Genomic DNA, 53381 nt, shown 5'->3' with positions numbered 1-53381 from the left:
GCCGGGCCAGCATCTCCTCCAGGCCGCGCCGTATGCGCAGCAACTCCTCCGCCTGGATGGCGAGATCACTGGCCTGTCCCTCCACCGGCTCGGCGAGCGCGGGCTGGTGGAGCACGATCCGGGCGCCCGGCAGCGCGAACCGCTTGCCCGGTGTCCCCGCCGCGAGCAGCACCGCCGCCGTCGCACCGGCCTGCCCCAGGCAGATCGTCTCCACGTCACAGCTGACGTAGCGCATCGTGTCGTAGACCGCCGTCATGGCGCTGTACGAGCCGCCGGGCGAGTTGACGTACAGCGAGATGTCCCGGTCCGGGTCCTTGTGCTCCAGGTACATGAACTGCGCCATCACGTCGTTCGCCGATGTGTCGTCGACCTGTGTGCCCAGCAGGACGATCCGTTCCTCCAGCAGCTTCGAGTAGGGGTCCTGGGTCCTCAGTCCGGAGCTGGTGCGTTCGGTCATCTCGGGCAGGACATGGCGGGCTGACGGTCGGGTCATGGCTCACGCGCCTCCCTTCGGAGCCCTCGGCGGAGGGCGTTCCGTAGAAAATGTACAGGACGTACATGACGTAATGTGGTGAGCATGGCCTACGAGATTCCGGTGACGCAAGCCCGCGCTGAGCTCGCCGACCTCATCAACCGCGTGGTGTACGGCGGCGAGCGCGTCGTCGTCACCCGTCACGGCAAGCCCCTGGTCGCCCTGGTCTCCGCCGCTGACCTGGAACGACTCGACGCGCTGGACGCCCCGGCCGAGGAGCAGGTGGCCAGCGCCGTCTCCGCGGTCCGCGAGGTCGCGTCCGCTCCCCGCGAACGGCAGCGCTTCGGTATCGCGGCGGAGCACCGGGGCCCGTAACCGCTGGGGGTGTGTGCACGACTTGTTGCACCCTCCGGCCGCATTTCCGGCCGAGTGACCCGTCCCGGGTGCAACAAATCGTGCACACGCCGGCCTACGCCGTGAGGGCGGGCTCCCGATCCCGGCTCGGGGTGCTCTTGTGGGGCCTCAGGGTCGGGCCCAGGGCTACCGCGCCGAGACCGATGACTGCCCACCAGGTCAGGGTCAGGGCGGGGGTCGTGGCCGCGGCGCCGTCGAAGTACGACACCGAGCGGATCAGGGTCGTGCCCGCGCCCGGCGGCAGCCACTGACCGAGCGCCCCGGCCGGCTCCGGCAGCATTTCCGGGGCCGAGGCAGCCGCGGAGAAGGGGTTGCCGAGCAGCATCACCAGGCCGGCCATGACGCCGATCCCCGCCGGTCCGAGCAGCGCCGCGAGGCCCGCGACCGCGGCGCCGACCGCCAGCGCGGCCAGCCCCAGGGCGCCGGCCTCCGTCCACCAGTCGCCGGTGAGGACGCCCAGCCAGCTGTGCGCGAGGGCCGCCGCGACCACGCCGACCAGGGCAGCCGCGCCCACCAGCGCGGCCACCGCCCGCACACCCCGCAGTCCGCTCAGCGTGACCAGGGCACCCATCGCGATCCCGGCCAGCGCCAACGGCAGCACGCTCGCGGTCAGCGCGGCCCCGCGCGGGTCCCGCTCGGGCGCGGCGACCACGTCGACCGTGCGCGGCTCGGTGCCGGCCGGGGCCTGCTCGGCGACCGCCTGCCGGAGCAGCTGGGCGACCAGCGGGCTCGCGGCGGAGGCGGTGAGCAGCTCCGGGCCGCGGTCGGTCACGACGACCGCGCCGTAGACCGACCGGTCCTCGACGGCCCGGCGGGCCGCGTCCGCGTCGGCGTACCGGTGGACGTCGAACGCGCCCTCGTGCGCCTGAAGCTGCCGCTCCACCTGTGCGGTGGCGGCGGTGGGTCCGGCCACGCCGATCGGCAGGTCGCGCGGCGCGGTCCGGGCGGCCGGCCAGGCGAAGGCCCACAGGGCGAGCGCCGCGACGAGCGGGACGAGCACGACGACCGCGAGCAGGCGGCGCGTGTGCGGTGAGGGGGTGGCGGACATGGTCCCTCCGGCTCCTGAGATCAAAAAGAAGGATCGTTCGTTTTAGGCGTCTCCAAAGTGCTCCCCGTGTCGGCTCTTGTCAAGAAGGAACGTTCGTTTTAGGTTGCGGCCATGGCTCGCGTATCCCAGGAACACCTCGACGCCCGGCGCCGGCAGATCCTCGACGGCGCCGCGCTGTGCTTCGCCCGCAACGGCTTCCACGCCACGTCCATGCAGGACGTGCTGAAGGAGGTCGACCTGTCCGCCGGTGCCGTCTACCGCTACTTCAGCGGCAAGGAGGAGCTGATCGCCGCGATCGTCTCCGAGGTGCTGGGCGAGGTCCGCGCGGCCTTCGAGGCGGCGGCCGAGCAGACCCCGCCCTCGTCGCCCGACCGCCTCGTGGCCGACGTCCTCAGCAACACCCTCGCCCTGCGCGAGAACCTCACCGTCGACGGGCAGCCCGCCTTCCCGCGCCTGGTCGTCCAGGTCTGGTCGGAGATCCCGCGCAACGAGGCCCTCGCCGTGGTCATGCGCGAGGGCTACGGCTCGGTGCGCGAGGCCTGGGCGCGGATCGTGCGGCTCTACCAGGACAGCGGGCGGATGCGTGCGGACATCGAGCCCGACCACGTCGCCCGGACCATGATCGCCGCCGTGCTCGGATTCATCGCCCAGCAGGCGCTGTTCGGACCCGTCCCGGTGGAGGTCCTGCGGGACGGCCTGCGCGCGCTGATGAGCATGACGGACGCCTGAGGGTCACAGGTTGGTTAACGTGCCCGAAACGCGGCCCAACTAGCCTGCCCCACCACACGCCACCAGGGACTTTGCCGGGTGGCGGGACAGCGGACCCCGCACGGTCCGGAGCGAGGATGTGAGGTGGGACGTGCAACTGACCCCGCACGAGCAGGAGAGGCTGCTGATCCATGTGGCGGCCGACGTCGCCGAGAAGCGCCGGGCCCGCGGGCTGAGGCTGAACCACCCCGAGGCCGTCGCCCTCATCACCTCGCACATCCTCGAAGGCGCCCGGGACGGCCGGACCGTCGCCGAGCTGATGGCCTCCGGACGGAAGCTGCTCGCCCGTGACGACGTCATGGACGGCGTCCCGGAGATGATCCACGACGTGCAGGTGGAGGCCACCTTCCCGGACGGCACCAAGCTCGTCACCGTCCATGACCCGATCGTGTGAAGGGGGCGGCGATGATTCCCGGCGAGATCCTGTTCGCGGACGACCCGATCGTCTACAACGACGGCCGTGAGGTCACCCGGCTGACCGTCCTCAACGCCGCCGACCGGCCCGTCCAGGTCGGCTCCCACTACCACTTCGCCGAGGCCAACCCGGGCCTGGACTTCGACCGGGCCGCCGCCCGCGGCAAGCGGCTGAACGTCGCCGCGGGCACGGCCGTGCGCTTCGAGCCCGGCATCCCCGTCGAGGTCGAACTCGTCCCGCTGACCGGCGCCCGCGTGGTGCCGGGCCTGCGCGGGGAGACCGGAGGTGCCCTCGATGCCTGAGATCTCCCGCGCCGCGTACGCCGACCTGTTCGGGCCGACCACCGGCGACCGCATCCGGCTCGCGGACACCGATCTGCTGATCGAGATCGAGGAGGACCGCTCCGGCGGACCCGGACGCTCCGGCGACGAGGCCGTGTTCGGCGGCGGCAAGGTCATCCGCGAGTCCATGGGCCAGGCCCGCGCCACCCGCGCCGAGGGCACCCCGGACACGGTGATCACCGGCGCCGTCGTCGTCGACCACTGGGGTGTGATCAAGGCCGACGTCGGCATCCGCGACGGTCGCATCACCGGCATCGGCAAGGCCGGCAACCCCGACACCATGGACGGTGTGCACCCGGACCTGGTCATCGGCCCCGAGACCGAGGTCATCGCGGGCAACGGGCGCATCCTGACCGCCGGTGCCATCGACGCGCACGTCCACTTCATCTGCCCGCAGATCGCCGACGAGGCGCTCGCCTCCGGTATCACGACGCTTGTGGGCGGTGGTACGGGCCCGGCCGAAGGGTCGAAGGCGACCACGGTCACGCCCGGTCCCTGGCACCTCGCCCGCATGATGGAGGCGATGGAGGCCTACCCCCTCAACATCGGCTTCCTCGGCAAGGGCAACACCGTCTCCCACGAGGCGATGTTCTCCCAGATCCGCGGCGGCGCCCTCGGCCTGAAGCTGCACGAGGACTGGGGCTCCACCCCGGCCGTGATCGACGCCGCGCTGACCGTCGCCGACCGGACCGGCATCCAAGTCGCCATCCACACGGACACGTTGAACGAGGCGGGCTTCGTCGGCGACACCCTCGCGGCGATCGCCGGGCGCGGCATCCACGCCTACCACACCGAGGGCGCGGGCGGCGGACACGCGCCCGACATCATGACGGTCGTCTCCGAGCCGCATGTGCTGCCCAGCTCCACCAACCCGACCCGGCCGTTCACCGTCAACACCGCCGAGGAACACCTCGACATGCTGATGGTGTGCCACCACCTCAACCCTGCCGTCCCGGAGGACCTGGCCTTCGCCGAGTCCCGCATCCGGCCCTCGACCATCGGTGCCGAGGACATCCTGCACGACCTGGGCGCCATCTCGATCATCTCCTCCGACTCCCAGGCCATGGGCCGCGTCGGCGAGGTGATCCTGCGGACCTGGCAGACCGCGCACGTGATGAAGCGGCGACGCGGAGCACTGCCCGGGGACGGCCGCGCCGACAACCGTCGCGTACGTCGCTATGTCGCCAAGTACACGATCAACCCGGCCCTCGCCCAGGGCCTCTCCCACGAGATCGGCTCGGTGGAGAGCGGCAAGCTCGCCGACCTCGTGCTGTGGGAACCGGCGTTCTTCGGCGTCAAGCCGCAACTCGTCCTCAAGGGCGGCCAGATCGCGTACGCGCAGATGGGCGACGCCAACGCCTCCATCCCCACCCCGCAGCCGATCCTGCCCCGCCCGATGTACGGCGCCATCGGCCGCGCCCCGGCGTCCAACTCGGTCAACTTCGTCGCCCCGCTCGCCCTGGAGGACGGCCTGGCCGAACGGCTCGCCCTCGGCAAGCGGTTCGTCGCCATCGAGTCGACGCGCGCGGTCACCAAGGCGGACATGCGGGAGAACGACGCCCGCCCGCGGGTCGAGGTCGACCCCGACAGCTTCGCCGTGCACATCGACGGCGAGCTCGTCGAGGCCACGCCCGCGGCGGAACTGCCCATGGCCCAGCGTTACTTCCTCTTCTGATGTCCAGGGCTGCGCTACTGGTCCTGGCCGACGGCCGCTTCCCCGCCGGAGGGCACGCCCACTCCGGCGGGGCCGAGGCGGCCGTCAAGGCGGGGCGGATCACCGACGCCGCGAGCCTGGAGGACTTCTGCCGGGGGCGGTTGCACACGGCCGGGCTGGTGTCGGCCGCGCTCGCCGCGTCCGCCGCGGTCGGTCTGGACGTGGCGGAACTGGACGCCGCCGCCGATGCCCGTACGCCGTCGCCGGCGCTGCGGGCCGCTGCGCGGAAGCTGGGGCGGCAGTTGCTGCGGGCCGGTCGTGCGACGTGGCCGTCGGCCGAACTCGACGCTCTGGCACGGCGGTTCCCCAAGGGGGCGCATCAGCCCGTGGTGCTCGGGGCGGTCGCCCGGGTGGCGGGGCTCGGGGCGGTCGACGCGGCCTACTGTGCGGCGTACGAGGGAGTGAGCGGGTCCGCCACCGCGGTGGTGCGGTTGCTCGGCCTTGACCCCTTCGAGGCCACGGCTGTGCTGGCCCGGCTCGCCCCGGAGCTGGATCGCGTCGCGGACCGGGCGGTGGAGGTGGCTCGGCGTGCGGCCGACGAGGGGGTGGAGGTGCTGCCCGCGGGTTCTGCCCCCTTGCTGGAGATCTCGGCGGAGGTGCATGCGGGGTGGCCTGTGCGGCTGTTCGCGTCCTGATGTTCATCGCCCCCGCCGCCCCTACCCGTTCCCCTCCCCAGGGGATCCGCCCCTTCGACCCCGCCAGGGGGCTCTGCCCCCTGGACCCCCCATCGGCCTGAACGGCCTCGTCCTCGAACGCCGGACGGGCTGAGAATTGGAGCCCTCTTTCATGCACCTCGACCACTCCCCCCACGGTCCTTCCGCCCTCAGCGCCGACGCCCGGCGCCCCGACGGCACCCGTCGCGCCCTGCGCATCGGGCTGGGCGGACCCGTCGGGTCGGGTAAGACCGCGACCGTCGCCGCGCTGTGCAGGGCGCTGCGGGAGGAGTTGTCGCTCGCGGTCGTCACCAATGACATCTATACGCGGGAGGACGCCGAGTTCCTGCTGCGCGAGGCCGTGCTGCCGCCGGAGCGGATCGCCGCCGTGGAGACCGGGGCGTGTCCGCACACCGCGATCAGGGACGACATCTCCGCGAACCTGGAGGCGGTGGAGGACCTGGAGGACGAGGTCGGGCCGCTCGATCTGATCCTCGTCGAGTCCGGGGGCGACAACCTCACCGCCACCTTCTCCAGGGGCCTGGTGGACGCGCAGATCTTCGTGATCGACGTGGCCGGAGGGGACGACATCCCGCGCAAGGGCGGGCCCGGTGTGACCACGGCCGACCTGCTGGTCGTCAACAAGACCGACCTCGCGCCGTACGTCGGCTCGGACCTGGCCCGGATGGCCGCCGACGCCAAGGCCCAGCGCGCCGAACTGCCGGTCGTCCTGCAGTCGCTGCGCAGCGAGGCGGGCGTCGGCGAGGTCGCCGCGTGGGTGCGGGCGCAGCTCGCCGCGTGGCGGGCCCGCCCGTGAGCGGGGTCCGGGCCGCCGCGCGGATGGCCGCTCGGGCCGACGGGCGGGGCGGTACGGCCCTGCCCGTCCTGGAGAGCGAGGGCCCGCTGGCGCTGCGGCGGACCCGGGGGAGCGGCAGCGAGGCGAATGTCCTGCTCGTCGGCGCGATGAGCGGTCCCCTCGGCGGTGACCGTCTCGCGGTGCACGCGGACGTCGCCGAGGGCGCCCGGCTGCGTGTCGGCTCGGCCGCCGCCACCATCGCGCTGCCGGGCCAGGCCAAGGGCGAGGCCCGCTACGACGTACGGCTCGACGTCGCCGACGGCGGCGAACTGCGCTGGCTGCCCGAGCAGTTGATCTCCGCACGCGGCAGCGATCTGTACGTCACCACCCGCGCCGACCTCGCGGCCACGGCCCGGCTGGTGCTGCGCGAGGAGCAGGTGCTCGGGCGGGCGGGGGAGGAACCCGGGCGGCTCAGCAGCCGTCTCACCGTGCGGGTCGCCGGACGTGCGGTGCTCGACCAGGAGCTGGCCTGCGGACCCGGTGCGCCGGGCGGCTGGGACGGCCCCGCCGTGCTGGGCGGGCATCGCGCGGTCGGCCAACTGGTCGTCGTACGGCCGGAGTACGGTGAGCGACCGGTGGCGCCCCGGGTGCTGGAGGAGGGGGCGGTCCTCGTTCCGCTGGCCGGGCCCGCTGTTCTCGTCAGCGCCGTCGCGTCCGACGCGCTGCGGCTGCGGCGGGTGCTGGACCGGGCCTTGACGCTGCTCGAAGACGGTGACCGCTGATCGGAAACGCCGTTCCGGTTATCGGATTGGCAAAGAAGACACGCCGCCTCTGTTGTCAGGGACCTCTCAGACGACAGGATCGCCCGTACTTGTCTCGAAACGATGTACGGGGAGGCTTACTTGACCGGTACGAGAGCGAAGAAGCGGACGGCCGCCATAGGTTCGGCCGGAACGCTGATCGCCGCCGCGCTGATAGCCGGGGCTGTGACCGCGCCCACGGCCAGCGCCAGCACGAACTCCACCGACCGCCACCGCGGCTACAGCGAGGCGCAGGGCGCCGCGATCGCCGCGGCCCGCGCCGCGAAGGCGGGCATCGACTGGCAGGACTGCCCTGCCGACTGGGGCCTGGAGAAGCCCATCAAGTGCGGCTACGTCACCGTGCCGCTCGACTACGCGAAGCCGTACGGCAAGCAGATCAAGCTCGCTGTCGACCGCATCGGCAACACCGGCACCCCCGAGGAGCGCCAGGGCGCCCTCGTCTACAACCCGGGCGGCCCCGGCGGCTCGGGTCTGCGCTTCCCGCGCCGCGTCGTCACCAAGAACGCCGTGTGGGCGAAGGCCGCCAAGGCCTACGACTTCGTCGGCTTCGACCCGCGCGGTGTCGGCAAGTCCACGCCCATCTCCTGCGTCGACCCGCAGGAGTTCGTCAAGGCGCCCAAGATGGACCCGGTGCCCGACACCGAGGCCGACAAGCTCGCCCAGCGGGGGCTCGCCCGCGAGTACGCCGAGGGCTGCTACGAGCGCAGCGGCGAGATGCTGCCGCACATGACCACGCCCAACACCGCGCGCGACCTCGACGTCATCCGAGCCGCGCTCGGCGAGAAGAAGCTGAACTTCCTCGGCGTCTCCTACGGCACCTACCTCGGCGCCGTCTACGGCACCCTCTTCCCGACCCATGTGCGCCGTATGGTCGTCGACAGCGTGGTCAACCCCTCCCGGGAGAAGATCTGGTACCAGGCCAACCTGGACCAGGACGTCGCGTTCGAGGGCCGCTGGAAGGACTGGCAGGACTGGGTCGCCGCCAACGACGCCGCCTTCCACCTCGGCACCACCCGCGCGGACGTCCAGGCCAAGTGGCTGGAGCTGCGCGCCACCGCCAAGAAGAACCCCATCGGCGGGGTCGTCGGCCCGGCCGAGCTGATCTCCTTCTTCCAGAGCGCCCCGTACTACGACTCCTCGTGGGTCCCGGTCGCCACCGTCTTCAGCAAGTACGTCGCCGGTGACACCCAGGCCCTCGTCGACGCGGCCGCCCCCGACATGTCCGACACCGCAGGCAACGCCGCGTCGGAGAACGGCAACGCCGTCTACACGGCCGTCGAGTGCGCCGACGCCAAGTGGCCCACCAGCTGGAAGAGGTGGAACCGCGACAACACGCTGCTGCACCGCGACCACCCGTTCATGACCTGGGCCAACGCCTGGATGAACCTGCCGTGTGCCACCTGGCCGGTCAAGCAGCAGACTCCGCTGGAGGTGCGCTCGCACAACGGGCTGCCGCCGGTGCTGATCGTGCAGTCGGAGCGGGATGCGGCTACGCCTTACGAGGGGGCCGTGTCGTTGCACTCGCGGTTCAAGGGGTCGCGGCTGATCACCGAGAAGAACGCGGGGTCGCACGGTGTGACCGGGCTGGTCAACTCCTGCATCAACGACCGTGTGGACGCGTACCTGTTGAGCGGGGCGCTGGACTCGGCCGATGTTGTTTGTGAGCCGCACGCTGTGCCCAAGCCGTAAGACCGGTGGTTCTCTGCGGGTTCGTCGTGGTTGGTCGCGCCCACGCGGCGGAGCCGCATATTGATTCAGCCCCGCGCCCCTAGGGAGCTGCCCTCAGCCACGTGTCTTCCGCCGAGTAGTCGAAGAGATCACCGTACGCGGCGTACATCTTCGGGTAGACCTCGCGCCAGTCGCCTCCGGCCAGTTGGTGGGTGATCCAGTCCACCGTCTCCGGGAGGGTCTCGGCGTACGTCACCACCGGGCGGTAGCCGAGTTCGCGTTCGGCGGCCGACATGTCGCAGATGACCGGCGCCGGTACCGACCAGGGTGTGTCGCCCACGGTCGGTGCCGGTGCCGGGCCGTCGACGAGGACGTTCTCGGCGTCGGCGCCCATCACGGCGTCGATGGCGGCCGCGATCTCCACGACCGTCGGGGCCTCGGCGTCGACGGCGTTCAGGACGCGTGAGCCGGGGCGGGCCGCCGCGAGGCGGATCAGTTCGGCGAGGGTGTGGACGCTGACCGGGTGGAAGCGGCTGCGGCCGCCGTAGGCGATGACGCGCCTGCGCCGGCCGTCCAGGTTGCGCTTGACGAAGTACAGCTCGCGCGGGGTGCGGCAGTGCGGGCCGTGCACCGCGCCGGCGCGCAGCAGCGTGGTCGGCAACCGGTCGCCCGCCGCGAGGAGTTCGTGCTCCACCGCCACCTTGGCCGTGCTGTACGTGGCGTCGCCGGGGGAGACGGTGGTCTGGGTCTCCGGGAGCGGCAGCGGGTAGTGCGGGAAGCCGTCGGGCTCGGACTGGGTGTCGAAGCCGCGGCCCTTGTCGTCCTCGTAGACCGAGACGCTGGAGATCACCACCGCCGAACCGATCCGGTCGGCCAGGCCGGTCAACTGGCGCGCGTGGCGGGCCTTGAAGGCCACCATGTCGACCAGCAGGTCGCAGCCGTCGCCCAGCAGCGTCTCCAGGGCCTTGTCGTCCTCACGGTCCAGGCGTACGGCCCGTACGTCGTCGGGCCAGTCGTCGTCGCGGCCGCCGCCGCGGGAGGCGGCCGTCACCTCCCAGCCGTCGCGTGCCAGCGCCGCAACGGTGGGGCGCCCGATCTGGCCTGTTGCTCCGATCACCACAGCTCGTCTCATGGAGCGACCGTAGGCGTACGACGGCCCCTCGGCCCAGGAGATCTGCTCAAGGCAGAGGCGGAGGCAGAGCCGAGGTGCCGACAGGTGGTGGGGTCAGCGGATCCGCGGGAACCTGCGTTCCTTCGCGGCGGCGTCCTCGGCCTTGGCGACGGCCGCGTACGTGTCGACGTACTCCTGCCCGGACAGCGACAGGATGGCGTACATGATCTCGTCGGTGACGGCGCGCAGGACCGCTTTCTCGTTCTCCATGCCGGCGTAGCGGGAGAAGTCCAGGGGCGCGCCGAAGCGGATGGTCACGGGGTGGAGGTTGGGGACGACCTTGCCGGGCGGCTGGGCCTCGAAGGTGCCGATCATGGCGCAGGGGATCACCGGGACGCCCGCCTTCAGGGCCATGACCGCGACGCCGACCTTGCCCTTGTACAGCCGTCCGTCGTGCGAGCGGGTGCCCTCGGGGTAGATGCCGAGCAGCTCGTCCTTGGACAGCACGCCGAGGCCCTCGCGGATGGCGGCCTGGCCGGCCTCCTTGCCGGAGCGGTCCACCGGGATCTGCCCGGCGCTGCGGAAGAAGAACGCGGTGAGGCGGCCCTTGACGCCGGGCCCGGTGAAGTACTCGGCCTTCGCCAGAAAAGTGATCCGGCGCTTGAGCACGGCCGGCATCAGGAAGTGGTCGGAGAAGGAGAGGTGGTTGCCGGCGACGATGGCCGCGCCCGAGTCGGGGATGTGCTCGAGGCCCTCGATGCGGGGCCGGAAGAGCAGTCTCAGCAGCGGTCCGAGCAGCACGTATTTGAGCACGTAGTAGAACAAGGGGGCGCTCCTCACTCCGGTGACTCGCCACAACCGCCACGTTCTCGCAGGTCAACAACGTGTCAGTGTAGGCGCGGCCGCCCCCACCCGGAACAGGTCGCACCGGCCGGGGCGTGGCGCCTCCGGCGGGTACGGGTCCGGTCGGCCGGGGCGACTCCGGCCGGTACAGGTCGCGTCGGTCGGGTGCCCCCGCGGTCGGTGCAGATCCCGGGCGGTCGGAACGTCTCCGTCCGGTGCAGGCCCTGACGCCGGGGCGCCCCGGGCCAGCAACTGGTCGCGCGGGGTCGGGGTCCTTCGGGCCGGTTTAGGGCCGTGCGGTCAGACGTCCCCGGTCGGTGCAGGTCCGGGCGGTCGGGTGGCCTGCGGTCGGTGCAGGCCGTGACGCCGGGGCGCCCCGGGCCAGCAACTGGTCGCGCCGGGTCGGGGTCCTTCGGGCCGGTTTAGGGCCGTGCGGTCAGACGTCCCCGGTCGGTGCAGGTCCGGGCGGTCGGGTCGCCTGCGGTCGGTGCAGGCCGTGACGCCGGGGGCCCGGGCCAGGAACAGGTCGCGCGGGGTCGGGTCCTTCGGGCCGGTTTAGGGCCGTGCGGTCAGACACCCCCGGCCGGTACAGGCCGCGACGGCCAAGGGCGCCCTCGGCCAGGAGCTAGTCCGGTCGGCCGAGGGCGCCCCGGCCAGGAACAGGTCCGGTCGGACGGGGGTGCCCCCGGCCAGGAACAGGTCCGGTCGGACGGGGGTGCCCCCGGCCCGGAACAAGTCCCGTCGGACGGGGGTGCCCCCCGGGATCAGGCGCCCTGCGTCAGCACCTTCTCCAACGAGCCGATCGCGGAGCGCAGTTCCTCGCCGGTGACGGTCAGCGGCGGCGCCAGCCGGATCGTGGAGCCGTGTGTGTCCTTGGCCAGGACGCCTTGGTGCATGAGGCGTTCGCTGATCTCGCGGCCGGTGCCGATGGCCGGGTCGATGTCGATGCCCGCCCACAGGCCGCGCGCCCGGAAGCCGACCACGCCCCGGCCGACCAGCTCGGTCAGGCCGTCGCGCAGGATCACGCCCAGATCGGCGGCGCGGGCCTGGAACTCGCCGGTCTCCAGCAGCTCGACCACGGCCGTGCCGACCGCGGCGGCGAGGGGGTTGCCGCCGAACGTGGAGCCGTGCTCGCCCGGCCGCAGCACCCCGAGCACCTCCCGGCTGCCGACCACCGCCGACACCGGCACGATGCCGCCGCCCAGTGCCTTGCCGAGCAGCACCAGGTCCGGGACGACGCCCTCGTGCTCGACGGCGAGGGTGCGGCCGGTGCGGCCGAGGCCCGACTGGATCTCGTCGGCGACGAACAGGCAGCCCTTGCGGCGCGTCAGTTCACGCACTCCGGCCAGGTAGCCGTCGTCGGGGATGATGACGCCCGCCTCGCCCTGGATCGGCTCGATGAGCACGGCCGCGGTCGTGTCGTCGATCGCCGCCTCCATCGCCGCCAGGTCGTTGTACGGCACGATCCGGAAGCCCGGCGCGAACGGGCCGAAGCCGGCGCGGGCCGTCTCGTCGGTGGAGAAGCCGACGATGGTCGTCGTACGGCCGTGGAAGTTGTCCGCGGCGACCACGATCGTCGCCCGGTCGGCGGGCACGCCCTTCACGTCGTACGCCCACTTGCGGGCCAGCTTGATGCCGCTCTCCACCGCCTCCGCGCCGGTGTTCATCGGCAGCACCATGTCGTGCCCGGTCAGCGCCGCGAGCCGCTCGGCGAACTCGGCGAGCCGGTCGTTGTGGAAGGCCCGCGAGGTCAGGGTCAGCCGGTCCAGCTGGCGGTGCGCGGCCTCGATCAGGGCGGGGTGGCGGTGGCCGAAGTTGAGGGCCGAGTAGCCGGCCAGCATGTCCAGGTAGCGGCGGCCCTCGACGTCCTCCACCCAGGCGCCCTCCGCGCTCGCCACGACCACGGGCAGCGGGTGGTAGTTGTGGGCGAGGACCGGCTCCTCGGCGCGGATCAGCTCGGCGGAGGAACGGGTGTGGGCGGGTGCGGTCATCAGCGGATCTCCTGGGTGCAGCACTTGATGCCGCCGCCGGCCTTGTGGAACTCCGACAGGTCGACGGGGACGGGGACATAGCCGTGCTCGGCGAGACGCACCGAGAGCGCCTCGGCCTGCGGTGCGATGAAGACATGGCGGCCGTCGGACACGGAGTTCAGGCCGAACGCCATCGCGTCGTCGCGGGTGGCGAGCACCGCGTCCGGGAACAGCCGGGCGAGCACCTCACGGCTGCCCGGGGAGAACGCCTCCGGGTAATAGACGATGTTGTCGTCGTCCAGCACGAACAGCGCCGTGTCCAGATGGTAGAAGTACGGGTCCACCAGCGTCAGGCTGACCACCGGCCGCCCGAAGAACTCCTGCGCCTCGCGATGCGCCTCGCGGGTGGTGCGGAAGCCGTGTCCGGCGAGCACATAACGGCCCGTCCACACCAGATCGCCCTCGCCCTCGCACACCGACTCCGGGCGGTGCACGTCGTAGCCGGCCTGCTTGAACCAGGTGTCGTAGTGCACGGACTCCGGGCGCCGCTCGGGCGCGTGGAACAGCGAGCCGAAGACCCGGCCGTCGACGACGACCGCGGAGTTCGCGGCGAAGACCATGTCCGGTAGCCCGGCCACCGGCTCCACGGCGTCGACGGCATGCCCGTGCGAGCGGTAGGCGCCGATCAGCGTCTGCCACTGCTCCTGGGCGAGGTCGACGTCGACCCGGACGTCGGGATGCATCCAGGGATTGATCGCGTACTGCACGGCGAAGTGTCTTGGTTCGCAGACGAGGAAACGCCGCCGGCGCGGCACACGGCTGTCGGTCACAGAGGGGTCCCTCCGCTTCCTGCGGTGATCGGTCAGGGGTGAGACCAAGGTAGGAACTGACAGATACGCCCGACAAGAAACGAGAGCTGCGTGTCTGCGCAGGAATGCTGCGTCTTGATCAGGGCAGACGCACGTCTGCTGCGCCGTCGGGCGCGGGCTGGGACGCACCCGCCTCCGGACTCTCCGGGAGCAGATGGGACAGCACCATCACACTGATCGTCTTGCGGATGAACGGCTCCGCACGAATGCGCTCCAGCACCTCCTCGAAGTGCTCCACGTCCCGCGCCCGCACATGCAGCAGCGCGTCCGCGCCGCCGGTCACCGTCATCGCCGCGGTGATCTCCGGATGGTTGCGCACCACCTCCGCGAGCCGCCTCGGCGGCGCCGCGCCCTCGCAGTACACCTCGACGTACGCCTCCGTGCGCCAGCCCAGCGCCGACGGCCGCACGGTCGCCGAGAACCCGGTGATCACACCGGTGTCCCGCAGCCGGTCCACCCGCCGCTTGACCGCCGTCGCCGACAGCCCGATCGCCCCGCCGATCTCGGCGAAACTGGTCCGGGCGTTCGCCATCAGGGCGGTGATGATCTTCCGGTCGAGCTCGTCGAACGGAGTGGTCCTGCTGTTCATGGCCGCACCCTATCCAGCGACGATGCCGAAACCCCGGCACGTGTTCAGGTGTACGGATTGCTCCTACACTGCACGTTCATGCTGCGCGCCCTCGCCGTCGACGACGAACGCCCCTCGCTGGAGGAACTGCTCTACCTCCTCCAGTCCGATCCCCGCATCGGCAGCGCAGAGGGCGCGGGCGACGCCACCGAGGCCCTGCGCCGCATCAACCGCGCCCTGGAGTGCGGCCCCCACGGGCCCGAGGCCATCGACGTCGTCTTCCTCGACATCCAGATGCCCGGCCTCGACGGACTCGACCTCGCCCGGCTGCTGACCGGGTTCGCGCACCCTCCGCTGGTCGTGTTCGTCACCGCCCACGAGGACTTCGCCGTGCAGGCCTTCGACCTCGACGCCGTCGACTACGTCCTCAAACCCGTCCGCCGCGAACGCCTCGCCGAGGCCGTCCGCCGCGCCGCCGACCTGCGCGGTACGGCCGCCCCGCGCATCCCCGTGCACGAACCCGACCCCGACCACATAGCCGTCGAGCTGGGCGGAGTGACCCGGTTCGTGGCCGTCGCCGACATCACCCATGTCGAGGCCCAGGGCGACTACGCCCGGCTGCACACCCCCCAGGGCAGCCATCTGGTCCGCATCCCGCTGTCCACCCTGGAGGAGCGCTGGCGCGCCCGCGGCTTCGTCCGCATCCACCGCCGCCACCTGGTCGCCCTGCGCCACATCGGCGAGCTGCGCCTGGACGCCGGTTCGGTCAGCGTCATGGTCGGCGCGGAGGAGCTCCAGGTCAGCCGCCGCCATGCGCGCGAGCTGCGGGACCTGCTGATGAGGAGGCCCTGACCGTGCCCCAGGACCCCGCCGAGACCCGGGTGGTCGTCACGGGTCCGCCCCGCCGCACCCGGCGCGCCCCCGGCTACTACCGCCCGCGCACCGAGATCGACGAGCAGACCACCCTCGGCCACACCTACGTCCGCTCCCTGATGCGCACCCAGCTGCGCGCCGGCCTCACCGCCTTCGCCGTCCTCGTCCTGCTCGTCGGCCCGCTGCCCCTGCTCTTCACCGCCATGCCCGCCGCCCGCCGCCTGGAGTGGGGGGTCCTCGGCTTCGGTCTGTACGCCCCGCTGGTTCTGCTCGCCCGCTGGTACGTGCGGCGCGCGGAGCGCAACGAGCGGGACTTCGTGCGGCTGGTCGAGGACCGATGAACCCGAGCTATGCCATACCCGCGGTCGCGCTCGTGGTGGTCGCGACCGTCCTCGTCGGCGCCTTCGGCCTGCGCATCTCCCGCACCACCTCCGACTTCTACGTCGCCTCCCGCACGGTCGGCCCCCGCCTGAACGCCGCAGCCATCAGCGGCGAGTACCTCTCGGCCGCGTCCTTCCTGGGGATCGCCGGGCTGGTCCTCGTCCAGGGCCCCGACATGCTCTGGTACCCGGTCGGCTACACCGCCGGCTACCTGGTCCTGCTGCTGTTCGTCGCCGCCCCGCTGCGCCGCTCCGGCGCCTACACGCTGCCCGACTTCGCCGAGGCCCGCCTCGCCTCCCCGGCGGTACGCCGCCTCGCGGGGGCCTTCGTCGTCGGCGTCGGCTGGCTCTATCTGCTGCCCCAGCTCCAGGGCGCGGGCCTCACGCTCACCGTGCTGACCGGCGCCCCGGACTGGCTGGGCGGCGTCATCGTGGCCGTCGTCGTCACGGTGACCGTCGCCGCGGGCGGCATGCGCAGCATCACCTTCGTGCAGGCCTTCCAGTACTGGCTCAAGCTCACCGCCCTGCTGGTCCCGGCCCTCTTCCTGGTGCTGGCCTGGCAGCACGACGGCGCCCCGAGCCGCGCCTTCGAGGAACCGGCGGCCTTCCGCGAGCAGCGCACGGTCCAGGTCGACGACACCCTCGCCCTGAGGCTGGACCGCCCGCTGACGGCCACCGTCACCGGCACGGTCGACGGCCGCGCCTACGACGCCCGCGAGACCACCCTGGACACCGGCACCCACCACATCGACGCGGGCACCCGTCTCACCTTCGCGCCCGGCACCGCCGTCCCCGCCGCCGAGCCGGGCGGCACCAGCGGCATGTCCACCTCGCTGGCCGCCTCCCGCGCCGAACGCCCGCTGTACGCCACCTATGGACTGATCCTCGCCACGTTCCTCGGCACCATGGGCCTGCCCCACGTCGTCGTCCGCTTCTACACCAGCCCGCACGGCGTCGCCGCCCGCCGCACCACCGTCGCCGTCCTCGCCCTGGTCGGCGGCTTCTACCTGCTCCCACCGGTCTACGGCGCCCTCGGCCGCCTCTACGCCCCCGAGCTGACCCTCACCGGCGACGCCGACGCGGCCGTCCTGCTGCTGCCCGGCCGCATGATCGGCGGGGTCGGCGGCGACCTGCTCGGCGCGCTGCTCGCCGGAGGCGCGTTCGCGGCGTTCCTGTCCACGGCATCGGGTCTGACCATGGCGGTCGCGGGCGTCCTCGCCCAGGACGTGCTGCCCGCCCGGGGCGTACGGCACTTCCGGCTCGGCACCGGCCTCGCCATGCTGGTGCCGCTCGCGGCGAGCGCCCTGGCCGGCGGGCTGCCGGTCGCCGACGCGGTCGGGCTCGCCTTCGCCGTGTCGGCGTCCTCCTTCTGCCCCCTGCTGGTCCTCGGCATCTGGTGGCGCCGGCTCACCCCGCCGGGCGCGGCCGCCGGGATGCTGGCCGGCGGGGGAGCGGCCTTCCTCGCCGTCGCCGCGACGATGTCCGGCTTCCCCGGCCCGGGCGGCCTGCACGCCCTCCTGGCCTGGCCCGCTCTCTGGTCCGTGCCGCTGGGCTTCCTCACGATGATCCTGGTCTCCCTGGCCACCCCGGGCCGGGTCCCGGCGGGCACAGCGGCGATCCTGGCCCGCTTCCACCTGCCGGAGGACCTCACCAGAGCGGAGGCCAGGACATGACCGGGTTCATCGCCGGCCTGTGCGTGGCCGTCCTCCCCCTCCTCGCCCTGGGCTTCTGGCTGGGCCGGCGCACGGCTCGCCCCGAGAGCCAGGGCGGTGGCCTCGGCACGCCGGTCGAGCACGCCACCTTCCAGACGCTGCACACCGCCTCGCTGGCCGCGCCGCCGCTGCGGGCGGGGCTCACCGAGGAGACCGCACGCAAGTCGGCCCGAAGGCTGCGCTCGCTGCTGGGCACGGACGCGCTGGGGCTGACCGACGAGGAGCGCGTGCTGGTCTGGGACGGAGCCGGCGCTCATCACCGTACGGAGATCATGGAACGGCTGGCCGGCCCGCTGGAGACCGGGCGGGGCGAGGCGTTCCCGTTGACCTGCGACACTCCGGACTGCCCGGTCCGCTGGGCGGTGGTCGCCCCGCTCACCGTGGACGACCGGGTGCACGGAACGCTGGTCGCCTGCGCGCCCCGCGAGTCCGCCGTCCTGGTGCGCGCGGCGGGAGAGGTCGCCCGCTGGGTCTCCGTACAGCTGGAACTGGCGGACCTGGACCAGTCCCGCACCCGGCTGATCGAGGCCGAGATCAAGGCCCTGCGCGCCCAGATCTCGCCGCACTTCATCTTCAACTCGCTCGCGGTGATCGCGTCCTTCGTGCGGACCGACCCCGAGCGCGCCCGGGAGCTGCTGCTGGAGTTCGCCGACTTCACCCGCTACTCGTTCCGCAGACACGGCGACTTCACCACCCTCGCCGACGAGCTGCACGCCATCGACCACTACCTCGCCCTGGTCCGCGCGCGCTTCGGTGACCGCCTCTCCGTCACCCTGCAGATCGCCCCCGAGGTGCTGCCGGTGGCGCTGCCGTTCCTCTGCCTCCAGCCGCTCGTGGAGAACGCGGTGAAGCACGGCCTGGAGGGCAAGGCCGACAAATGCCACATCCAGATCACCGCGCAGGACGCGGGCGCCGAGGCCCTGGTCGTCATCGAGGACGACGGCGCCGGCATGGACCCCGCCCTGCTGCGCCGTATCCTCGCGGGCGAGATCAGCCCCTCCGGCGGCATCGGCCTGTCCAACGTCGACGACCGGCTCCGCCAGGTCTACGGCGACGCCCACGGCCTGGTCATCGAGACCGCGGTGGGCGCGGGCATGAAGGTGACCGCCCGGCTGCCGAAGTACCAGCCGGGCGTGCACTCGGGGGCCCGGCTCGGCCGGGAGTAGTCAGGGCTCAGGTGTTGCGTGTGGCCACCATGCCGAGGGTGAGCAGACCGAGCACGACCCAGCCGAACCACAGCCAGCCGTTGCTGCCGAGCACCGCCGTGTAGGCCGTCACCACGACGAGCCCGCCGACGGTGAGCACCCCCATGGTCTTCGTGGAGCTGTCCGTGGAACCGGGCATCGCGACACCCTCCTCGTCCGTCCGTCCCTCCATGGTGCCCCCGATCCATGGAATCCGGCCCGGTTTTCCAGGACTGGGCCCTCAGCCGCCGCCGCGCGCATTCAGCGAGGCCAGGTAGGCGTTGTACGCCTGAAGCTCCTTGTCCCCGTCCCGGTCGGCGGCCCGGTCCTTGCGCTTGGCCTGCCGCTGCTCGGAGCCGTACCACTGGAACAGCAGGGCGATCAGCACCAGCACGGACGGGATCTCGCTGAACGCCCAGGCGATCCCGCCGGCGGCGTTCTGGTCGGCGAGCGCGTCGATGCCGAGCGAGGCGGGCGGGTTCTGGTACGTCTCCACCATCGGGGTCGAGCCCATCATCAGCGCGATGCCGAAGAACGCGTGAAACGGCATGCCCGCGAACAGCTCCAGCATCCGCATCAGATAGCCCGGCCGGTTCGGGCCCGGGTCCACGCCCATGATCGGCCAGAAGAACACCACCCCGACCGCCAGGAAGTGCACCATCATCGCGGCGTGGCCCGCCCTGGAGCCCATCAGCGTGTCGAACAGCGGGGTGAAGTACAGCGCGTACAGGCTCGCGATGAACATCGGGATCGTGAACGCCGGATGCGTGACCACGCGCAGGTACCGGCTGTGCAGCAGCGCCAGCAGCAGCTCACGCGGCCCCTTGCGCCCCCGCCCCGCGGGCGGCAGCGCCCGCAGCGCCAGCGTGACCGGCGCGCCCAGCAGGATCAGGATCGGCGACAGCATGCTGATGACCATGTGCTGCACCATGTGCACGCTGAACATGACCATCCCGTAGTCGTTCAGCTTGGTGCACATCACCACACCGATGGTCAGCACACCCGACACGAAGGCGAGCGTCCGCCCGAGCGACCACGCGTCCCCGCGCCGCCGCAGCCGTACGACGCCCCAGACATAGAGCCCGATCCCGACCAGGCAGGCGACGAGGAAGAACCCGTCAGGCGACCACTGAAGACCCCGCCCCAGCGTGAACGGCGGCAGATCCATGGTCATGCCGTGCCCGCTGTGATCCATGCGCCAGGCTCCTGTTTCGAGGGGGTTGTGCGAAAACGTCCGGCACCAAGACTAAAGCGGCCCCCGGCGACAAAAGTCACCGGGGGCAGATGTCCTCAGGGGCGCGGGGCTGTGTCGATGTGCGGCTCCGCCGCGTGGGCGCGACAAGCCACACACGGCCCGCACCCGCCGGACGGCTAAAGCACGCACTCAGCCTCGGCGTACCGCTCAGCGGGCACGGTCTTGAGCGTCTCCACGGCCTCGGCCAGCGACACCATCACGATGTCCGTCCCCCGCAGGGCCGTCATCATCCCGAACTCACCCCGGTGCACAGCCTCCACCGCATGCCACCCGAACCGGGTCGCGAGCACCCGGTCATAGGCGGTCGGCGTACCACCCCGCTGCACATGCCCGAGAATGACCGGCCGCGCCTCCTTGCCGAGCCGCCGCTCCAGCTCCACCGACAGCTGACGGGCTATCCCGGCGAACCGCTCGTGCCCGTAGATGTCCTTGCCGCCCTCGTCGAACTCCATGGAGCCGGCCTTCGGCTTGGCCCCCTCCGCGGCGACGACGATCGCGAAGCGCTTGCCGGCCTCGAACCGCTCACCGACGACCGTGGTCAGCTCGTCGATGTCGAAGGGCCGCTCGGGCACGACGATGGCGTGCGCGCCCGCGGCCATGCCGGAGTGCAGCGCGATCCAGCCGGTGTGGCGGCCCATGACCTCGACCACGAGCACCCGCTGGTGGGACTCGGCGGTGGTCTTGAGCCGGTCCAGCGCCTCGGTCGCCACGCCCACGGCCGTGTCGAAGCCGAAGGTCACGTCCGTGACGGCGATGTCGTTGTCGATGGTCTTGGGCACGCCCACGACGGGCAGGCCGTTGTCGGACATCAGCCGGGCCGCCTTCAGCGTGCCCTCGCCGCCGATCGGGATGATCGCGTCGAGCCCCAGGTCGGCCACATGCCCCTTGGCCCGTTCCACACCGTCCCGCAGATGGGAGGGCTGGACCCGGGAGGAGCCGAGGATGGTGCCGCCACGGGCGAGGATGCCGCCGACCGCGTCGAGGTCGAGCTTGAGGTAGTCGCACTCCAGGAGGCCCTTCCAGCCGTCCCGGAAACCGATGACCTCGTCGCCGTGGTCGGCGACGGCACGGTGCACGACGGACCGGATGACGGCGTTCAGGCCGGGGCAGTCGCCGCCGGACGTGAGGACACCAATACGCATAGCCCGAACTACCTTTGCAACGTGGGCCGGGGACCGGACCACGTTGTCCGGCGAGATCCAGGTCACCCTACCGGCGTGAGGGGGGCCCACCGCACCGGGCGTCCGCCTGCTGGACATACCTGCACATATGAGCAGACGGCGCGTCAGGCGGGCCCACACAAAAGCCGCCCGGAGTCACAGAACTCCGGGCGGCCGTGAGACACAGGGCTTACGCGGGCTGCTGCGCGGCCGCGATGCGCTCGGTGCGCAGCGCCTCGTACCAGCGGTCGTCGGTCGGCGGCAGCGCGTTGACGTCCAGTGCCAGCTTCAGCAGCAGGTCGGCGATCAGCGGGTTGCGCGCGAGCACGGGCCCGTGCATGTACGTACCGAAGACGGTGTCGTTGTACGCGCCCTCCGTGCCGTCGCCCGTGCCGTTGCCGTTGCCGAAACGGACCTGGGCGAAGGGGCGGGCCGTCGGGCCGAGGTGGGTGACGCCCTGGTGGTTCTCGAAACCGGTCAGCGGGGGCAGGCCGAGCCGCGGGTCGATGTCCCCGAGCACGTCACCGACGCACCGCTCGCCCTCGCCGCGCACCGAGACCACGTCCAGCAGGCCGAGGCCCGGCTCGCGCTGGCCGAGGTCGTTGATGAACTCATGGCCGAGGATCTGGTAGCCGGCGCACACGGAGAACACGATCGCGCCGTTCTCCACCGCCCGGTACAGCCCCCCGTCGCGGCGCAGCCGCTCGGCCGCGAGCCGCTGCGGCCGGTCCTCGCCGCCGCCGATGAGGTAGATGTCGCCGGAGGTCGGGATCGGCTGGTCGCTGCGCACGTCGAGCCGCGCCACGTCCAGGCCCCGCTGTCGCGCCCGGCGCTCCACGACGAGGACGTTGCCCTGGTCGCCGTAGGTGCTCAGCAGGTCGGGATAGATCCAGACGACCCGCAGCTGGTTGTCGCTCACAAAAGTCCCCTGAGTGTCAGTTGCCGACGCGGCGGCGCAGGTCCTGGAAGGCGGTGTAGTTGGCGATGACCTCGATCCGGCCGGGCGGGCACATCTGCACCGCCTGGTCGAGGTTCTCGCACACCTGGAAGTACTGGTCGGCGACCTCCAGGCGCACCGCGAGGTCGAGCTTGCGGTCGCCGATCACGAAGATCGGGTGACCGGTCAGCCGCGTGTAGTCGACGTCCCACAGCCAGGACGTGTCCGTGCCGTCGGCGCCGCGCGCGTTCACGGACAGGATGACCGGGGCCGGCGGCGGGTCGATGAGCGAGAACGTCTCCAGCCAGCCGGCCGGGTTCTTCGCCAGCAGCAGCCGGAGGTCACGGCCCTCGAACTGCACGACGTCGTAGCGTCCGGCGACCGCCTGCACCTGGTACATGCGCTCCAGCGCGACCTGCGGCGGCACCCCGAACACGGCGGCGACGGCCGCGGAGGACGCGGCGTTGGCCTTGTTGGCGCGGCCCGGCAGCTGGAGGTGGATCGGCCAGGCCGAGCCGTGCGGGTCCAGGACGTGGTCGCCGGACAGCGCCCAGGTCGGGGTGGGCCGGCGGAAGCCGCAGTCGCCGCAGAACCAGTCGTCGCCGGGGCGCTGCATCACACCGCCGCAGGACGGGCAGGACCAGGCGTCGTCCTTCCACATCTGACCGGCCGCGACCCAGATCACGTTCGGGGACGAGGACGCGGCCCACACGACCAGCGGGTCGTCGGCGTTGGCGACGACGACGGCCTTGGAGCCGGCCAGCCCCTCACGCCAGTTCTCGGCGAGCATCCGCGTCTCGGCGGCACGGTCGAGCTGGTCGCGCGAGAGGTTCAGCAGGGCGATGCACTTGGGGTCGGTGTCCCGGGCGACGCCCGCGAGGTACTTCTCGTCGACCTCGATCACAGCGAACTTCGCGTCCGAGCCGCCCGCCAGCGCCGAGGTGATACCGGCCGGCATGTTGGCACCGAGCGCGTTGGACACGACCGGACCGGCCGCCCTGAGCGCCTCGGCGATGAGCCGGGTGGTGGTGGTCTTGCCGTTGGTCGCCGAGACCAGGATCACGTCCAGGTTCTGCGCCAGCCGGGCGAGCAGGTCGGGGTCGAGCTTGAGGGCCACCCGTCCGCCGATCACCGAACCGCTGCCGCGTCCCGCGGCACGGGATGCCGCCGCGACCGCCTTGCCCGCGGTCACGGCGAGCTTGGCCCGCGGCGTGAGCGGGTCCGAGTTGCCTGCCATCAGTCCTCGATCCTCCTTGCGTACGCGCCGCGCCGACATCCTTAACGGCCACGTGGTGTGGCCTCAGCCTATCGAGATCCACTCACGTGCCCGAATCGCGGCACCGTCACGATCCAGGCACGCACCGGACGCGACCTGCCAGACCGTACCCTTGCGGGCATGCGAAACGGCTCGATCCCGGGCGCCCGCGGGCGCGTCCGGCCCCTCACCCTGCTCGGCGATCCGGCCCTGCACACCCCCTGCGCCGACGTCACCGACTTCGGCCCCGAACTCGCCGCCCTCGTGGAGGACTTGTTCGCCACGATGTACGCCGCGAACGGGGTCGGCCTGGCCGCCAACCAGGTGGGCGAGCCGCTGCGCGTCTTCGTCTACGACTGCCCCGACGACGAGGACGTCCGCCATCTGGGCCATGTGGTGAACCCCCGCCTGGTGGAGGCGGACGGCGTGGTCCTGCGCGGCCCCGAGGGCTGCCTCTCCCTGCCGGGCCTGGAGGCCGGCACGGAGCGCTACGACCACGCGGTGGTCGAGGGCTTCACGATGACGGGCGACCCGATCACGATCCACGGCACGGGCTGGTTCGCGAGATGCCTCCAGCACGAGTGCGACCACCTGGAGGGAACCGTCTATGCGGACAGGGTGACCGGCTGGCGCCACCGCAGACTGATGCGCCAGGTGTCACGAACGGCCTGGGGTTCGGGTAGTTAGGGGCGCGGGGAACCGTGCGAGTACCCCCCACGGCCCGCAGACGGCATCAGAACCCGGGCCCCCCGACACGGTCGCCGGCCGCAGCCAACCGTCCCCACAGAAGATCCGCAAGACTCCGCACCAACTCGGCCCGGGTGCAGGGCCGTTCGCCCAGCCACCAGTCCCCGGCGGCATGCATCATCCCGACGATCCCATGCCCCCACACCCGGGCAAGCTGCTGGGACCCGGGCCCGAGATCCACCCGCTCCTCGATGACGGCAGCCAACTCCTCACCCATCCGCCGAAGCAGCGGAGCCGAGTGCTTGCCGACATCGAACCCCTGGTCCCCGGTCGAGACCCCCTCCGCGGGATGCATCAGGAACCGGTACACCTGAGGCCGCGCCTCGATGGCAGCCAGATATGTGTCGAGCGTCGACTCCACCCGCTCCCGCCGCTCAGCCGGAGCGTCCAGCGCGGCCCGCAGCGAATCCAGCAGCGCATCCGTGTGCCGCTTGGCAAGGGCGGCGTAAAGGCCCCCCTTGTCACCGAAGTGCCGGTAGAGGATCGGCTTGGTGATGCCGGCCTCCGCAGCGATCGCGTTCATCGACGCCTGCGGGCCGTCCCGGAGCACCACTCTGTCCGCGGCCTCCAGCAGCTCGCGCCGTCGGCGGTCGGCGGACCTCTGCTGCTCGGTCCGCTGCGTGGTGTCCATGGTCTCTCCCCACCCGGTGCTGAATCGGTGACGCCAGCGCAAACTAACACTCAACCCGCTCGGGGCATCGAACGGGCTGCCGAGCCGGTACGACGAGTTGACTTTTCCTACCCGCCAGTAACAGACTGCGGTTACCGCAAGTAACACGCAGGTGCCGCCGCTGGAGGGGACATGGCCGAGTTCACCATGGAGCTCAACGACGAACAGAAGGAGGTCCGGGACTGGCTGCACGGCTTCGCCGCCGACGTCATCCGGCCCGCGGCCGCCGAATGGGACGAGCGCGAGGAGACTCCCTGGCCGGTCATCCAGGAGGCCGCCAAGGTCGGCATCTACTCCCTGGACTTCTACGCCCAGCAGTACTTCGACCCGACCGGCCTCGGCATCCCGATGGCCATGGAGGAGCTGTTCTGGGGCGATGCCGGTATCGCCCTGTCGATCGTCGGCACCGGTCTCGCCGCCGTAGGTGTCCTCGCCAACGGCACGGACGAGCAGATCGGCACCTGGATCCCCCAGATGTACGGCGACGCGAACGACGTGAAGGTCGCCGCGTTCTGCTCCTCCGAGCCCGACGCAGGCTCCGACGTCGCCTCGATGCGCACGCGCGCCGTGTACGACGAGGCCAAGGACGAGTGGGTGATCAACGGCACGAAGACCTGGGCGACCAACGGCGGCATCGCCAACGTCCATGTGGTCGTCGCGATCGTCGACCCGGAGCTGGGCTCCAAGGGTCACGCCTCCTTCATCGTCCCGCCGAACACGCCGGGCCTGTCCCAGGGCCAGAAGTTCAAGAAGCACGGCATCCGCGCCTCGCACACCGCCGAGGTCGTCCTGGAGAACGTGCGCGTGCCGGGCTCCTGCCTGCTGGGCGGCAAGGAGAAGCTGGACGAGCGTCTCGCGCGGGCCCGGGAGAGGGCCAAGGCCGGCGGCGAGCGGGTGAAGAACGCGGCGATGGCCACGTTCGAGGCCTCGCGGCCGGCGGTCGGCGCGATGGCGGTCGGCACGGCGAGGGCCGCGTACGAGGTGGCCCTCGACTACGCGAAGACCCGCGAGCAGTTCGGCCGGCCCATCATCGACAACCAGGGTGTGGCCTTCCAGCTCGCCGACATGCGGACGTCCATCGACGCGGCCCGCCTGCTGGTCTGGCGCGCTTCCTGGATGGCGGTCAACGGCAAGCCGTTCACCGCGGCCGAGGGCTCCATGTCCAAGCTGTTCGCCTCCGAGACCGCCAAGAAGGTCACCGCGCAGGCGGTCCAGATCCTCGGCGGCAACGGGTTCACCCGGGAGTACCCGGTGGAGCGGATGCACCGGGATGCGGCGATCTACACGATCTTCGAGGGCACGAGCGAGATCCAGCGGCTCGTGATCGCCCGGACCCTCTCCGGGATGCCCATTCGTTGATGCCGTCCGCGGGCCGTCGACGGTCGCTCGCGCAGTTCCCCGCGCCCTGGGTCAGCCGATCCTCGGCGGCGTCAACTGCGACCGCTCGGAGACGGCCCCGGGGATGTCAGCTCTGCCCGCTGCTGTGGGCGATGCACGCCACGTCGATCCGGTCGGCCAGCTTCGCCAGTTCGATGGTCAGCGCGGCGACCGTGTCCTCGTCGAGCCCCTCCTGCCCGGCCTCGACGAGGTGCACCCACCGCGCCCCCACCGTACGCAGCAGCTTGCTCACATCGGCCGCGGACACCTGCAAGGCCCCGCGGTCATCGACGATCAGAGGGAGAGTCACTTCGCGGTTCACACCGGCGATCGTAGCCGCGCGGCGGTCACGCACCGTGCCAAACCGTGGTGATGTTGCAGAACTCCCGGATTCCGTGCCCGGACAGCTCACGCCCGTACCCGGACCGCTTCACCCCGCCGAACGGGAACGCCGGATGCGAGGCCGTCATGCCGTTGACGTACACACCACCGGCCTCCAGATCCCGGACGAACCGGTCGACGTCGCCCTCGTCGCGCGTCCACACGTTCGAACTCAGCCCGAACGGTGAGTCGTTCGCGATGAGCACGGCCTCGTCCAGGTCGCCCGCCCGGTACAGCGTGGCGACCGGCCCGAACGCCTCCTCGCGGTGGATGCGCATCTCGCGGGTGACGCCGGCGAGCACGGTCGGCGGGTAGTACCAGCCGGGCAGCTCGGGCCGGCGCAGCCGGTGGCCCCCGCACAGCACCTCTGCCCCGCCGCGCGTGGCGTCGTCGACGAGCTCCTCCAGATCGTTCCGGCCCTGCTCGGTGGCGAGCGGCCCGATCTCGGTGTCCTCCACCATCGGGTCACCGACCTTCAGCGCCTTCATCCCGGCCACGAACCGCTCGGCGAAGGCGTCGTAGACGTCCGTGTGCACGATGAACCGCTTGGCGGCGATGCACGACTGGCCGTTGTTCTGCACGCGCGCGGTCACCGCGACCTCGGCGGCCCGGTCGAGGTCGGCGGACGGCATCACCACGTACGGGTCGCTGCCGCCGAGCTCCAGGACCGTCTTCTTGATCATCTCCCCGCAGGTGGAGGCCACCGCACGCCCGGCCGGCTCGCTGCCGGTCAGCGTCGCGGCCCTGACGCGCTCGTCGCGCAGGACGTCGTCGACCTGCCCCGAGCCGATCAGCAGGGTCTGGAAGCAGCCCTCGGGGTAGCCCGCCCGGTGGAACAGGTCCTCCAGGTACAGCGCGGTCTGCGGCACGTTCGAGGCGTGCTTGAGCAGGCCCACGTTGCCGGCCATCAGCGCGGGCGCGGCGAACCGCATCACCTGCCACAGCGGGAAGTTCCACGGCATCACCGCGAGGACCGGCCCGAGCGGCCGGTAGCGCACCCGCACGCGCGAGGCGCCGGAGTCCCGCACATCGTCCGCGTCGGGCTCCTCGTCGGCGAGCAGCGCCTCCGCGTGCTCGGCGTACCAGCGCATCGCCTTGGCGCACTTGGCGGCCTCGGCGCGCGCCTGCTTGACCGGCTTGCCCATCTCGGTGGTCATCACCCGGGCGATGTCCTGCTGGTCCTCGTCGAGGAGCTCGGCGGCCCGGGTCAGCAGGCGGGCGCGGTCGGCGAAGCCGCTCGTGCGGTACGTGCGGAAGGTGGCCTCGGCGAGCTGGAGCCGGCGGTCGAGTTCCTCCTCGTCCATGGCCTCGTACGTCTTGAGCGTCTCGCCGGTCGCCGGGTTCACCGTCGCGATGGGCATGACAGGACCTCCCTGGGTGCGGGCTGTGCTTCGACCTTCGCGCGCCGCGGCCCGCACCGCAACGCGTACGCGTCTGCTCAGGGCTCAGGAACTGAGGTACCGAGGAACTCAGGTACCCGGGAACTCGGGAACTCGGGAACTCAGGTACTCGCAGGTACTCGGGAACTCGGAACTCAGGACGAGTGCTCCGCCAGCCGGTCGAGAAACGTGGCCTGCGCCTTGACGATCAGCTCGCGCGCCCGGTCCAGGCCGTGCCAGACCACCCGGTCCAGCTCGGGGAACTCCTGAAGGCGGCCCGACCTCGGGGGCCACTCCATGGTGAAGGTGCCGGGGTCGATGCCGGCCGGGTCGAGGTCTGCCTCGACGGCCCACACGGTGACGACCTTGCCGCCCGTCTGCCGGACCTCGCCCAGGGGGACCGCCTCGCCGTCGGGCGGCTCCACGCCCAGCTCCTCGCGGAACTCCCGCCGGGCCGCCTCCCAGGCGGGCTCGTCCGGCTCGTACTCGCCCTTCGGCACGGTCCACGCCCCGGCCTCCTTCTTGGTGAAGAACGGGCCACCCATATGTCCCAGCAACACCTCCAGACCGTCATCGGTGTGCCGGAACAACAGCAGTCCGGCGCTGCGCTTCACGGCCGTACCTCCGGGTGGGCGGCCAGCAGTGTCTCCACGGTGTCCGCGTCCTCGGGCCGCTTGTCCTCGCGGTAGCGGACCACGCGCGCGAACCGCAGGGTGACGCCCGCCGGGTAGCGGGAGGAGCGCTGCAGACCGTCGTAGGCGATCTCGACGACGAGTTCGGGGCGGACATGGACGACCCAGCCGTCGTCCTTCACCGCGATCTCCCGCAATCGCTCGGTCTGCCAGGCCAGCATCGCGTCGGTCATGCCCTTGAAGGTCTTGCCGAGCATGGCGTACGACCCGTCGGCCCGCCGCGCGCCCAGGTGCAGGTTGGAGAGCTTGCCGGTACGGCGTCCGTGGCCCCACTCGGCGGCGAGGACCACCAGGTCGAGCGTGTGCACAGGCTTGACCTTCAGCCAGGACGCGCCGCGCCGGCCCGCGCTGTAGGGGGCGTCGAGCGCCTTGACGACGACGCCCTCGTGGCCGCGGTGCAGGGTCTCGGCGAGGAAGGCCTCGGCCGCGGGGGCGTCGTCGGGGCCGTGCGCGAGGGCGCGGCGCACCCGCATCGGCTCGGGGACCAGCCGGGCCAGCTCGGCGTGCCGCTCGGTGAACGGCAGGTCGAGCAGGTCACGGCCGTCCACCGACAGCGCGTCGAAGAACACGGGGGAGACGGGCACCGCCTCCGCGGCCGTGGCCACATCCACGCGGGAGCCCACCCGCCCGGCGGTCTCCTGGAAGGAACGGGGCCGCCCCGCGGGATCGAAGGAGATCACCTCGCCGTCCAGGATGAACCTCTCCCCGGCCAGCCCCAGCGCGGCCGCGGTCACCTCCGGCAGCCGGTCGGTGATGTCGTCGAGGGTGCGCGTGTACAGCCGGACGTCGTCGCCGTCGCGGTGCACCTGCACACGGATGCCGTCGAGCTTCTCCTCCACCGCGCACGCGCCCAGCTTCTCCACCGCCTCGGCCACCGAGGACGCGCTGTGCGCGAGCATCGGCAGCACCGGGCGGCCGACGGTCAGCCGGAAGCGGTCCAGGGCGGGCGGGCCGTCCGCGAGCAGCGCCTCGGCCACGGCCTGGAGCGACCCGGCGAGCATCACCGCCCGCCGTACGTCCGCGGGCGGCGCCCCCGTGGCCTGGGCGAGCCCCTCCACGGCGACCGCGTCCAGGGCGCCCTGGCGGACCTCGCCGGTGATCAGGCCCAGCAGGAAGCGCTGCTCGTCCGCCGTCGCCGCGCCCATCAACTCGCCCACCAGACGCGTGCGTTCGGCCTGCGAACCGGCGCCGGAGACCTGGGACAGGCCGGTGAGCCGGGCGTCCACCTCGCGCACGGTCAGGGCCGGCTCGGCGGCCGGCGCGACCTCGCGGCTCAGCACCTTCCAGCCGACGCCGAGCCGCCCCTGCGGCAGCCGTCCCGCCAGATACGGGATGACGATCGGCACGTCCTGCGCCTCGGCCTCCCGGAACAGCTCCGCGAGCAGGGCGATCTTGCGGGACCGCGCCGACGTGGCGGCGACCTCCCGGGACACGTCGGCGAGCCGGGTCAGCAGCATGCAGCCATGGTGCAACGCGGCGCCGCCGACTACACCCCGGCCGCCTCGACCGCCGCGTCGAGGTCCGCCATCAGCAGCTCGCCGTTGATCGTTGCCCCGGCCCGGTAGCCGCGGCTCGCCGCGTTCACCACCTGCTCGGCGAACCCGGAGGCGTTGCCCGCCGCCCACAGTCCGGGCACGCTCGTCAGACCCCGCTCGTCGATGACGGGGTAGCTGCCGAAGGGCGTCTCGGTCATCTCCGCGCCCAGCTGCACGAACAGCTCGGTCCGCGGCACGGCCCGCGGCGCGACGAACAGCACCTCACGCTCGTACGCCGTCCCGTCCACGAGTCGTACGCCGGTCAGCCGGTCGTCCTCGACGACGAGCCCCGCCACCTCGCCGGGCACCACCTTCACCCCGGCCGCGGCCAGGCGCCGCACATCCTGCTCGGACAGCTCCGACTCGGCGACCTGGTGCAGGAAGAGCGTCACGTCCTTCGACCACTGGGACACCATCAGCGCCTGGTGCACGCTCAGCGCGGTGGTCGCCAGCACGCCGAAGGCCCGGTCGCGGACCTCCCAGCCGTGGCAGTACGGGCAGTGCAGCACATCCCGGCCGAACCGTTCGGCCACGCCGGCCACGGGCGGCAGCTCGTCCTTCAGGCCGGTCGCGACGACGAGCCGGCGCGCGCGGACGGTCCCGCCGCTCGCCAGCACGAGGGTGAAGTCCCCGTCGCGGGTCACGTCGACCACCCGGTCGCGGACCAGCTCCACGCCGTAGCGGGCGATCTCCTCCCGGCCGACCGCCAGGAACTCGGCCGGCGGCATCCCGTCCCGGCCGAGGTAGCCCTGCATGTGCGCCGAGGGCGCGTTGCGCGGCTCGCCCGCGTCGACGACGAGCGTGCGGCGCCGGGCCCGGCCCAGCACCAGAGCGGCGGACAGGCCCGCCGCGCCCCCGCCGACGACGATCACCTCGTAGTTCTCGGTCACCTCGGTCATGTCGACCACCTCCTGTCGGGTTCCTGTGGTGACCATCGCTCCGATGCTCCGGGATTGACAAACGTTGTTGCCGAATCTGCAATACGGCCATGACGACCGACGACGTACTGGCAGGTGTGGGCCCGCGGCTGCGCAAGCTCCGCAAGGAGCGGGAGGTGACGCTCGCGGCGCTGTCCGAGACGACCGGCATCTCCGTCAGCACCCTCTCCCGGCTGGAGTCCGGCCTGCGCAAGCCCTCGCTGGAGCTGCTGCTGCCGATCGCGCAGGCCCACCAGGTGCCGCTGGACGAGCTGGTCGGCGCAACCCCGGTCGGCGATCCGCGGGTGCGCGCGAAGCCGATCCAGCGGTACGGCCGCACCCTCTATCCGCTGACCCGGCAGCCGGGCGGGCTGCAGGCGTACAAGATGGTGGAGCCCCAGCGGTCGGCGGAGCCGGATCCGCGGACCCATGAGGGGTACGAGTGGCTGTATGTGCTGTCCGGGAAGCTGCGGCTGGTGCTGGGTGAGCACGACGTGGTGCTCGCCGCGGGGGAGGCCGCCGAGTTCGACACGCGCGTGCCGCACTGGTTCGGGTCGACGGGGGAGGGGCCGGTGGAGTTCCTGAGCCTGTTCGGACCGCAGGGGGAGCGGATGCATGTGCGGGCGCGGCCGAAACGGGTGTGAGCCCTGGCCTTCCCCGACGGGCAAGCGACCGCTTAGTATGCGATCGACCCGGTCGGACGGAGCAGTCGGTGGAGGCCCTGATGCAGGCATGGCGAGTGCACGAGAACGGCGAGCCGAGCGAGGTGATGCGGCTCGACGAGATCGAGCGGCCCACGCCCGGTGACGGCCAGGTCCTGCTGAAGGTCCGTGCCGCGAACATCAACTTCCCGGACGCCCTGCTGTGCCGGGGCCAGTACCAGGTCCGGCCGCCGCTGCCCTTCACGCCGGGCGTGGAGATCTGCGGCGAGACCGAGGACGGCCGCCGGGTGATCGCCAACCCCGTGCTGCCGCACGGCGGCTTCGCCGAGTACACCGTCGCGGACGCCGCCGCCCTGCTGCCGGCCCCCGACGCGCTGGACGACGCCGAGGCCGCCGCACTGCACGTCGGCTACCAGACGGGCTGGTTCGCACTGCACCGCCGGGCCGCCCTGGAGGCGGGCGAGACGCTGCTCGTGCACGCCGCCGCCGGCGGGGTCGGCAGCGCCGCCGTACAGCTCGGCAAGGCCGCGGGCGCCACGGTCATCGGCGTGGTCGGCGGCGCGGACAAGGCCGCCGTCGCCCGGGAGCTGGGCTGTGACGTGGTGATCGACCGGCGCGCCGAGGACGTCGTCGCCGCCGTGAAGGAGGCGACCGGGGGGCGCGGGGCCGACGTGATCTACGACCCGGTCGGCGGCGAGGCCTACGCCCAGTCCGCCAAGGTCGTCGCCTTCGAGGGCCGGATCCTGGTCGTCGGCTTCGCCAGCGGCAGCATCCCCAGCCCGGCCCTCAACCACGCCCTGGTGAAGAACTACTCGATCCTCGGCCTGCACTGGGGCCTGTACAACACCAAGAACCCCAAGCTGGTCCAGCACTGCCACGAGCAGCTCACCGAGCTGGCCGCGAGCGGTGCGATCAAGCCGCTGATCAGCGAGCGGGTCGCCCTCGGTGAGGCGGCGGCCGCCGTGCAGCGGGTCGCCGACGGTGTGACGACCGGCCGGATCGCCGTGGTGACGGAGGCGGCGGCATGACCGACGCAGCCGAACTGCGGCGCCGTACGGCCGAGTTCCTGGCCGCATACCCGCCCGCGACGACGGACCGGCTGGATTTCCTGCGCGCCCGCTTCGACGCCGGCCTTGCCTGGGTCCACTACCCCGAGGGCCTCGGCGGTCTCGGTGCCCCGCGCTCCCTCCAGGGTGTCGTGGACGCCGAGCTGGCGGCCGCGGGCGCCCCCGACAACGACCCGCGCCGCAACGGCATCGGCCTCGGCATGGCCGCGCCGACGATCCTCAAGTACGGCACGGACGAACAGAAGCAGCGCTTCCTCAAGCCCCTGTGGACCGGGGAGGAGGTCTGGTGCCAGCTGTTCAGCGAGCCCGGCGCCGGCTCCGACCTGGCCGCGCTCGGCACCCGGGCCGTCCGTGAGGGCGACGACTGGGTCGTCAACGGACAGAAGGTGTGGACGTCCGGCGCGCACAACGCCCGCTGGGCCATCCTCATCGCCCGCACCGACCCGAACGTCCCCAAGCACGCGGGTATCACCTACTTCGCCTGCGACATGACCGACCCCGGCGTCGACGTCCGGCCGCTGCGCCAGATCACCGGCGAGGCGGAGTTCAACGAGGTCTTCCTCACCGACGTCCGCATCCCCGACGCCCACCGCCTCGGCGAGGCCGGCGACGGATGGCGGGTCGCGCAGACCACGCTCAACAACGAGCGCGTGGCCATCGGCGGCATGGCCCTGCCCCGCGAGGGCGGGATGATCGGCAAGGTCGCGCAGACCTGGCGGGAACGCCCCGACCTGCGCACCCACGACATGCACCAGCGGCTGCTGAAGCTGTGGGTCGACGCGGAGGTCGCCCGTCTCGCCGGCGAACGCCTGCGCCAGCAGCTCGTCGCGGGCCAGCCCGGCCCCGAGGGCGCCGGCATGAAGCTCGGCTTCGCCCGTCTCAACCAGGAGATCAGCGGTCTGGAGGTGGAACTCCTCGGCGAGGAGGGCCTGTTGTACGACGACTGGACCATGCGCCGCCCCGAGCTGGTCGACTTCACCGGCCGCGAGGCCGGCTACCGCTATCTGCGCTCCAAGGGCAACAGCATCGAGGGCGGGACCAGCGAGGTTCTGCTGAACATCGTCGCCGAGCGCGTCCTCGGCCTGCCCGCCGAGCCGCGCACCGACAAGGACGTCGCGTGGAAGGACCTGGCCCGATGACCGATCTGCTCTACACGGAGGAGGAAGACGCGCTCCGGTCCGCCGTACGGGACCTGCTGCGCGACCACTGCGACCCGGCCGGTGTCATCGCCCGCACGGAGACGGACACGCCGCACGACCTCGCGCTGTGGAAGTCCCTCACCGAGGGCATGGGCCTGGCCGGACTGCTGGTGCCGGAGGAGCTGGGCGGTCAGGGTGCCACGCACCGCGAAGCCGCCGTCGTGCTGGAGGAGCTGGGGCGGGCCGTCGCCCCGGTGCCGTATCTGAGCAGCGCCGTCGTGGCCACGGAGGCCCTGCTGGAGTGCGGCGACGAACAGCTCCTCGGTGAACTGGCCTCCGGACGGAGGATCGGCGCCCTCGCGGTCGGCCTGCACCTCGCACCCGGCGCCGCCTTCACCGCCGTACGCGTGATGGACGGTCTCCTGCACGGCGAGCTGACCGGCATCGCGGACGCGACGGCCGCGGACGTGCTGCTGGTGCCGGCCGACGACGGCGGCCTCTACGCGGTCGAGGCGGACGCCGCCGAGATCACGCGCCGGACATCGTTCGACCTGACCCGGCCGGTGGCGACCGTACGGCTGGACGGCGCGGCCGGCCGCCGGCTGGGCGAGGCCGAACCCGCCGTACGGCGTGCCCTGCGGGCCGGTGCCGGGCTGCTGGCGTCCGAACAACTGGGCGTCGCCGACTGGGCGTTGACGGAGACCGTGCGCTACCTGAAGGAGCGCAAGCAGTTCAACCGGCCCGTCGGAGGCTTCCAGGCGCTCAAACACCGGCTCGCCCAGCTGTGGCTGGAGCTCGTGAACCTGCGCGCCGCGGCCCGCAACGCCGCCGACACCCTCGCGAACGGGGACTCGGGCGACGAGGCAGCCGTGGCGGTCGCCGTGGCCCAGGCCTACGCGGCCCCTGTCGCCGTACGCGCCGCCGAGGAGGCGCTGCAACTGCACGCGGGCATCGGCATGACGTGGGAGCACCCCGTGCATCTGTACCTGAAGCGGGCCAAGGCCGACTCGATCGCGTACGGCACGGCGGGCGCGCATCGCGCGGCGCTGGCCGAACTGGTCGACCTCCAGGCTCCCTGAGGTTCATCCGGCTGTGAGAAGCCCGTCCCGGGCAGGGGCGGGCTTCTTCTTGTCTCCGGGGGCGCCCCTGCCTATCTCGGTGCTGCGCCTTCCTGGCTCCTGGGGTACGCCTTCCTGTCCCCTGGTGCGCGCGGTGAACGGGTGACGGACGTTCGGTCAACTCCCGCCGGGGGCCCTGTGTTTGAGGTGTTCACGCCCCATACTCGCTGGGGATCGACACCACACAGGGAGGCAGCGCATGGCCCTCACCACCCGTCGCAGAGCCCTCACCGCCTTCGGCGCCGCACTCGCGGGCACGATCGCCCTGCCCGGCGCCACCGCATTCGCGGCCGAGGGGAAGAAGCGTGGCAAGGCCCCGTTGTGGCGGGCCCACGCGCACAACGACTACGAGCACCCCCGCCCGCTCCTCGACGCCCTCGACCACCGCTTCGGCAGCCTGGAGGCGGACATCTACCTGGTCGGGGACCAACTGCTGGTCGCCCACGACCCCGAGGACCTGGACCCGGCCCGCACGCTGGAGTCCCTCTACCTCGACCCGCTCGCCGCCCGGGTGCGCGCCCACCACGGCTGGGTGTACCGGGGACATCACCGGCCGCTGCAACTGCTCATCGACATCAAGACCGAGGGCGCGGCGACGTACCTCGAACTGGACCGCCATCTGCGGCGCCACAAGCACCTGTTCACCACGTACGCCCACGGCCGCGTCTTCCCCGGCCCGGTCACCGCGGTCGTCTCCGGCGACCGCGCCGCCCGCGCGCCCATGGAGGCGCAGACCGTGCGGCACGCCTTCTACGACGGCCGCCTGACCGACCTCGGCAGCTCCGCGCCGGCCTCCTTCGTGCCGCTGATCAGCGACAACTGGACCCGAATCTTCACCTGGCTGGGCGCGGGCCCGTTCCCCGAGGCCGAGCGGCAGAAGCTGCGCGCCATCACCGGGGCTGCCCATGAGCGGGGCCAGACCGTCCGCTTCTGGGCCACCCCTGACCTGCCCGGACCGGACCGGGACGCGCTGTGGGCCGAGTTGCTCGATGCCGGTGTCGACTTCCTCAACACGGACGACCTGGCGGGCCTGGAGGCCTTCCTCGACACCCACCGGGTCTGATCGTCACAGTCAGACACCACACGTTCGGAGGACATGTCAGCCGCCCGGACGAACCCTCCGCTACGCCACACTTGCGGCCGAACGCCGTGAACCGGACGTGACCGGCGTGGCGGAGGAGGTTGACGATGGCCGTTTCCATCTCTGTGGTGCTGCTGCTGTTCATCCTGGCGGTGATCTTCCTGCGCAACGGGGGGCTCAAGCTCTCCCATGCGCTGGTGTGCGCGCTGCTCGGGTTCTATCTCGCGAGCACGAACATGGCGCCCACCATCCACAGCGGCCTCACGGCGACCGCGGACATCGTGAGCAGTCTGCGGCCATGACCCTCTGACCCTCAGGGGCCCGTGAACACCCCGATGCCGTTCGGGACCGGGCGTTCGGACCCGGCGCTCGGGTGGTTGAGCGGGGTGACGCCGTCCGGGGTGCGCGCCACGAGGGTCGTGGAGCCGCCGCCGTCCAGGTTGAGGGCATGCTCGGCCCCCAAACCGCGCATGACCTGGGCGATCTCGGCGACGGTCAGACCGGTCCGGTACTCCGGGGAGCCGTCCAGTGCGAGCAGCAGCACCCGGCGGCCGCCGTCGGCGATGCCCGCCGCCGTGCGGACCGCGGCGGTGCGGGTGTCCAGGCCGGGTAGCGGCTGACCGTCGTGGAGCACGGGGTAACCGCCGACGGCGAGCTGGAGCGGGATCGGCGAGGTCGTGTTCCTGAGCCGGTGGGTGATCCGCACCGGCTCGCCGATGTGGAACTTCCGCAGCTCCTGCGCGCCCGCCTCCCGGCCGACGAGAACGGTCGTGCCTCGGAGGATCTGACCGCCACCCGGGGCGTCCGCCGTGGAGACGACCCTGCCGTGGCGGACCGTCACCTCGTAGGTGTCGGTGCTGCACGGGGCCGCCCGTTCGGTGTCCGTGCCGCAGGTGGCACGCAGCCGGGAGGCGCTGCCCCAGTCGTCGGTGAACGCCCCGACGGACCCGACCGGGAGCGCGTACTGGTTGAGGCCGCCCAGTGGCAGCTCGGCCTCGGGTGTGGTGACCGAGCCGTCCAGGGTCAGCCTCTCGACACGGGCCCGGCGGTCGCGGCCCACACCGATGACGTCCTCGGTGGTGGTGCCCGGCGGCAGCGCGGGCCCGAACCGCTGCCCGTTCGGCACCGCCGCCTTCAGCGCCCGGCCGCCCGCGATCGCCGGGCCGACGCTTGCGCCGGTGGCCTCCACGCCCGGGTGCTGGGCCTCGGTGATGTTGAAGAAGTCGCCGTTGACGCCCGCGATGGCGCCCTCGGCTGTGGCGAGCTCGGAGACGGTGGCCCGCGCGGCCACCGCCCCCGGGTAGAGCAGGCCGAGGCGGACCCGGGGGTCGGTGAGGTCGACGCTCAGTACGTGGGCGCGGGCCGGGCCCTTTGTTCCCTGGAGGTCGAGTTGCTGGTACTCGACTCCGGGTGCGAGGGCGGTGGTCCGCTTGGTCTCGGCCTTGACGGAGCCTGCTGGGGCGGAGCCGGCCGGGGTGGGGCCGGCCGTGGTGGCGTCGGCCGGGGTGGCGCCGACTGGGGCCGCCCCCGTGAGCGCCGCGCCGGTCAGCAGGCCGCACACCGTCAGAACCGTGAGTGCACTTTCGCGGAACCGTCTGTGCCGACCCGTCACGGGTTCCCCCTTGAAGTCCCTGAGCCTCTTTCAAGTCTCTCGGCAACCAAGGGGATTGCACCAGGGGGCGCACCCGGACGGATGACAGGCCTCAAGGGTCGACGACCTGGGAACGGATCAGGAAACGCACCCCCTCCGGCGCCTCCAGCGAGAACCCGCTGCCGCGGCCCTCGACGACGTCCACGATCAGCCGGGTGTGGCTCCAGACGGCGTACTGACTGGGCGACATCCAGAACGTCACCGGCTCCTGAACGCCGTCCACCGCCAGCTCGGCCAGCAGCACGTCCGAGTCACCGGTGCGGAACTCGCCCTCCGGGTAGCACATCGGTGCGCTGCCGTCGCAGCAGCCGCCCGACTGGTGGAACATCAGCGGTCCGTGTGCCGCTCGCAGCCGGCGCAGGAGGTCGGCGGCGGCGGGAGTGAGCTGGACGCGGGGAATCTCCTCGGGCATCGGCGGTCGCCCTCTAGAAGAAGCCCAGCTTGCGCGGGGAGTAGGACACCAGCAGGTTCTTGGTCTGCTGGTAGTGCTCCAGCATCATCTTGTGGGTCTCGCGGCCGATCCCCGACTGCTTGTAGCCGCCGAACGCCGCGTGCGCCGGGTAGGCGTGGTAGCAGTTGGTCCACACCCGCCCCGCCTGGATGGCGCGGCCCGCGCGGTACGCCGTATTCATGTCCCGCGTCCACACACCCGCGCCCAGCCCGTACAGCGTGTCGTTGGCCGTCTTGATCGCGTCGTCGAAGTCGTCGAACTGCGTCACCGAGACCACGGGCCCGAAGATCTCCTCCTGGAAGATCCGCATGCGGTTGTCGCCCTCGAAGATGGTCGGCTGCACATAGTAGCCGCCCTTCAACTCGCCGTCGTGCTCGATGCGTTCACCGCCGGTGAGCACCCGGGCGCCCTCCTGCCGGCCGATGTCGATGTAGGAGAGGATCTTCTCCAGCTGGTCGTTGGAGGCCTGCGCGCCGATCATCGTGTCCGTGTCGAGCGGGTGCCCCGGCCGGATCAGCTCGGTACGGGCGACGGCCGCCTGCAGGAACTCCGCGTAGTGGCCGCGCTGGATCAGCGCCCGCGACGGACACGTGCACACCTCGCCCTGGTTCAGGGCGAACATGGTGAAGCCCTCCAGCGCCTTGTCCCGGAAGTCGTCGTCCTGCGCCCATACGTCGTCGAAGAAGATGTTCGGCGACTTGCCGCCCAGCTCCAGCGTGACCGGCTTGATGTTCTCCGAGGCGTACTGCATGATCAGCCGCCCCGTCGTGGTCTCGCCCGTGAACGCCACCTTCGCCACGCGCGGGCTGGACGCCAGCGGCTTGCCGGCCTCCACCCCGAAGCCGTTCACGATGTTCAGCACGCCCGGCGGCAGCAGGTCGGAGACGAGGCTCAGCCAGTAGTGGATCGACGCCGGCGTCTGCTCGGCCGGCTTCAGCACCACCGCGTTGCCCGCCGCGAGCGCCGGCGCCAGCTTCCACGCCGCCATCAGGATCGGGAAGTTCCACGGGATGATCTGCGCGACGACACCCAGCGGCTCGTGGAAGTGGTACGCCACGGTGTCGTCGTCGACCTCGCCCAGCGAGCCCTCCTGCGCCCGGATCGCGCCCGCGAAGTAGCGGAAGTGGTCGATGGCCAGCGGGATGTCGGCCGCCAGCGTCTCGCGCACCGGCTTGCCGTTCTCCCAGCTCTCCGCCACCGCCAGCGGCTCCAGAGACGCCTCCATACGGTCGGCGATCTTCCGCAGGATGTCGGCACGCTCGGTCACCGACGTGCGCGCCCAGCCCGGCGCCGCCGCGTGCGCCGCGTCCAGCGCCCGCTCCACGTCCTCCGCGGTACCCCGCGCCACCTCGGTGAACGGCTGCCCGTTCACCGGACTCGGGTTCTCGAAGTACCCACCGCGCAGCGGCGGCACGTACTCCCCGCCGATGAAGTGGTCGTACCGCGCCTGGTAGGAGACGATCGCGCCCTCTGTACCGGGCGCCGCGTAACGGGTCATGCTGCTCTGCCTCCCGATCGACCGCCACCCTCCGTCGGGCGGCTTCCGACGGGAGGCTAGGAGAGCGGACGTTGCGAGGAGGTTGCGTACGGGGGTGGTGGGGAGGTGGGGTGGCTTGGCCGGGCTGGGCTGGGCTGGGGTTGCCTGGTGGTGATTTCGTCTTGGCCGGGGACGGGCGAGCGGGGCGCTGTGGCTAGGGCGTCTGCCGCGGGCGCGGTACGCCGGGCAGGCGTACGGTCCTGCGGGCCGACCCTGTGGTTCCGGTCAGGCCCGTCGGTCCGGTCGGTCCGGTCGGTCCGTTCGGTCCGCTGGGGCGGGGCCCGGCACTGGCGGGCGTCTCCGGATTCCGCCTCGTGGGCGAGGCGGGTGACGCGGGTGACGCGGCCGACGTGGGCGACCCGGGCGGCGCGGCCGAGCGGGTTGGTGGGGCTGAGCGGGCGGGTGGGGCCGAGCGGGCCGGTGGCGCCGAGCGGGCCGGTGGGGCCGACAACTCGGCCTCGAGCGTGGCGAGTCGGGTGTGCACCGCGGCTGTGGGGCGTAGCGCGGCGAGCGCCCGCCACACCTCCAGGTCGTCCTCGCCCCACGGCGCGTACGCCCAGTCGGCCAGCAGGTCCGGGTCGCCCCGGTCGATCAGCGCGCCGCGCAGTCCCTCGGCGATCCTGCGCCGCAGCCGCACCACCGCTGGAGCCTGGGAGGCCGGCAGCAGCGGACCGGTGTACGCCTCCGCGGCCGCGGTCACCGCCCCGGCGGCCAGCCGTCGCTCCACCATGGCCACGTCCGACTCCACCGGCACCGTCAGCCGGTACGGGCGCGAGGCCAGCAGCCCCGGCCCCAGCACCCCGCGCAACCGCGCCAGCTCAGCGCGCAGCGTCACCGGGGTCACCGACTCGTCCTCGTACAGCGCGCACAGCAGTTCGTCCCCGGTCAGCCCCTCCGGATGGCCGGCGAGCAGCACCACGATCTCGCTGTGCCGGCGCCCGAGCCGGACGCTCCTTCCACCGGCGCGCAGCCGCACCTCGTCCCGGCCGAGCGCGCTCAGCTCCAGCACCTCCCCGTCGTTCGGCGCCCGCTCCGGAGTCAACAGCGCCAGCTGTGACTCGGCCGCCCGCGCGACCGCCTGCACGAAGCCCAGGCTGTGCGGATGCGCCAGGCCGTCCCCGCCGGTGATGTCCACCGCCCCCAGCACCCGCCCGGTGCGCGGGTCGTGCACCGGCGCCGCCGCACAGGTCCACGGCTGCACCGGCCGGCTGAAGTGCTCGGCCGCGAACACCTGCACCGGCCGGTCGACGGCGACCGCCGTACCCGGCGCGTTCGTGCCCATCGCGCTCTCCGCCCAGCGCGCGCCCGGCACGAAGTTCATCCGCCCCGCCTGCCGCCGGGTCGCCGGGTGTCCCTCGACCCACAGCAGCCGGCCGTGTGCGTCGCACACCGCGAGCAGATGCTCGCCGTCCACGGCGAAGGTGCCCATCAGCTCCCGGAACAGCGGCATCACCCGCGCCAGCGGATGCTCGGCCCGGTAGGCGCCGAGGTCACCGTCCGTCAGTTCCACGCTCGCCGTGCCGTCCGTCCCGACCCCGGCCCGCGCCGAACGCCGCCACGACTCCGCCACCACGGACCGCACAGGGCGGGTCACCCTGCCCCCCTCGGCGAACGTCTCGTATGCGCGGCGCAGCATCCGCGCGTGCTCGACGGGGTCGGCCCCTGGCTCCAGGGCCACCCAGGAATCGGTCAACTCGGCCTCCCGGAGGGCGATGCGGATGGGGACATCGTCACTCCGGGTGTCCGCGGCGACAACCGTTTCGACGGGGGTCACCCGATCGGGGTCCGGGAAGCGGGCTGGCTCGGATCGGGCTCCGTTGGGCTCAGCTGGGTTGAGCTCGGCTGGGTTGGGTTGGGTTGCGTTGGGCTGGAGGCACAGTAGGGACCGCTGGGCGCCGTAGATTTCGGCAGGTCACCGGACGTAGCTCAGGCGCCGCAGAGGCCGGAGGGGGGTGGCCGCGGTGATCGATTCCGCGCCCGGGTCAGCCGTGGTGTCGGGTCGGGCCTTGGCGGCCAAGGTCGGGCGTGGGGCTGGGGCGACCCTGGTGCTGGGATGGGTCGCGGTGACGGGGTCGACTTCGGCTCCAAGGCCGACCTCGGCTCCGGGGTCGGTCGTGGGCCGTCCACGGTGCCGGGGCCGGTCTCGGTACTGGGGCTCGGTGTCGGGGCCGGTGTCGGTACGGAGGCTCGGTGTCGGGGGTCGCCGTGGCGCCGCGGACCCGCCGTGTCGGGTCAGGCCCGCTTGACGAGTCTCATGTACCGCTCCCAATCCCAGTGCGGCCCGGGGTCCGTGTGGTCGCTGCCCGGCACCTCGTAGTGGGCGATGATGTGCGAACGGTCCCGGGGAATCCCGTACTTGGCGCAGATCGTCGCCGTGAGCCGGGCCGATCTCTCGTACAGGGCGTCGGTGAAGTACGCGGGCCGGTCGACCCAGCCTTCGTGCTCGATGCCGATGCTGCGGGTGTTGTAGTCCCAGTTGCCCGCATGCCAGGCGACGTCGGCCTCCGGGACACACTGCGCGACATGTCCGTCCGCCGAGCGCACGACGTAGTGGGCGGACACCTCCTTCTTCGGGTTCTGGAAGACGCCGAGGGCCGTGTCGTACGTGGTCTGGGTGACGTGGATGACGACGAAGTCGACCGGGTACTGGATGGGCCGGTTCGCCCGGGTGTAGTTGGCGGAGGTCGCCGGTTCCCAGGTGGCCGGCGCGTAGTCGAGAGCCTGGGTCTGCGCGTCCGCCCGTGTCTCGGGGAGCAGCGCGTACGGAACGGCGGCCAGGGCGGCGCCCTTCAGCAGACGTCGTCTGCCGGGGTCGGATGCTGTGGGTGGGAGCGGTGTTGCCCGTTCCATGGGGTTGCCTTTCGAAGCCTCGGTGGCTCATCGGAGAAGGAGACGGTGGAGGTCAGCGGCGCAGCGTCGCCGCCGTCTCGCGCAGCCGAGCGTGCACTGCGCGGTGCGTCTCGCGCTCGGGCAGCCAGTCCTTGCGGATCTTGGCCACGCACGTGTAGTTGGTGTCGCACACATTGGCCAACGGCGACTCGACCGCCTGGGTTGCGAACTGGTACGCGTCCGGCTCACTGAAGCCGTAGTCGCGCACGAGCCAGCGCACCAGATCCAGCTGGGATATCCGGAAGGCGTCCTCCAACGGGCGTGCCGAGCCGGTGGAGATGATGTGGGTGTCTGACTCGATGCGCGGCCAGGGTGTGCTGATCCCCTTGAGGAGTTCGACGACGACCACGGTGTGCATCGCGCACTCGACGGCCACCCCGCAGGTCTCGCCCTCGCCCTGCCGGGCATGTCCGTCGCCGAGACTGAACAGCGCCCCCTCCACGTTCACCCCGAGGTAGCAGGTGACGCCGGCCCGCATCTCCGGGGTGTCCATGTTGCCGCCGTGGGCGTCGGGCACCAGGGCCGAGCGCACCTCCAGGTTGGCGGGTGCGACGCCGACCGTGCCGTGCATCGGGTCCATGGGCAGCTCCAGTTCGAGGTCGCTGTCGCGAGCCCGGAAGAGTGCCGTGCGCCGGGTGCGGTCGAGCTGCCAGATCCAGACGGTCTCCGGAAGCGGCGGCTGGAGCGTGGCCGTGGTGTGGGTCGAGGTCAGCGCGCCGAAGAGGGGAACTGTGGTGGACGCGGCCCAGTCGCGGGCGGGTTCGATGGACACGAAGTGCACGGCGAGGGTGTCCCCCGGCTCGGCGCCCTCCACATGGAACGGGCCGGTCTGCGGGTTGAGGAACGGGAACTCGCACACCTCGGACACGAGATCCTTCTCCGAGCGGACCCGCCCGGCGAAGCAGTCCTCCGTGTACAGGTCGAGGACCGTGCCGGGCGCGATCCGCGCGACGGGCGGCACGCCGCCGAACGTCCAGGCGTACTCGTCCGGTCGGGGACGCACGGTCAGGATGCGCGGGTCGCTCATCGCTGCACAGCTCCGTTCTGCGGACAGTCCGCGGCAGGCCGGTGGTGAGGCGTGAGACGAGGCGTGTGCGGTGTGGTCGTACCGCGTGCTGCGTCTCACGTGAATCACCGTACGGCGCCCGGCTGTTCGGCAGAAGAACGAGATCGCGTTCCGTGGACGGTGGCGTCCTTGTGGACAACTCGCTCACTCGGAAGGGTGATGCCCGGCAGTGCGGGGGTGCAGGTAACTGCGGGGACCCGGGCAGGTGCTCAGGGGCCAGGCGTGCGCATGCCTGGGGAAACTCGCGCAACGAGCCACGTTCGACACGAGCTGACAGTCCTGGCTCACCGCCGTTCGGCGATCCCCGCCGGGTCGTCCAGAACCCCCCGCACCACCCAGTGCGCCGCCCCCAGCAACGGTCCCTCCGGCCCCAGCCGGGACACGGACACCGGGCAGGCCGGACCCGCCGTCCGCCGGGCCAACTCGGCCTCCAGCGAAGGCAGCAGCCAGGGCGCGAGACCGGCCAGCGCGCCGCCGACCACCACTCCGCGAGGGTCCAGCAGATTGACGGCCCCGGTGAGGGCGATGCCGAGCGCCTCGCCCGCGTCGTGCAGCGCACGCCGTACATCGGTGTCGCCGGCGGCCGCCCGACCGGCGAGCAGGCCGACCCGGTCCTGGCCCGGCTCCAGCCCGGCGGCACGCAGCACGGCCTCCTCACCGGCGTACTGCTCCAGGCAGCCGCGCCCGCCGCACGCGCACTTCGGTCCGTCGGGTCGTACCGGCACATGACCCAACTCGCCCGCGAAACCCCGTGTCCCGCGGAGCAGTTGTCCGTCCACGACCACCGCGGCGCCGATGCCGATCTCGGCGGAGACGTGCAGGAAGTCGTGCGGTGTGTCGTCACCGAGCCAGAGTTCGGCGAGGCCACCGAAATTGGCCTCGTTGTCGACGGTCAGCGGATACTCGGCCGGCAGCAGCGCGCCGAGGTCCACTTCGTGCCAGTCGAGGTTGGGGGCGCGTACGACCGTACGGCCGTCCCGGGCCACGAGTCCGGGCACGGCCACGGCGAGACCCGCCGGCCACAGTCCCTCGCCGTCGGCCTCGGCGACCACCTCCCGCACCAGCGCGGTGAGTTCGGCGACGACCGGCTCGGGGGAGCGGCCGCGGTTGGTGCCGTGGCGTACGGCACGGGCCCGCACGCGGCCGCGCAGATCGACCGCGCACACCGCGAGATGGTCCACGCCGATCTCCGCGCCGATGCCCGCCGGGCCCTGGCCGCTGACGGCGAGGGCGGATCCCGGCCGTCCCACCCGGCCCGGCCGCTCGGGGCCCAGCTCCTCCAGCAGGCCGGTGCGGATCAGCTCGTCGACCAGCGTGGACACGGCCGCCCGGGTCAGCCCGATGTGCGAGGCGACCGCCGCGCGTGACAGCGGCCCCTCGGCGCGCACGGTGTGCATCACGCGGGCCAGATTGCGCCGGCGCATGCCCTGCTGGGTATCGGGCAGCGCACGCCCGGGACCGTCGGGACGGGCTTCGTGCGGTGATGCGGTCATGCCTCCGTCAGTCCTCAGTCTGTGCCGACGTCGCGCTTCGGCGGCCGGGGTCGCTGCGTGGCGTCAGTCGGTTCGGGTGCCCCGCCCCAGCAGCGGGTTCGCGTCGGAGAGTACCCCGGAGATCCTGGCGAGCGTCTCCTCGTCCCGTTCCACCGCGTCCAGTACGGGCCCGCGTGCGGTGTCCCAGCGGCGGGCGACGGCGGCCGGGTCCTCGCCGGTGAGCACCCCGGCCGCCTGCGCGGCGGCGCCGAGCGCGACCAGTTCCCGGGCCTCGGGGACCTGGACGGGGCGCCCGGACAACCGTCGTACGGTCTGCTGCCAGGCGCTGCCGCGCGCTCCGCCGCCGATCAGCAGCAGTGGGGCGGAGCGGTCGGCGTCCTGGTCGAGGACCAGGTCGAGCGCGCCCAGCAGGGAGTGGACGGCACCGTCGTACGCCGCCTGGAGGAGCTGGCCGGCGGTGGTGTCGTGGCGCAGGCCGTGCAGCAGCCCGGAGGCGTTCGGCAGGTCGGGAGTGCGTTCGCCGTCGAGATACGGCAGGAGCGTCACGGACGTGCCGGGCTCGACGGCCTCGCGGTCCAGGCCGAGCAGCGTGGCGACCCGGTCGACGGCGAGGGTGCAGTTGAGGGTGCAGGCCAGTGGCAGCCAGTCGCCACGCGCGTCGGCGAAACCGGCGACGGTGCCGCTGGGGTCGGCCGGACGGTGCGTCGACACGGCGTACACCGTGCCGGACGTGCCAAGGCTCAGCACCGGTGTCCCTGGACGCAGCCCCAGGCCCAGTGCCGCGGCGGCGTTGTCGCCGGTGCCCGGCGCGACCAGGGTGCCCTTGGAGAAGGGCAGGTCGTGGCTGTCGCGCACGGTGCCCACCACCTCACCGGGCCGGGCGACGCGCGGCAGCAGCGCGGGATCCAGGCCCACGTGCCCGAGGATCTCCTCGTCGTACGACTCCGTCCCGGACGCCCACCAGCCCGTGCCGGAGGCGTCGCCGCGGTCGGTGGTGGCGAGGCCCGTGAGGCGTTCGGTGAGGTAGTCGTGGGGGAGGCGGACGGCCTTCGTGGCGCGAACGGCCTCGGGCTCGTGCTCGGCGAGCCAGGCCCACTTGGTGACCGTGAACGAGGCACCGGGCACGCTGCCGGTGCGCTCCGCCCAGGCCTTCGGACCGCCCAGCTCCTCGACCAGTCGGCGCGCCTGGGCGGCGGAGCGGACGTCGTTCCACAGCAGCGCCGGCCGGACCGGCTCGCCGCGCTCGTCCAGCGTCACGAGTCCGTGCTGCTGGCCGCCGACCGAGACGGCTGCCGCCTCGTGCGCGGCGTCGCCGCACTGGCGCAGCGCCTCGCACAGTGCGTCCCACCACTGGCGCGGATCACTCTCCCGGCCCGCCCCCGACGACACGGTGTGCGGGGCCTGCCCGCTCGCCACCACCTCGCCGGTCGACACGTCGACGACCAGTGCCTTCGTGGACTGGGTGGATGTGTCCACGCCGACGACGAGCGGACCCTCGGCTGCTGACATCGGGCTCTCCCTTTTGGTGCGGCTGTGCAGGACCTGACCTGCTGCTTTTTCATGGATTCCGGGGTGATGCGACCTGGAGGCCGCATCGAGAGCACCTCTTGTCTCTTCCCTGGAACGCGTCGGCATACTAATTTGTTAAGCGCCATGACGAAATAGTCGGAGCAAGCAAGGAGCCGTGGCATGAGCTACCAGCCCACCCCCGAGGACAGGTTCACTTTCGGTCTGTGGACCGTCGGCTGGCAGGGAAGGGACCCCTTCGGTGATGCCACCCGCGCGGCCCTGGACCCGGTCGAGACCGTGCAGCGTCTGGCCGAGCTGGGCGCCTACGGTGTGACCTTCCACGACGACGACCTGATCCCTTTCGGGTCCTCGGACACCGAGCGCGAGTCGCACATCAAGCGCTTCCGCCAGGCACTCGACACCACCGGCATGACCGTGCCGATGGCCACCACGAACCTCTTCACCCACCCGGTCTTCAAGGACGGTGCCTTCACCGCCAACGACCGCGACGTACGCCGCTACGCGCTGCGCAAGACGATCCGCAACATCGACCTCGCCGCCGAGCTGGGCGCCCAGATCTATGTCGCCTGGGGCGGCCGCGAGGGCGCCGAGTCCGGCGCCGCGAAGGACGTGCGCGTGGCGCTGGACCGCATGAAGGAGGCCTTCGACCTCCTCGGCGAGTACGTCACCTCCCAGGGCTACGACCTGCGCTTCGCCATCGAGCCCAAGCCGAACGAGCCGCGCGGCGACATCCTGCTCCCCACCGTCGGCCACGCGCTCGCCTTCATCGAGCGCCTGGAGCGGCCCGAGCTGTACGGCGTGAACCCCGAGGTCGGCCACGAGCAGATGGCCGGGCTCAACTTCCCGCACGGCATCGCCCAGGCCCTGTGGGCGGGCAAGCTCTTCCACATCGACCTCAACGGCCAGTCCGGCATCAAGTACGACCAGGACCTGCGCTTCGGTGCCGGTGATCTGCGCGCCGCCTTCTGGCTCGTCGACCTGCTGGAGAGCGCCGGTTACACCGGGCCCCGCCACTTCGACTTCAAGCCGCCGCGCACCGAGGACCTCGACGGGGTGTGGGCCTCCGCCGCGGGCTGCATGCGCAACTACCTGATCCTCAAGGAGCGCGCCGCCGCCTTCCGCGCCGACCCGGAGGTCCAGGAAGCCCTGCGCGCCTCCCGTCTCGACGAACTGGCCCAGCCCACCGCCGCGGACGGTCTGCAGGCCCTCCTCGCCGACCGCGCCGCCTTCGAGGACTTCGACCCGGACGCGGCCGCCGCGCGCGGGATGGCCTTCGAGCGGCTCGACCAGCTGGCCATGGACCACCTGCTGGGCGCACGCGGCTGAGCGACCTGACGGTGACCGGCTACCCCCGGGCAACCGCCTCCGGGGCCGCCGGTCACCGCACGGCGCTTGACTGCCCCCACACCATCCGCGGCGGTGTGAGGACATCCCGCGACGCTGGGTGGAACCGGCCCTGGTCGGCGCCGGATATCCAGGGGCCCAGGCGCTCAGAGGTGCTCCACGGAGCGTCCGCGACGAGGGCGGACACAGGGCCGAGCGCCACGCGGTGGGCCGCGCGCCGCTCGTGGCTCGTCGTCTCGTGTCCTGTCACATCCACGACGTTAGCAACGGGCACTGACAACGCCCCTCGGCCGAGCGCCTGTTGCGAGCCGTACGGTCAGATGCCGTGCGGGAGCCGTACGAAGAGGACCTTCGTCTCCACGCCGCTGTCGACCAGACGGCCATGGGCGTCGAAGGCGCCCGCGCCGTCCGTCATGCCGAAGTCGTTGTCGTTGACGACGGCGATCATGTCGTCGGACACGCGGGCGACGCCCTCGATCTTCCCCGGAACACCAGGCACCGTGCCGAGGTCGACGAGGAGCCGCTTGGCGAGCACGGGGACGCCGACCGCCGCCGGGTCGTCGAGCTGCTCCAGCGACGGCGACGTCGTCGCGTCGTCCCAGCGCCCACCGAGGATGTCCGCGGCCGGGGTGAGGCGTACGAGATGCAGCCGGGCGGCCTTGTCGGTGCGCTCCTGCACCAGCAGCCGGTCACCGCCCACCGCGACCACCGAGGAGATCTTCAGCTCGGAGGTGTCGTCCTCGCCCGGGTCGACCACGCCGACCGGGTCGAAGCGGTACGCGTACTCGGCGGTGACCGCGCCCCTGGCGGGCGAGAAGCGCACCAGACGCGTGGTGCGCGAGACGTTCCCCGCGGTGGCGTCCGGCAGTGACATCGGGCTCTGCAGGGCCATCACGAGGTCGCCGCCCGGCAGTTGCGCGAGTCCCTCGAAGCCGCGGTTGACCTTCCGGTGCAGCAGCACGGACGGCAGCGCCTCCACCACCGGGTAGCCGGCGCCGGTGAGGTTCAGCCCCTCGGGCACGTACCGCGTGAGCACCTTCCCGCGCGCGGAGACGTGCACCAGCGAAGGTCCGTACTCGTCCACCAGCCAGAAGGTCCCGTCCGCGGCGCGCACGATCCCCTCGGTGTCCAGTCCGTTCGGGTCGTACGACAGCGGCGTGGACGCGTCGTAGGAGTACGGCGCCTCGTCGCGGCCGGCCTGGTTGGGCAGACCGGTGACCGGCTCGCCGGACGACGTGGTGAGGGGGATCGCGGACAGCACGCGCACGCTGTCACCGGTGACCCGGATCTTCACGATCGCCGGATCGAACCCCGGCACCGGGAACGTGCGGCGCTTGGTCCCGCCCACCTTGATCTGGCCGTTGGGCCCGCGGTCGGTGACCGTCCAGAACTCACCCTTGCGCCCGGCCGGATACAGGTCGCTGCCGATGCCGCCGAGGTCCACACCCCGGTCGTCGTCCACCGTGCCGGGGAGCAGGGCGTTGCTGAACTCCGCCAGCGGAACGTCCCCGAGCGTCGCGCCCCGGACGACCCGCGCCTCCCCGTCCGGGGCCGCCGACGCCGGAACGGTGGCCGTGAGAGCGGCCAGCACGACGAGGGGCAGCCCCACCGCGACGGAACGGGGGACGGAGCGCCGGTCGGCGGCGTACGGGGACATCGGGCCTCCTGGGAGCAAAATCGCTGTCGCGGCCAGATTTGAACCCCGAGGAGAGAACACCGCGGCACACCCACGTGAACGCAGGGCGTCGCCTTCCGGTCGGGCCGGCAGGGGCGTACGGCGCGGCGGCGTGCGGGAGGGCCGTCTTAAGGGGGCAGCATCAGGGGCCGGCTCAGGGGCGGCATCAGGGACGAGTCAGGGTCGCCGTCCGGAACCGTGCGAGGCGTGGGCCCGTTCTCACCACAGAGAGCGGCAGTGGCCGCGAAGGAGGCGACACAGATGTCGAAGAACGCGAAGATCGCCGCGGGAGGTGTGGCGGCCGGGCTCATCCTGCTGATCTGGCTGCCCTGGTGGGCCGCACTGCTGATCGTGCTGGGCGTCCCGGCCGCCGCCTACCTCACGCTCGACCCGTCACAGCGGCGCCGGCTGCGTCGCATATCCCGCAAGGAACTCGGCCGCTGAGGCGCTAGCGTCCGCGAGCGGCGGCATCGTCCAAGGAGCACGAGTTGACCACGTCGCCGCTCGCGGATCGGGTCACGGCCCGGTCGGAGGGCGGCGGCGTGCCCCGCTCCACCCAGCCCACCAGCGCGTCGAACGCCGAGCGGTAGCAGGGCAGGATCGGCCGCAGCCGGTCCGGATAGGTGTCGTACAGGCCGTCGACGTGCGTGCCGCCCAGAACCGTGTAGTAGCGGTGCAGCCCGCCCCGGCCGCGCTCGTCGATCATCCGGGCGTACACATCGGAGTCCGCCGCCTGCGGCAGCAGCGCGTCCAGATCGCCGTGCAGAGTGATCATCGGCCGCCCGATGCGTCCGGTGAGCGCCACCCGGGCCACCGCCCGGTGGACGGAAGCGGGCCGCGAGGAGTAGTCGTAGGTGGCGTCGGAGGCGCACGGCGCGAGGATCTGCTCGACCGTGCCGCCGGCCGACGGGCCCGGACAGCCGGGGTCGTACGAGGGGTCGAACTCGGCGCGGTAGACCTTCTGCGTCAGCCCCCAGTAGGCCTTCTCGTGGTACGGCCACAGGAACTCCGAGCCGCGCGCGAACCCCGCCGCGTACAGATCCTCGTCCCGCGCGGAGCCGGCCGCACGCGCGACGGTGACCGGCAGGGAGGTGAGCAGATTGGGGCCGTCGGCGGTCCACAGGGCTCCCTCCCAGTCCACGCCCCCGTCGTACAGCTCCGGGTGATTCTCCAGCTGCCAGCGCGTGAGATAGCCGCCGTTGGACATGCCGGTCATGTAGGTGCGCCGTGGGGCATGCCCGTAGCGCTGGGCGACAGCGCGCCGGGCCGCCCGGGTGAGCTGGGTGGTGCGCTCGTTCCACTCGGCGACCGCGTCCCCGGGGCGGGAGCCGTCGCGGTAGAAGTCGGCACCGTTGTTGCCCTTGTCGGTGGCGGCGTAGGCGTAGCCCAGCGCCAGCACCTGGTCGGAGATCGCCCGGTCGACGGCGTATTGCCTGCGGGTACCCGGCGCTCCCGTGACGACGAGACCGCCGTTCCAGTGGTCGGGCATCCGGATGACGAACTGAGCGTCGTGGTGCCATCCGTGCGTGGCGTTGAAGCCGGAGGTGTCGGGAAAGTAGCCGTCCACCTGGATGCCCGGCACTCCGGACGGGCTGCGGGTGTCCTTCGCCGTCAGCCCCGCCTGGTCGGCGGTGTCGGTGTACGGCGTGCCTGCGAGCCCCGTGGTGGTGAGGTCGGCCAGGCACGCGCTCCGCTGGAACTCCGCCCCTGGCACACGCACCCGCTCCTGGCGGGCACAGTGGCCGTCATCGGCCGCCCCCGCGGCGGGAGCGGGTCCGGTGACGGTCACCGCCAGCAGTGCGGCGGCGAGTGGGACACCTCGGGACAGACGCATGAACGGCCTCCAGGGCGGGCGACGGTGGGACCGCACGGCGATCGGGCGCGCGGGTGGCCCCATCGTGTGGCCGCACCTGTCCACCGGCCATGGGTTGGCGCCACATGCCAAGAGCCCTTCACCTGGGCGCCCATCACACGACAGACACGTCAACGAAGCTGCCGTTCCGGAAGCGTGGCAGCTCGCCCGTGCAGCAGGCACGGTCCACTGGGCCCCCGCACCCCTTGGCGGATGCCTGGCGGGCGTGCCGCTGCCGCGAGCAGCCGAGGCGTGCCCGCAGAGTGCCGCCTCCGATCAGCTGGGGCGTACAGCCATCTTGTCGAGCGCCTCCAGCAGCCCGGGCAGCTCCGGACCCCGGCCCACCGGCAGAACCTCTCCCGGCGCATCGTCGAGCAGCACGAACGCGATGTCGTCCGTCCTGGCCACCAGCGACCAGCCGGGGCCGTCGGCCCGCAGCGTCCGTGCGTCACCCGGCGCGAAGGAGGAACGGACGCGGCCCAGCGGCGGCGGCGAGTCCACGTACGCCCGCGCCTCCGCCAGCACCCGCCGCACACCACTGCGGGCACCGCCGGACTCCTGCGCCTCGTCCTCGCTCTCCGTCCGGGCGTCCGCGTCGGCATCCGGAGAGCCATCCCCGGCGTCCCCGGAGGGCTCATCCGCGCCCGTGCCCGTCGAGGCGAACTCGGAGTCGTCTATCTGCTCGCGCCACAACGCCCACTGCAGCGCGACCTCGTCCGCGCCCATGCGGCGCTGCGCCGGCCCCCAGCCGGAGGTGTCCGGCGGGGCGAGCGGGGGCTGGTCGACAAGCGCGGGATCGGGATCGTGCGGGGCCGGGATCCCGGGAGCCGCGACGGCGACCGCGAGCGGCCAGCCGGGCAGCGCCACCACGACCGTGTCCTCGGTGGGGGACAGGTCGTACTCCATACCGCAGTCCCAGGAGGCGATGGCTACGGCCACCAGGGAGACGTCGTCGGTCACGATGGTCCAGCGCGCGCCCTCACCGTCCTGGCCGAGCACCAGTCCGTACCCGTCGGCGAGCGGCGCCAGCCCGAGCGCCGCGCAGGCCTCGGGGTAGTCGTCACCGAGCACGCTCGGGAACTGCGCAGGCGTCAGCAGCACCGCCGTGAGCACATACAGCGCGTCGTCCGCGGCGGTGACGGCGTCTTCGTCCGTCCCGGCCATGCCAGCCTCCCAGGGTTCGTCCAACCGCGCGCACCCTAATGCGCATCGGACGCCCTTGTCACGACTCCCCAGAACGCCCGGAGCTGCGGTTTCCGACGTGACGGGACGAATCGACCGCCTGCATCGGGGCGCCTCAGGCCGTCGGCAGACCCAGCAGCGAGCGGGCCACGGTCCCCGGCGACTCGTCGCGCTCGCGCGCGAGCGCTATCAGCGCACGGCACGCCAGCTCGTTCACACCGAACGACAGCGCCTCCGGCGACACCCACCCGGACGCCTCGTCGATCCGGTCCTGGTCGTCCTCGGCGCAGGCCGCGACATACACCGCGGCCGCCTCGAACAGGTTGTGCGCGCGCCTGTCCCGCTCGCCCTGCCGCTCGGTGCGCGGCGCGCTGAGGAGTCTGTGCCAGGCCTTGCGAACCTTGTCGAACATGCCGACCGCCCTTCCCTGCCTCTGTTCCCCGAGGTGATGCACTTACCCCCCGGCTGATCGTTCATCTGCTGTTACCCACCGTAGAGTTGGAGCTTCGGCGGCAGAAGGAGGAAGGCGCGGTGAAGCGCTATGCGCGGCTGGAACAGATCCGACGGATGGACCCGTACGAGGAAGCCTCGGAGATCTACCGGCTGAGCTCCGCCTACGAGTTCCCCTGGGACTACACCCGAGCGCTGGAACTGGCCCTCTACCGCACTTACGCCGTCCCTTCCATCGGCCGCCTACTGGCCGAGACCGCGGAGCTGAC

The 53381-nt window shown here is 72.1% G+C and carries 53 protein-coding genes and 1 pseudogene (2 of these 54 only partly in view); 24 read left to right on the top strand and 30 right to left on the bottom strand.

Annotation, left to right across the window (positions count from 1 at the left end; translation table 11 throughout):
- Positions 1-493 carry the 5' portion of an ATP-dependent Clp protease proteolytic subunit gene (locus ACIQ6Y_RS18545; protein ID WP_404039672.1) on the bottom strand. 143 nt of this gene lie to the left of the window's left edge, so the window shows 493 of its 636 coding nt (coding positions 1-493); the start codon lies at positions 491-493; the stop codon falls past the left edge of the window.
- Between the two features lie 84 nt (positions 494-577).
- Here ACIQ6Y_RS18545 and ACIQ6Y_RS18540 point away from each other — a divergent pair, with 84 nt between their 5' ends.
- Positions 578-847, top strand: a complete 270-nt coding sequence (locus ACIQ6Y_RS18540; RefSeq protein ID WP_404039669.1) for a type II toxin-antitoxin system Phd/YefM family antitoxin — start codon at positions 578-580, stop codon at positions 845-847.
- Between the two features lie 94 nt (positions 848-941).
- On the opposite strand, the gene ACIQ6Y_RS18535 is transcribed toward ACIQ6Y_RS18540, so the two are convergent.
- Positions 942-1934, bottom strand: coding sequence for an ABC transporter permease (locus ACIQ6Y_RS18535; protein ID WP_404039666.1), 993 nt, complete (start codon positions 1932-1934; stop codon positions 942-944).
- A 111-nt stretch (positions 1935-2045) separates the two neighbouring features.
- Here ACIQ6Y_RS18535 and ACIQ6Y_RS18530 point away from each other — a divergent pair, with 111 nt between their 5' ends.
- The 8 genes from ACIQ6Y_RS18530 (at position 2046) to ACIQ6Y_RS18495 (ending at position 9131) form a co-directional block, all read left to right on the top strand.
- Positions 2046-2663 carry a TetR/AcrR family transcriptional regulator gene (locus ACIQ6Y_RS18530; protein WP_404039663.1) on the top strand — a complete coding sequence of 206 codons (618 nt, stop codon included), beginning with the start codon at positions 2046-2048 and terminating at the stop codon, positions 2661-2663.
- Between the two features lie 130 nt (positions 2664-2793).
- On the top strand, positions 2794-3096 hold the full coding sequence (locus ACIQ6Y_RS18525) for an urease subunit gamma (RefSeq protein WP_404039661.1): 303 nt from the start codon (positions 2794-2796) through the stop codon (positions 3094-3096).
- An 11-nt stretch (positions 3097-3107) separates the two neighbouring features.
- Positions 3108-3419 carry an urease subunit beta gene (locus ACIQ6Y_RS18520; protein WP_404039658.1) on the top strand — a complete coding sequence of 104 codons (312 nt, stop codon included), beginning with the start codon at positions 3108-3110 and terminating at the stop codon, positions 3417-3419.
- Positions 3412-5133 carry an urease subunit alpha gene (locus ACIQ6Y_RS18515; protein WP_404039655.1) on the top strand — a complete coding sequence of 574 codons (1722 nt, stop codon included), beginning with the start codon at positions 3412-3414 and terminating at the stop codon, positions 5131-5133. Before ACIQ6Y_RS18520 ends, ACIQ6Y_RS18515 begins: the two co-directional genes overlap by 8 nt.
- The gene (locus ACIQ6Y_RS18510; protein WP_404039652.1) at positions 5133-5807 is read left to right on the top strand and encodes an urease accessory protein UreF; all 675 of its coding nucleotides are present in this window, start codon (positions 5133-5135) and stop codon (positions 5805-5807) included. Before ACIQ6Y_RS18515 ends, ACIQ6Y_RS18510 begins: the two co-directional genes overlap by 1 nt.
- A gap of 151 nt (positions 5808-5958) precedes the next feature.
- The gene (ureG, locus tag ACIQ6Y_RS18505; protein ID WP_404039649.1) at positions 5959-6642 is read left to right on the top strand and encodes an urease accessory protein UreG; all 684 of its coding nucleotides are present in this window, start codon (positions 5959-5961) and stop codon (positions 6640-6642) included.
- A 23-nt stretch (positions 6643-6665) separates the two neighbouring features.
- Positions 6666-7403 carry an urease accessory protein UreD gene (locus tag ACIQ6Y_RS18500; protein ID WP_404040112.1) on the top strand — a complete coding sequence of 246 codons (738 nt, stop codon included), beginning with the start codon at positions 6666-6668 and terminating at the stop codon, positions 7401-7403.
- 102 nt (positions 7404-7505) lie between these two features.
- Positions 7506-9131, top strand: a complete 1626-nt coding sequence (locus tag ACIQ6Y_RS18495) for an alpha/beta hydrolase (protein ID WP_404039646.1) — start codon at positions 7506-7508, stop codon at positions 9129-9131.
- Positions 9132-9210: 79 nt separating this feature from the next.
- Here the strand turns inward: ACIQ6Y_RS18495 and ACIQ6Y_RS18490 are convergent, their stop codons facing one another.
- From ACIQ6Y_RS18490 to ACIQ6Y_RS18470, 5 genes are all read right to left on the bottom strand, one after another.
- Positions 9211-10242, bottom strand: coding sequence for an NAD-dependent epimerase/dehydratase family protein (locus ACIQ6Y_RS18490; RefSeq protein WP_404039643.1), 1032 nt, complete (start codon positions 10240-10242; stop codon positions 9211-9213).
- A 93-nt stretch (positions 10243-10335) separates the two neighbouring features.
- Positions 10336-11046 (bottom strand): lysophospholipid acyltransferase family protein, encoded by a 711-nt coding sequence (locus tag ACIQ6Y_RS18485; RefSeq protein ID WP_404039640.1) that lies wholly within the window; start codon positions 11044-11046, stop codon positions 10336-10338.
- Between the two features lie 782 nt (positions 11047-11828).
- Positions 11829-13055 carry an ornithine--oxo-acid transaminase gene (gene rocD / locus ACIQ6Y_RS18480; protein WP_404039637.1) on the bottom strand — a complete coding sequence of 409 codons (1227 nt, stop codon included), beginning with the start codon at positions 13053-13055 and terminating at the stop codon, positions 11829-11831.
- Positions 13055-13864 (bottom strand): dimethylargininase, encoded by an 810-nt coding sequence (gene ddaH, locus ACIQ6Y_RS18475; protein WP_404039634.1) that lies wholly within the window; start codon positions 13862-13864, stop codon positions 13055-13057. Before ddaH ends, rocD begins: the two co-directional genes overlap by 1 nt.
- Before the next feature lie 118 nt (positions 13865-13982).
- A complete protein-coding gene (locus ACIQ6Y_RS18470; RefSeq protein ID WP_404039631.1) occupies positions 13983-14492 on the bottom strand; it encodes an Lrp/AsnC family transcriptional regulator in 510 nt (169 codons plus the stop codon).
- A gap of 78 nt (positions 14493-14570) precedes the next feature.
- Here ACIQ6Y_RS18470 and ACIQ6Y_RS18465 point away from each other — a divergent pair, with 78 nt between their 5' ends.
- Genes ACIQ6Y_RS18465 through ACIQ6Y_RS18450 form a run of 4 tightly spaced genes read left to right on the top strand, consistent with a single transcriptional unit; the run spans position 14571 to position 18602 of the window.
- A complete protein-coding gene (locus tag ACIQ6Y_RS18465) occupies positions 14571-15323 on the top strand; it encodes a LytR/AlgR family response regulator transcription factor (RefSeq protein ID WP_404039628.1) in 753 nt (250 codons plus the stop codon).
- A gap of 2 nt (positions 15324-15325) precedes the next feature.
- Positions 15326-15685: a hypothetical protein gene (locus ACIQ6Y_RS18460; protein WP_404039626.1), complete on the top strand. Its 360-nt coding sequence runs from the start codon at positions 15326-15328 to the stop codon at positions 15683-15685.
- Positions 15682-17397 (top strand): cation acetate symporter, encoded by a 1716-nt coding sequence (locus ACIQ6Y_RS18455; protein WP_404039623.1) that lies wholly within the window; start codon positions 15682-15684, stop codon positions 17395-17397. The genes ACIQ6Y_RS18460 and ACIQ6Y_RS18455 overlap by 4 nt, the downstream gene beginning before the upstream one ends.
- A complete protein-coding gene (locus ACIQ6Y_RS18450; protein ID WP_404039620.1) occupies positions 17394-18602 on the top strand; it encodes a sensor histidine kinase in 1209 nt (402 codons plus the stop codon). Before ACIQ6Y_RS18455 ends, ACIQ6Y_RS18450 begins: the two co-directional genes overlap by 4 nt.
- Positions 18603-18609: 7 nt before the next feature.
- On the opposite strand, the gene ACIQ6Y_RS18445 is transcribed toward ACIQ6Y_RS18450, so the two are convergent.
- From ACIQ6Y_RS18445 to ACIQ6Y_RS18425, 5 genes are all read right to left on the bottom strand, one after another.
- Positions 18610-18813, bottom strand: coding sequence for a hypothetical protein (locus ACIQ6Y_RS18445; RefSeq protein ID WP_404040135.1), 204 nt, complete (start codon positions 18811-18813; stop codon positions 18610-18612).
- Positions 18814-18861: 48 nt separating this feature from the next.
- Positions 18862-19815 (bottom strand): cytochrome c oxidase assembly protein, encoded by a 954-nt coding sequence (locus ACIQ6Y_RS18440; protein WP_404039617.1) that lies wholly within the window; start codon positions 19813-19815, stop codon positions 18862-18864.
- Between the two features lie 176 nt (positions 19816-19991).
- Entirely contained in the window at positions 19992-21017 is a 1026-nt protein-coding gene (locus tag ACIQ6Y_RS18435; protein ID WP_404039614.1) for a 6-phosphofructokinase, read from the bottom strand.
- Between the two features lie 208 nt (positions 21018-21225).
- Positions 21226-21954, bottom strand: a complete 729-nt coding sequence (locus ACIQ6Y_RS18430) for a type 1 glutamine amidotransferase (protein WP_404039611.1) — start codon at positions 21952-21954, stop codon at positions 21226-21228.
- Between the two features lie 16 nt (positions 21955-21970).
- Entirely contained in the window at positions 21971-23209 is a 1239-nt protein-coding gene (locus ACIQ6Y_RS18425) for a MurT ligase domain-containing protein (RefSeq protein WP_404039608.1), read from the bottom strand.
- Between the two features lie 159 nt (positions 23210-23368).
- Here ACIQ6Y_RS18425 and def point away from each other — a divergent pair, with 159 nt between their 5' ends.
- Positions 23369-23914, top strand: coding sequence for a peptide deformylase (def, locus tag ACIQ6Y_RS18420; protein WP_404039605.1), 546 nt, complete (start codon positions 23369-23371; stop codon positions 23912-23914).
- A 46-nt stretch (positions 23915-23960) separates the two neighbouring features.
- On the opposite strand, the gene ACIQ6Y_RS18415 is transcribed toward def, so the two are convergent.
- Positions 23961-24605, bottom strand: coding sequence for a TetR family transcriptional regulator (locus ACIQ6Y_RS18415; RefSeq protein WP_404039602.1), 645 nt, complete (start codon positions 24603-24605; stop codon positions 23961-23963).
- 171 nt (positions 24606-24776) lie between these two features.
- On the opposite strand from ACIQ6Y_RS18415, the gene ACIQ6Y_RS18410 reads away from it, so the two are divergent.
- Positions 24777-26003 carry an acyl-CoA dehydrogenase family protein gene (locus tag ACIQ6Y_RS18410; protein ID WP_404039599.1) on the top strand — a complete coding sequence of 409 codons (1227 nt, stop codon included), beginning with the start codon at positions 24777-24779 and terminating at the stop codon, positions 26001-26003.
- 106 nt (positions 26004-26109) lie between these two features.
- On the opposite strand, the gene ACIQ6Y_RS18405 is transcribed toward ACIQ6Y_RS18410, so the two are convergent.
- From ACIQ6Y_RS18405 to ACIQ6Y_RS18385, 5 genes are all read right to left on the bottom strand, one after another.
- Complete coding sequence (locus ACIQ6Y_RS18405) at positions 26110-26343, bottom strand: DUF6213 family protein (RefSeq protein ID WP_404039596.1); 234 nt, start codon at positions 26341-26343, stop codon at positions 26110-26112.
- Positions 26344-26368: 25 nt separating this feature from the next.
- Complete coding sequence (locus ACIQ6Y_RS18400) at positions 26369-27763, bottom strand: NADP-dependent succinic semialdehyde dehydrogenase (RefSeq protein WP_404039593.1); 1395 nt, start codon at positions 27761-27763, stop codon at positions 26369-26371.
- A 173-nt stretch (positions 27764-27936) separates the two neighbouring features.
- Entirely contained in the window at positions 27937-28395 is a 459-nt protein-coding gene (locus ACIQ6Y_RS18395; protein WP_404039590.1) for an NUDIX domain-containing protein, read from the bottom strand.
- On the bottom strand, positions 28392-29930 hold the full coding sequence (locus ACIQ6Y_RS18390; protein WP_404039587.1) for an ATP-dependent DNA ligase: 1539 nt from the start codon (positions 29928-29930) through the stop codon (positions 28392-28394). The genes ACIQ6Y_RS18395 and ACIQ6Y_RS18390 overlap by 4 nt, the downstream gene beginning before the upstream one ends.
- 29 nt (positions 29931-29959) lie before the next feature.
- Entirely contained in the window at positions 29960-30907 is a 948-nt protein-coding gene (locus ACIQ6Y_RS18385) for an NAD(P)/FAD-dependent oxidoreductase (RefSeq protein ID WP_404039584.1), read from the bottom strand.
- Positions 30908-30996: 89 nt separating this feature from the next.
- On the opposite strand from ACIQ6Y_RS18385, the gene ACIQ6Y_RS18380 reads away from it, so the two are divergent.
- The 6 genes from ACIQ6Y_RS18380 to ACIQ6Y_RS18355 all read left to right on the top strand — a co-directional run bounded on the left by ACIQ6Y_RS18380 (position 30997) and on the right by ACIQ6Y_RS18355 (position 36294).
- Entirely contained in the window at positions 30997-31569 is a 573-nt protein-coding gene (locus tag ACIQ6Y_RS18380; RefSeq protein WP_404039581.1) for a helix-turn-helix domain-containing protein, read from the top strand.
- Positions 31570-31649: 80 nt separating this feature from the next.
- Entirely contained in the window at positions 31650-32615 is a 966-nt protein-coding gene (locus ACIQ6Y_RS18375) for an NADPH:quinone oxidoreductase family protein (protein WP_404039578.1), read from the top strand.
- The gene (locus tag ACIQ6Y_RS18370) at positions 32612-33793 is read left to right on the top strand and encodes an acyl-CoA dehydrogenase family protein (RefSeq protein ID WP_404039575.1); all 1182 of its coding nucleotides are present in this window, start codon (positions 32612-32614) and stop codon (positions 33791-33793) included. Before ACIQ6Y_RS18375 ends, ACIQ6Y_RS18370 begins: the two co-directional genes overlap by 4 nt.
- Positions 33790-34872, top strand: a complete 1083-nt coding sequence (locus ACIQ6Y_RS18365; protein ID WP_404039572.1) for an acyl-CoA dehydrogenase family protein — start codon at positions 33790-33792, stop codon at positions 34870-34872. The genes ACIQ6Y_RS18370 and ACIQ6Y_RS18365 overlap by 4 nt, the downstream gene beginning before the upstream one ends.
- Before the next feature lie 238 nt (positions 34873-35110).
- Positions 35111-35974 (top strand): phosphatidylinositol-specific phospholipase C/glycerophosphodiester phosphodiesterase family protein, encoded by an 864-nt coding sequence (locus ACIQ6Y_RS18360; protein WP_404039569.1) that lies wholly within the window; start codon positions 35111-35113, stop codon positions 35972-35974.
- A 125-nt stretch (positions 35975-36099) separates the two neighbouring features.
- A complete protein-coding gene (locus tag ACIQ6Y_RS18355) occupies positions 36100-36294 on the top strand; it encodes a hypothetical protein (RefSeq protein ID WP_404039566.1) in 195 nt (64 codons plus the stop codon).
- An 11-nt stretch (positions 36295-36305) separates the two neighbouring features.
- On the opposite strand, the gene ACIQ6Y_RS18350 is transcribed toward ACIQ6Y_RS18355, so the two are convergent.
- From ACIQ6Y_RS18350 to xylB, 8 genes and pseudogenes are all read right to left on the bottom strand, one after another.
- A complete protein-coding gene (locus ACIQ6Y_RS18350; RefSeq protein ID WP_404040110.1) occupies positions 36306-37544 on the bottom strand; it encodes a phosphodiester glycosidase family protein in 1239 nt (412 codons plus the stop codon).
- A 151-nt stretch (positions 37545-37695) separates the two neighbouring features.
- Positions 37696-38055, bottom strand: a complete 360-nt coding sequence (locus ACIQ6Y_RS18345) for a DUF779 domain-containing protein (protein ID WP_404039563.1) — start codon at positions 38053-38055, stop codon at positions 37696-37698.
- A gap of 13 nt (positions 38056-38068) precedes the next feature.
- Complete coding sequence (locus tag ACIQ6Y_RS18340; protein ID WP_404039560.1) at positions 38069-39592, bottom strand: aldehyde dehydrogenase family protein; 1524 nt, start codon at positions 39590-39592, stop codon at positions 38069-38071.
- A 475-nt stretch (positions 39593-40067) separates the two neighbouring features.
- A pseudogene (locus ACIQ6Y_RS18335) lies at positions 40068-41324 on the bottom strand (GAF domain-containing protein); the annotation flags it as partial.
- Between the two features lie 539 nt (positions 41325-41863).
- Positions 41864-42481, bottom strand: coding sequence for an N-acetylmuramoyl-L-alanine amidase (locus ACIQ6Y_RS18330; protein ID WP_404039557.1), 618 nt, complete (start codon positions 42479-42481; stop codon positions 41864-41866).
- A 52-nt stretch (positions 42482-42533) separates the two neighbouring features.
- Complete coding sequence (locus ACIQ6Y_RS18325; RefSeq protein ID WP_404039554.1) at positions 42534-43547, bottom strand: acetamidase/formamidase family protein; 1014 nt, start codon at positions 43545-43547, stop codon at positions 42534-42536.
- A 323-nt stretch (positions 43548-43870) separates the two neighbouring features.
- The gene (locus tag ACIQ6Y_RS18320; RefSeq protein ID WP_404039551.1) at positions 43871-45079 is read right to left on the bottom strand and encodes an ROK family protein; all 1209 of its coding nucleotides are present in this window, start codon (positions 45077-45079) and stop codon (positions 43871-43873) included.
- 63 nt (positions 45080-45142) lie between these two features.
- Complete coding sequence (gene xylB / locus ACIQ6Y_RS18315; protein WP_404039548.1) at positions 45143-46588, bottom strand: xylulokinase; 1446 nt, start codon at positions 46586-46588, stop codon at positions 45143-45145.
- A 180-nt stretch (positions 46589-46768) separates the two neighbouring features.
- On the opposite strand from xylB, the gene xylA reads away from it, so the two are divergent.
- A complete protein-coding gene (gene xylA, locus ACIQ6Y_RS18310) occupies positions 46769-47935 on the top strand; it encodes a xylose isomerase (RefSeq protein WP_404039545.1) in 1167 nt (388 codons plus the stop codon).
- A gap of 334 nt (positions 47936-48269) precedes the next feature.
- Here xylA and ACIQ6Y_RS18305 read toward each other — a convergent pair whose 3' ends face one another.
- The gene (locus ACIQ6Y_RS18305; RefSeq protein WP_404039543.1) at positions 48270-49610 is read right to left on the bottom strand and encodes an esterase-like activity of phytase family protein; all 1341 of its coding nucleotides are present in this window, start codon (positions 49608-49610) and stop codon (positions 48270-48272) included.
- A 279-nt stretch (positions 49611-49889) separates the two neighbouring features.
- On the opposite strand from ACIQ6Y_RS18305, the gene ACIQ6Y_RS18300 reads away from it, so the two are divergent.
- Positions 49890-50072 carry a hypothetical protein gene (locus ACIQ6Y_RS18300; protein WP_404039540.1) on the top strand — a complete coding sequence of 61 codons (183 nt, stop codon included), beginning with the start codon at positions 49890-49892 and terminating at the stop codon, positions 50070-50072.
- A gap of 4 nt (positions 50073-50076) precedes the next feature.
- Here the strand turns inward: ACIQ6Y_RS18300 and ACIQ6Y_RS18295 are convergent, their stop codons facing one another.
- The 3 genes from ACIQ6Y_RS18295 to ACIQ6Y_RS18285 form a co-directional block, all read right to left on the bottom strand.
- Complete coding sequence (locus tag ACIQ6Y_RS18295) at positions 50077-51462, bottom strand: tannase/feruloyl esterase family alpha/beta hydrolase (protein WP_404039538.1); 1386 nt, start codon at positions 51460-51462, stop codon at positions 50077-50079.
- A 294-nt stretch (positions 51463-51756) separates the two neighbouring features.
- Complete coding sequence (locus ACIQ6Y_RS18290; RefSeq protein WP_404039535.1) at positions 51757-52644, bottom strand: hypothetical protein; 888 nt, start codon at positions 52642-52644, stop codon at positions 51757-51759.
- A 133-nt stretch (positions 52645-52777) separates the two neighbouring features.
- Positions 52778-53074, bottom strand: coding sequence for a hypothetical protein (locus ACIQ6Y_RS18285; RefSeq protein ID WP_404039532.1), 297 nt, complete (start codon positions 53072-53074; stop codon positions 52778-52780).
- A 119-nt stretch (positions 53075-53193) separates the two neighbouring features.
- On the opposite strand from ACIQ6Y_RS18285, the gene ACIQ6Y_RS18280 reads away from it, so the two are divergent.
- A protein-coding gene (locus ACIQ6Y_RS18280; protein ID WP_404039529.1) for an oxygenase MpaB family protein crosses the window boundary here: on the top strand, positions 53194-53381 show its beginning. Its footprint extends 787 nt past the window's final position; 188 of the gene's 975 nt are visible here — the first part of the coding sequence; the start codon lies at positions 53194-53196; the stop codon falls past the right edge of the window.

This window comes from Streptomyces sp. NPDC096205, assembly GCF_044763135.1.
Lineage (GTDB): Bacteria > Actinomycetota > Actinomycetes > Streptomycetales > Streptomycetaceae > Streptomyces.
Note: the sequence above shows the minus strand (reverse complement) of the source record. Positions and strands in the feature narration are given on the sequence as shown.

What these genes read in the sequence shown, in the direction of transcription:
- ACIQ6Y_RS18510 (WP_404039652.1), top strand. Translation starts at nt 5,133, where the DNA reads ATGTCCAGGGCTGCGCTACTGGTCCTGGCCGACGGCCGCTTCCCCGCC.
- ACIQ6Y_RS18490 (WP_404039643.1), bottom strand. Translation starts at nt 10,242, where the DNA reads ATGAGACGAGCTGTGGTGATCGGAGCAACAGGCCAGATCGGGCGCCCC.
- ACIQ6Y_RS18410 (WP_404039599.1), top strand. Translation starts at nt 24,777, where the DNA reads ATGGCCGAGTTCACCATGGAGCTCAACGACGAACAGAAGGAGGTCCGG.
- ACIQ6Y_RS18400 (WP_404039593.1), bottom strand. Translation starts at nt 27,763, where the DNA reads ATGCCCATCGCGACGGTGAACCCGGCGACCGGCGAGACGCTCAAGACG.
- ACIQ6Y_RS18440 (WP_404039617.1), bottom strand. Translation starts at nt 19,815, where the DNA reads ATGGATCACAGCGGGCACGGCATGACCATGGATCTGCCGCCGTTCACG.
- ACIQ6Y_RS18390 (WP_404039587.1), bottom strand. Translation starts at nt 29,930, where the DNA reads ATGCTGCTGACCCGGCTCGCCGACGTGTCCCGGGAGGTCGCCGCCACG.
- ACIQ6Y_RS18380 (WP_404039581.1), top strand. Translation starts at nt 30,997, where the DNA reads ATGACGACCGACGACGTACTGGCAGGTGTGGGCCCGCGGCTGCGCAAG.
- ACIQ6Y_RS18365 (WP_404039572.1), top strand. Translation starts at nt 33,790, where the DNA reads ATGACCGATCTGCTCTACACGGAGGAGGAAGACGCGCTCCGGTCCGCC.
- ACIQ6Y_RS18320 (WP_404039551.1), bottom strand. Translation starts at nt 45,079, where the DNA reads ATGACCGCATCACCGCACGAAGCCCGTCCCGACGGTCCCGGGCGTGCG.
- ACIQ6Y_RS18520 (WP_404039658.1), top strand. Translation starts at nt 3,108, where the DNA reads ATGATTCCCGGCGAGATCCTGTTCGCGGACGACCCGATCGTCTACAAC.
- ACIQ6Y_RS18455 (WP_404039623.1), top strand. Translation starts at nt 15,682, where the DNA reads ATGAACCCGAGCTATGCCATACCCGCGGTCGCGCTCGTGGTGGTCGCG.
- ACIQ6Y_RS18325 (WP_404039554.1), bottom strand. Translation starts at nt 43,547, where the DNA reads ATGAGCGACCCGCGCATCCTGACCGTGCGTCCCCGACCGGACGAGTAC.
- ACIQ6Y_RS18345 (WP_404039563.1), bottom strand. Translation starts at nt 38,055, where the DNA reads ATGCCCGAGGAGATTCCCCGCGTCCAGCTCACTCCCGCCGCCGCCGAC.
- ACIQ6Y_RS18425 (WP_404039608.1), bottom strand. Translation starts at nt 23,209, where the DNA reads ATGGCAGGCAACTCGGACCCGCTCACGCCGCGGGCCAAGCTCGCCGTG.
- ACIQ6Y_RS18290 (WP_404039535.1), bottom strand. Translation starts at nt 52,644, where the DNA reads ATGGCCGGGACGGACGAAGACGCCGTCACCGCCGCGGACGACGCGCTG.
- def (WP_404039605.1), top strand. Translation starts at nt 23,369, where the DNA reads ATGCGAAACGGCTCGATCCCGGGCGCCCGCGGGCGCGTCCGGCCCCTC.
- ACIQ6Y_RS18470 (WP_404039631.1), bottom strand. Translation starts at nt 14,492, where the DNA reads ATGAACAGCAGGACCACTCCGTTCGACGAGCTCGACCGGAAGATCATC.
- ACIQ6Y_RS18330 (WP_404039557.1), bottom strand. Translation starts at nt 42,481, where the DNA reads ATGGAACGGGCAACACCGCTCCCACCCACAGCATCCGACCCCGGCAGA.
- ACIQ6Y_RS18530 (WP_404039663.1), top strand. Translation starts at nt 2,046, where the DNA reads ATGGCTCGCGTATCCCAGGAACACCTCGACGCCCGGCGCCGGCAGATC.
- ACIQ6Y_RS18360 (WP_404039569.1), top strand. Translation starts at nt 35,111, where the DNA reads ATGGCCCTCACCACCCGTCGCAGAGCCCTCACCGCCTTCGGCGCCGCA.
- ACIQ6Y_RS18465 (WP_404039628.1), top strand. Translation starts at nt 14,571, where the DNA reads ATGCTGCGCGCCCTCGCCGTCGACGACGAACGCCCCTCGCTGGAGGAA.
- ACIQ6Y_RS18355 (WP_404039566.1), top strand. Translation starts at nt 36,100, where the DNA reads ATGGCCGTTTCCATCTCTGTGGTGCTGCTGCTGTTCATCCTGGCGGTG.
- ACIQ6Y_RS18540 (WP_404039669.1), top strand. Translation starts at nt 578, where the DNA reads ATGGCCTACGAGATTCCGGTGACGCAAGCCCGCGCTGAGCTCGCCGAC.
- ACIQ6Y_RS18375 (WP_404039578.1), top strand. Translation starts at nt 31,650, where the DNA reads ATGCAGGCATGGCGAGTGCACGAGAACGGCGAGCCGAGCGAGGTGATG.
- ACIQ6Y_RS18495 (WP_404039646.1), top strand. Translation starts at nt 7,506, where the DNA reads ATGTACGGGGAGGCTTACTTGACCGGTACGAGAGCGAAGAAGCGGACG.
- ACIQ6Y_RS18515 (WP_404039655.1), top strand. Translation starts at nt 3,412, where the DNA reads ATGCCTGAGATCTCCCGCGCCGCGTACGCCGACCTGTTCGGGCCGACC.
- ACIQ6Y_RS18415 (WP_404039602.1), bottom strand. Translation starts at nt 24,605, where the DNA reads ATGGACACCACGCAGCGGACCGAGCAGCAGAGGTCCGCCGACCGCCGA.
- ACIQ6Y_RS18340 (WP_404039560.1), bottom strand. Translation starts at nt 39,592, where the DNA reads ATGACCCGTTACGCGGCGCCCGGTACAGAGGGCGCGATCGTCTCCTAC.
- ACIQ6Y_RS18370 (WP_404039575.1), top strand. Translation starts at nt 32,612, where the DNA reads ATGACCGACGCAGCCGAACTGCGGCGCCGTACGGCCGAGTTCCTGGCC.
- ACIQ6Y_RS18450 (WP_404039620.1), top strand. Translation starts at nt 17,394, where the DNA reads ATGACCGGGTTCATCGCCGGCCTGTGCGTGGCCGTCCTCCCCCTCCTC.
- ACIQ6Y_RS18285 (WP_404039532.1), bottom strand. Translation starts at nt 53,074, where the DNA reads ATGTTCGACAAGGTTCGCAAGGCCTGGCACAGACTCCTCAGCGCGCCG.
- ACIQ6Y_RS18305 (WP_404039543.1), bottom strand. Translation starts at nt 49,610, where the DNA reads ATGTCCCCGTACGCCGCCGACCGGCGCTCCGTCCCCCGTTCCGTCGCG.
- rocD (WP_404039637.1), bottom strand. Translation starts at nt 13,055, where the DNA reads ATGACCGCACCCGCCCACACCCGTTCCTCCGCCGAGCTGATCCGCGCC.
- xylA (WP_404039545.1), top strand. Translation starts at nt 46,769, where the DNA reads ATGAGCTACCAGCCCACCCCCGAGGACAGGTTCACTTTCGGTCTGTGG.
- ACIQ6Y_RS18535 (WP_404039666.1), bottom strand. Translation starts at nt 1,934, where the DNA reads ATGTCCGCCACCCCCTCACCGCACACGCGCCGCCTGCTCGCGGTCGTC.
- ACIQ6Y_RS18445 (WP_404040135.1), bottom strand. Translation starts at nt 18,813, where the DNA reads ATGGAGGGACGGACGGACGAGGAGGGTGTCGCGATGCCCGGTTCCACG.
- ACIQ6Y_RS18300 (WP_404039540.1), top strand. Translation starts at nt 49,890, where the DNA reads ATGTCGAAGAACGCGAAGATCGCCGCGGGAGGTGTGGCGGCCGGGCTC.
- ACIQ6Y_RS18385 (WP_404039584.1), bottom strand. Translation starts at nt 30,907, where the DNA reads ATGACCGAGGTGACCGAGAACTACGAGGTGATCGTCGTCGGCGGGGGC.
- ureG (WP_404039649.1), top strand. Translation starts at nt 5,959, where the DNA reads ATGCACCTCGACCACTCCCCCCACGGTCCTTCCGCCCTCAGCGCCGAC.
- ACIQ6Y_RS18295 (WP_404039538.1), bottom strand. Translation starts at nt 51,462, where the DNA reads ATGCGTCTGTCCCGAGGTGTCCCACTCGCCGCCGCACTGCTGGCGGTG.
- ACIQ6Y_RS18500 (WP_404040112.1), top strand. Translation starts at nt 6,666, where the DNA reads ATGGCCGCTCGGGCCGACGGGCGGGGCGGTACGGCCCTGCCCGTCCTG.
- xylB (WP_404039548.1), bottom strand. Translation starts at nt 46,588, where the DNA reads ATGTCAGCAGCCGAGGGTCCGCTCGTCGTCGGCGTGGACACATCCACC.
- ACIQ6Y_RS18435 (WP_404039614.1), bottom strand. Translation starts at nt 21,017, where the DNA reads ATGCGTATTGGTGTCCTCACGTCCGGCGGCGACTGCCCCGGCCTGAAC.